Genomic DNA, 55,101 nt, shown 5'->3' on the forward strand with positions numbered 1-55,101 from the left:
ACCAAGTACCCCGTGGGTCCCGGGCTGGGCGGGCACGTCAACACCAAACCGCGGGCAGCTCACGGGCTCTCTGCAATCCGTCAACGGTCCAAGCTTTTGAATCTGCCCGGCCAACACCCCGCGAGCATTCCGCCAGCCCAGCCCGCGCACGGCTAGCGCGTCGCCCAGCCCAGCCCGCGCACGGTTGGCGCGTCGATCAGCTCAGCCCACAAACGGCGGGACGGCTATCTCGCCTCTAGCGATCGGGCACACGTGCCCGGCCACCGTCGCCGACACGGCGCGGCCATCAGCCGCGGTCACCGTGCAGTCAAGCAACGACGGCCGTTTCATCTCGATGCCCTGGTGAATGCGGTAGCCGGATACGCCATCGGCTGGGAGCCAACCCGCGGCCACCAACCAAACCCCCAGTCCCAGCGCGGCCGACCCCGTCGCCGGGTCCTCGGCCACCGCGCTGCCCGGGACGAACACCCGGGAATGAGCCTCCCGAGTTTCCGGCGACCACGCGAAAAGGCAGATGTCGGTCACGCCCAGGCGTTCGGCGGCGGCATTGTCGATGCGTACGGCGGCGAGGTGCTCTCGGCGTACGGGAAGGAACACCCAGCTCAAGCCGCACCCAGCCGGACGTGGGGCAGCAAGCTCGTCGCCGGCGTAGGCGGACGTCTCCAGGCCGGCCATCGCCAGCAGCCCCGCCGGGTCGAGAGGCGAGCCGAGCGTCGGCGTGGCGCCGGTCAGCGTGGCGGAACCCGCCTCGCGCACCTCGATCGGCAGCAGGCCGGCGCCGCACTCCTGCACCACCGTCCCGGGCTTGAACGCACCGCGCCGCATCGTGGTCACCGCGGCCCCGACGCTGGGGTGGCCGGCGAACGGCAGCTCATGCTCGGGGGTGAAGATCCGGGCGCGGTAGGTGGCGTCCGGGCGGGTCGGTGGGAGCACGAAGACGGTCTCGGACAGGTTGAACTCGCGGGCCAGCGCGTGCATCTGGTCGCTGCCGAGATCATCGGCTCCGTAGACGACCGCCAGCGGGTTCCCGGCGAACGGGCGGTCGGTGAACACGTCGACGATCTCGTACGCCAAGGTGGACATGTCCGGACCCTAACCTAGGCTGAGCCTGTGACCATGGGGACGAGGGTTTATCTGGCCCGGCTTGCCGGCCTGGGTGTTTTCGACCCCAATGGCGACCGGGTGGGCCGCATTCGCGACGCGGTGGTGCGGCTGCGCACCACGAACCGGCCGCCGCAGGTGGTGGGTCTGGTTGCCGAGATGGCGCTGCGCCGGCGGATCTTCCTGCCGATCGGGCGGGTCACCTCGATGGATGCCGAGGCGGTCGTGCTCAGCACCGGCATGCTCAATCTGCGCCGGTTCGAGAAGCGGCCGAACGAGTTGCTCGTGGTGGAGGATCTGCTCGACCGGCGGGTCACGGTGATGCCGGAGACCGGTGACGCGGACGGCACCCTGGGCAACGTCGTGGATGTCGCGATGGATCTGAACCGCAACAACGAATGGCTGGTCACCCGGGTCGCGGTGCGTGAGCACACCGGGCGGCTGACCCGGCGCGGGCATGTATATCAGGCGGAGTTCGAGCGGGTGCGCAACCTGTTCGGGCCGACCGACACTCAGGGCACCTCGAACCTGCTGGCCCTGCTGGAGCCGATGCGCCCGGCCGACATGGCCAACGCCCTGCAGGATCTGCCGGATGCCCGCCGTAACGAGGTGGCCGCGGCGCTGAGCGACCGCAAGCTGGCCGACGTGCTGGAGGAGCTGCCGGAGCACGACCAGGTGGAGATTCTGTCCCGGCTGGACCGGGAACGGGCCGCCGACGTGCTCGAGCGGATGGACCCGGACGACGCCGCCGACCTGCTCGCCGAGCTGCCGAAGACCGAGCAGACCATGCTGCTCGACCTGATGGAGCCGGAGGAGGCCGCGCCGGTCCGGCAGCTGATGAGTTACAAGCCGGGTACGGCGGGCGCGGTGATGACCTCCGAGCCGGTGATCATGACGCCGGACGCGACGGTGGCCGAGGCGCTCGCCCGGATCCGGGAACCGGAGTTGTCCCCGGTGGTGGCCGCGCAGGTTTTCGTGGCTCGTGCGCCATCGGCGACGCCGACGGGTAAGTACCTGGGCATGGTGCACTTCCAGCGGCTGCTGCGCGAACCACCCGCCTCGATCCTCGGCGGCATCGTCGACAGCGATCTGGAACCGCTGCGCCCGGCCATCACGCTTGTCGAGATAACCAAGCGGATGGCGACGTACGACCTGGTCGCGATGCCGGTGGTGGACAACACGCACCGGCTGCTCGGCGCGGTGACGGTCGACGACGTGCTCGACCACTCGCTGCCCCGCGACTGGCGTGACCGGGACGCCCAGAACGCCGACGACGGGGTTGAGCAATGAGCACGGAACCGCGGCGGGACCGGCTCGATCAGCCGGTGGAGCCGGGGCGGGTGCGGTTGCCGCGGTTCAACCCGGAGGCGTTCGGCCAGTGGTCGGAGAACATCGCCCGCTACATGGGCACCGCCCAGTTCATCGTGTGGATGACGCTGGTGATCGCGGGCTGGTTCCTATGGAACACCCTGGTCCCGGGCGACCTGCGCTTCGACCCGTACACCTTCACGTTCCTGACCTTGATCTTGTCCTTGCAGGCGTCCTACGCCGCGCCGCTGATCCTGCTCGCGCAGAACCGGCAGGCCGACCGGGACCGCCTGACCATGGAGGAGGACCGGCGCCGGGCGGCCATGCAGAAGGCGGACACGGAATACCTGGCCCGGGAGATCGCCTCGCTGCGGATCGCGCTCGGTGAGGTCGCGACCCGGGACTTCCTCCGCAACGAGCTGGCCCGGCTGGCCGATGAGTTGGACGAAGCCGCCCACCGGCGGGAAAAGCGGGCTCGCTCGGAGTGGGAGGAGGATCGCAAGGAGTGGGACCAGGAACGCTCCTGACCGCAAAGTAAAGTCGTCATCATGGCCACGCCCGTTCATCCCGCTCCGACGCTCGAGGACGCGATTCAGGCCGCCCTGGCGACCGTCGACGACCCCGAGATCCGCCGCCCGATCACCGACCTCGGCATGGTCAAGGGCTTCACCGTCGCCGACAGCTCCATCAAGGTCGAGTTGCTGCTCACCGTGGCCGGCTGCCCGCTGCGCGACAAACTCACCAACGACATCACCGCCGCCCTCACCAAGATCCCCGGCATCACCTCGGTGTCGATCGATTTCGGGGTGATGAGCGAGGAGCAGCGCAAGGCGCTGCAGGTCACGCTGCGCGGTGGTTCCGCCGGTGCCGAACCGGTCATTCCGTTCGCCCAGCCGGGTTCCCGCACGAGGGTGTACGCGGTGGCCAGTGGCAAGGGCGGCGTCGGCAAGTCGAGCGTCACCGTCAACCTGGCGGCGGCCCTGGCCAAGCGTGGCCTGTCGGTCGGCGTCGTCGATGCGGACATCTACGGCCATTCGGTGCCCCGGATGCTCGGTGTCGAAGGTCGGCCCACCCGGGTCGAGGAAATGATCATGCCGCCGCAGTCACACGGCGTGAAGGTGATCTCGATCGGCATGTTCACGGCCGGTAACGCGGCCGTGGTGTGGCGCGGGCCGATGCTGCACCGCGCGCTGCAGCAGTTCCTCGCCGACGTCTACTGGGGCGACCTGGACGTGCTGCTGCTCGACCTGCCGCCGGGCACCGGTGACGTGGCCATCTCGCTGGCCCAGCTCCTGCCGAACGCGGAGATCCTGATCGTCACCACCCCGCAGACGGCCGCCGCCGAGGTGGCCGAGCGGGCCGGCGCGATCGCGCTGCAGACCCACCAGCGCCTGGTCGGCGTGGTGGAGAACATGTCGTGGCTGGAGCTGCCGGACGGGTCCCGGATGGAGGTCTTCGGCGCCGGCGGTGGCCAGGCCGTGGCCGACTCGCTGACCAAGACGGTGGGCGCCTCGGTGCCGCTGCTCGGACAGATCCCGCTGGACACCCGGGTGCGCGAGGCCGGTGACGCCGGCACCCCGATCGTGCTGGCCGAGCCGTCCGCCCCGGCGGCGAAGGCGCTGGACGCGGTGGCCGATCGCCTGGCCGTGCGACGTGACTCGCTGGTCGGCAAGCCGCTCGGCCTGCTGGTCAACGCCCGGAAGGGCTGAGCCCCTAGGTCGCGTCGAGGTCGAAACCAGAGGCCCGCTTCTCCACCGCGCTCGACGCGGACGGAGTGGCGGGCTTCTTGATGTCGGCCGCCGCGGCCACCTCGGACAGGTCGTTCTTCACGCCGTTGAGGTCGCTCTTCACATCGTCGAGGAGGCCCTGCAGCGGCTTACGCAGCGCCGCCTCGTCTTCCTCGCTGAGGATGTGCTTGCGGATGAACGCCTTCGGATGAAGGTCCTGCAGCTGGAGGTCGGTGCCGAGTTCCCGGTTGAGGTCGCTGGTGGCGTTTTGCGCCATCGCGCGCAGGCCGCGCAGCATGCGCATGCCGTCGCCGATCACCTTGGGCAAGCGCTCGCCGAAGATCAGCAGCGCGAGCAGCAGCAGCGCGCCGATCTCCCACCAGTTCAGGTTCTCGAACATGTTGGCGGCCTCCCTGTCTTTCCGGCGCCCAGCCTACGCACGCGGGCGCGCGATCCGCACCCCTGCCCGCATGATCAATTGGAGTCGGCGACGAGCGTCACGGAGGCGTTCTGGGCCTTGGTGCCCCGGCGGTACTCGACCGGGACCACCGCACCGGGCGCGAACTTGCGGACCAGGGCGATCAGGTCGATGCCGTCCTCGACCACGTGGTTGTCGAGCTTGGTGATCACGTCACCGGCCTTGAGCCCGGCCGCGCCGGCCGGACCGGCGGCGTCCACCGTGCGCAGCTTGGCGCCGGTCGTGGAGGTGCCGGTGACGACCTCGGCGCCGATCACCGTGCGGCGGGCCTTGCCGTGGTCGATGATGTCGCCGGCGATCCGCTTGGCCTGGTTGATCGGGATCGCGAAGGCCAGGCCGATGTTGCCGGCCTCGGTCTCGGTGCCGCTCACCGAGCGGATCACCGAGTTGACCCCGACGACCTGACCGGCCGCGTTGACCAGCGGGCCGCCGGAGTTGCCCTGGTTGACCGCGGCGTCGGTCTGGATGGCCGCGTAGTAGCGGGTGGTGCCGCCCGGGTCGCCGGCCTGGATGGTGCGGTCGAGCGCGCTGACGATGCCCGCTGTGACGGTGTTGACCAGGGCCAGCGGTGAACCGAAGGCGAGCACCGGGTCGCCGACCGCGATCGCGTCCGAGTCGCCCAGCGAGACCGCGGTGAGCCCGGACTTTGCGACCTTGATCACGGCGATGTCGGACTCGGGGTCGCGGCCGACCAGCTTGGCCGGTGCGGTCGAACCGTCGCTGAACGACACCGACATGGCGTCGCCGCCGCCCTCCACCACGTGGTCGTTGGTGACCACGTAGCCGTCGGTGGAGACCACGAAGCCGGAACCGATCGCGCCGGTGACCCGGACCGTGACGACGCTCGGCAGCACCTTGTCGACGATGCCGGCGTTGGACTCGGGCGCCCGGTTGGCCGCGGCCGGTGCCTGCGGCTGGGTCGCGCCCAGGTTGTTGCCGGTGGAGTTGGCCAGCCCGCTGCGGACCGCGAAGACGAAGCCGAGCGTGCCGCCCAGACCACCCGCCAACAGGGCGGTGACCAGGCAGATCAGCAGGATCGGGGTGAGTGATCGGCGCGGCGCGTCGGGGTCGGCGACCGCCTCCGGCGCGGGACCGGTGCTCTCCTGCGCGGACGGCACCACCACGTGCGCCGGCGTGTAGGGATCACGCCACGGGTCGGCCAGCGCGTCGGACCACCAGGGCGACGGCACAGGCTGACCGGCGGTATACGGCGGACCGGAGCGCGCGTTCCAGCCGTCGGTCACGTCGGTGCCTCCCTCACGTCCCTCAGGAGCCCGGCTCCCCCTCCAGAATGACACGGATCCCCGGCGCCTCCTCGCCCCGGCCTGTTTATCCCATCGACGGCCCGTCAAGAGCGTCGCTCTACTCTCATATCCGATGTACGCAAGTTCCGCACGTGCACGCCGCCCGGAGGTCGTCATCGTCCCGCCACCCCGTCCGTTCGGCCCGCAGACGTCCCCGTCCGAGTTCGCCGAGGCGTACGCCAGCGAGGACATCGTCCTGCAGACCGCGCGCAGCCTCGCCCACGAGCTCGGCCTGGACTGCGTCAGTCCGGCCGCGGGGTCGGTGCTGCGCCTGCTGGCGGCCGCGGGCAACGCCAAGGCGGTGGTGGAGATCGGCACCGGCACCGGGGTGAGCGGTGTGTGGCTGCTGCGCGGGATGCGGGTGGACGGCGTGCTCACCACCATCGACGTGGAGAACGAGCACCAGCGGATCGCCCGCCGGATCTTCGTGGAGGCCGGTTTCGCCTCGTCCCGGACCAGGATCATCACCGGCCGCGCGCTGGACGTACTGCCCCGGCTCGCCGACGGCGTCTACGACCTGGTCTTCGTCGACGCCGACGCCACCGAGTTCACCGCCTGCGCGGACGCCGCCCTGCGGCTGCTGCGGCCGGGCGGGGTGCTGGTGGTCTACGGCGCGATGGCCAACGGCCGGATCAGCGATCCGGCCGCCCGGGACGTGGACACGCTGACCATCCGCGAGACGGTGCGGGTGGTGCGCGACTCCGAGGAGTGGATCCCGGCGATCATCCCGTCCGGTGGTGGCCTGCTGGCCGCGGTCAAGCGCTGAAGCCCAGCTCCAGATAGCGCAGCAGGGTGCGGGCACCCCAGCCGGTGGCACCCCGGGTCAGGTCGAGGGCGGTCTCGTCGGCCCAGCTCGGCGCGGCCAGGTCGAGGTGCGCCCAGCTCGACACCTTGGCGCCGAGGAAGTCGCGCAGGTAGAGCGCGGCGACCACGGCACCCGCGCCCTGGGTCGGCGAGCTGTGCCGGTCGGCGATGTCGGAGCGCAGGTATTCGCGGTAGTCGTCGGGCAGCGGCAGCCGCCACATCGTCTCGCCCGCCTGCCGGCCCGCCTCGGCCAGCGCACCGGCCAAGTCGTCGTCGTGGCTGAACAGGGCGGCGATGGCCGGGCCGAGGGCGGTCGTGCTGGCGCCGGTGAGGGTGGCCAGGTCGATGATCACGTCCGGGTCGAACTCGGCGACCGCGTAGCCGAGCGCGTCGGCCAGCACCAGCCGGCCCTCGGCGTCGGAGTTGGTGGACTCGCTGGTGGTGCCGTCGTAGTGGGTGATCACGTCGCCGGGGCGGAACCCGGCGGCGCCGACCGCGTTTTCGGCCAGCGGGAGCAGCGCGGTGATCCGGACCGGGAGGCCGAGGTCGGCCGCGCCCAGGGTGGCGGCGGCGACCGCGGCCGCACCGGCCATGTCGATCTTCATGTGCTTCATGCCCGGCCGGGTCTTGATCGAGATGCCGCCGGAGTCGAACGTGATGCCCTTGCCGATCAGCGCCACGTGGCCGGTGGCGCCGGCCGGGTGCCAGCTCATCTCGACCAGGCAGGGCGGGAACACCGACGCGCCGCCGACGGCCCGCAGGCCACCGAAGCGCTCCAGCTCGGCGCCGGTGCGGACGCGCACGGTCACACCGGTGCGCTTCGCGGCCGCGCCGACGATCTCCTCGGCCAGCCAGTCCGGGTTCTTCAGCGAGGGCGGGGTGTTGGTCAGGTCGCGCGCGAACCAGACGGCCCGCGCCGTCACCTGCGCTCGGGCCAGGCCCTCGGAGTGCTCAGCCTGGGATGGACCCACCAGGTCGACCGCGGCCGACCGGGGTTCCTCGCGGCCGTCGCGATAGCGATAGCCGCCGAACCAGAGGCCCTCGGCGAGGGCCCGCACCGCCGCCGCCGTGACCGACTCGCCCAGCGTGACCTGCAGCGGCTCGTCGCCCTCGACGGCCCGGCTCGCGGCCGCCCCGGCCGCACGCCAGCCCGCCTCGTCGCCCGCGCCGATGCCGGCGAGCACGACCCTGGCCGGCCGCCGCAGCGGACGGGGCAACTCGAGGATGTCGCCGGCCGTCCCGAATCCGTCGGCCAGCGCAGCTATTTCGGCCGCCGGTTCCCCTGTCGCATGCGACAGTGAGCCCGAGGCGGCGATCGGAGTAATCCATGTTTGGTTGTCGTCGAGATCGTCGGTCAGCCTGATCGGAAACACGAGAGCGTGACCTTTCTCGAAGACGTGGAAAGCCCGCCGGTACGGGCGGTACCGTACCGGCGGGCTCGCGTGAAACGTCAGCCGGCGATCGACTTCAACGCGTCGCCCAGCGCGTTGGCCTCGTCCGGAGTCATCTCAACGACGAGACGGCCACCACCTTCCAGCGGGACGCGCATGACGATGCCTCGTCCCTCCTTGGTGACCTCCAGCGGACCATCGCCCGTCCGCGGCTTCATCGCCGCCATTTCGTCTCCCCTCAGACCCACATCAGGGTGTCGGTGGGTTACCCCACAGCCACTACTCAACGTCACGCGCTCAGCCCCACGCGACGTGTTACCTCGTATATCCGACCGGCGGCCGAGGGCCATCGCGCGTGACCACGCGACCCGGCCCACCGTGCCGATCAAACATTTTCCCTGATGAACACCGGCGAACCCAAACCCAGCCCGGGCGGATGTGACAGCGTCTAGCATATCGCCTTTTGGGCTGTCACAATGTGCGGTCATGCAGGCGCGGTCGGCACTCTTCGACCTGTACGGCGACTATCTCCGCCCCCGAGGCGGCCGCGCGCCGGTCGCTGCCCTGGTCAGACTGCTTGCGCCGCTCGGCATCGCACCCCCCGCGGTTCGCACCGCGGTGTCCCGGATGGTGCGTCAGGGCTGGCTGCACCCGATGCGATTGACGTCCGGACCGGGCTATCTGCTGACTCCGAAGGCCGCCCGCCGACTGGACGAGGCCGCAGCCCGGATCTACCGCACCGGGCGTGCCGGGTGGGACGGACGGTTCGATCTCATCCTGCTGCACGGCCCGCTGCCGAGGCGGGAGGCCGCCCGGCTGACCTACCTCGGCTACGGATCGCTCGGTGACCAGTCCTGGGTCGCGCCGCGCGCCGCCGAGGAGGCCGACACCGTCCTGATCGATGCCGGAGTCGGCTACGAACGGTTCAGTGCGGCCCATGCGGCCGGGTCGCCCGGCGCCGCCGCGGTGGTCGGCCGGGCCTGGGATCTGCCCGGGCTCGCCCGCTCCTACGAGACGTTCGTGGCCGACCTGCGGCCGGTGGTGAGCACGGTGAACGCGCGCAGCTCCGACGAGGAGGCGTACGCGGCCCGGTTCCAGCTGGTGCACGCCTGGCGGTCGTTCCTGTTCCGCGACCCGCAACTGCCGCCGTCGCTGCTGCCGCCGCGCTGGCCCGGGGTGAGCGCGGCCGGCTTCTTCGACCGGCATTCGGTGCGGCTGCGCCCGGCCGCCGACCGTTATGTCGAACGCTGCCTGCATGCGGTGACCAAGGGCGGACGTGTGGGATTCTCGGAGTCATGACGGACTCCTTGCTCGTCGACCGCACTGACGCGGTCGTCACCCTCACGCTCAACCGGCCGGACGCGATGAACGCCCTCGACGTCGACCTCAAGGTGGCGCTGCGGGACACCCTCGCCACGCTGGAGACCGACCGCAGCTGCCGGGCGATCGTGCTGGCCGGCGCGGGCCGCGGCTTCTGCGTCGGGCAGGACCTGCGGGAGCACGCCGAGCTGCTGGAGTCCGGGCACACCGACCTGGACACCGTGCGGGCGCACTACAACCCGATCGCGCAGCGGCTGGCCAGCATGCCCAAGCCGGTGGTGGCGGCGGTGCGCGGGATGGCGGCCGGCGCGGGCGCGTCGTTGTCGCTGCTCGCCGACTTCCGGATCGGCGGCCCGTCGACCGGGTTCCTGATGGCCTTCGCCAACGTCGGGCTGGCCGGGGACAGCGGCATCTCGTGGTCGCTGCCGCGGATCGTGGGGCACGCCCGGGCGATCGAGCTGCTGCTGCTGGCCGAGCGGGTGAAGGCCGAGCGGGCGTACGAGATCGGCCTGCTGACCCGGCTGCTGGACGACGACGACCAGGTGCTGCCGGTCGCGCAGGAGCTGGCCGCGCGGCTCGCCGCCGGGCCGACGGTGGCCTACGGCGCGATCAAGCGGGAGCTGTCCATCGGCGACGCCGGAACCCTCTCCGACGCGCTGGCGGCCGAGGCCCAGGCCCAGGCGATCTGCGGCGGAACCGACGACCACAAGGCCGCGGTGGCCTCGTTCCTGGCCAAGCAGAAGCCGGTCTTCGAGGGGCACTGATTTTCGTGTTATGACGGTTTTGGGATCGCCACATTCATAGTTGTCTATTCATAGGCTCCTCCCGACGCGTCCTACCGGGCGCGCATTCCCCTTTGGGAGGACCTAGATGGCCAGGTGGCGGAATCTGGTGGGCGTGGCGGTTGCCACACTCACGGCCGCGGCGATGGGCGCGACCGCGTCCCCCGCCTCGGCGGCTCCGGTGGGCACCGGCGACGGCGTGGTTCCCACCACGAATGTGGTCGGTGGCACCCGGGCGACGCAGGGCGAGTTCCCGTTCATGGTGCGGCTGTCGATGGGCTGCGGCGGAGCGCTGTACAGCTCGACGATCGTGCTGACCGCCGCGCACTGCGTCGGCGCGACCGGCACCAACACCTCGATCACCGCCACCCTCGGCGTGGTCGACCTGCAATCCACCAGCAAGATCACCCGGAAGTCGAACTACGTGTACCGGGCGCCCGGCTACAACGGCAGCGGCAAGGACTGGGCGCTGATCCGCCTGGCCAGCCCGGTCACCGGCCTGGCCTTCCTGCCGCTCGCGACGACCACGACCTACGACACCGGCAACTTCACGATCGCCGGCTGGGGTGCGGCCACCGAGGGCGGCTCGCAGCAGCGCTACCTGCTCAAGGCCACCGTGCCGTTCGTCAGCGACGCCACCTGCAACTCGTCCGCGATGTACAACGGTGAGGTCATCGCGAGCAACGAGATCTGCGCCGGTTACGCCGCCGGCGGCACCGACACCTGCCAGGGCGACTCCGGTGGCCCGATGTTCCGCACCGGTGCCAGCGGCCTCGTCCAGGTCGGCATCGTGAGCTGGGGCGACGGCTGTGCCCGCCCGAACAAGCCGGGTGTCTACACCCAGGTCAGCTACTTCGCCTCGACCATCGCGGCGGCCGCCACCAGCTTGGGCGGATAACCGCGGGCTGAGCGGGTCGCCCGGCTCACGCCGGAGCCTCAGCCTCGGCCCCCAAATGCGCGGCGCCGGTTCTTCCTCGCCCGACGACCGGTGCCCGCACGCCACGGCCCCGTAGCCCCCGCTACGGGGTCGCGGCCTTTGGGGCGTCAGTCGTCCTCGTCCTCTTCTTCCGGGTCCTGGTTGGCCTCGGCGCCGAGGACGAACGCCTGCATGGACAACTCGTCGCCGGACGGCCAGACGTAGGCCGGCAGCTCGGCCGGGCCAAGCTCGCGCACGTGCGACCAGAACTGGCGGACCGCGTCGGCCGGGGTCGCGGCCTCGATCGGCATCGCGACGCTGACCAGCCAGTTGGGCAGGCCGACCGGGCTCCGGCCGTGCAGCCGGGCGGCCAGCCGGCGGAACACCTCGGGGTCGACCGCTTCCGGCCGGTCGGCGCCCAGACCCTCAGCGGGGAGCGGGTCGTCGAACTGGCGACGCAGGTAGGCCAGGACGAGGTCGTCACCGTCGGTCTTGGCGGCCCGGCACAGGGCCACCACGTGATCGTCGGCGACCAGCAGCACCTCATCGTCGGGTGCCACCGCACCCGCGCCACCCGCCACCGTCACGACCTCGTTGTGGAAGAGTCGCTCGGTCGCCCACTGCCTCGCCGGAATGATCACCGCCCACTGCGCCATGCGCTCCATCTCATCACCTCGCGCTTCAGGCCGAGATGGCCGGGACCCAACAGCCCGCCACATGGTCGTCGACCATGCCGGTGGCCTGCATCAACGCATATGCCGTGGTCGGGCCGACGAACTTGAAGCCGCGCTTCTTGAGCGCCTTGGCCAAGGCGATCGACTCGGGCGTGGTGGCCGGGACGCCGGCCCGGGAGGTCGGGCGCGGCGGTTTCGGCTGCGGCGCGAACGACCACAGCAGCGCGGAGAGGCCCTCCGGGAGGTCGGCGGCGACCCGGGCGTTGTGCAGGGTGGCGTCGACCTTCATCCGGTTGCGGACGATGCCCGCGTCGGCCATCAGGCGGGTCGCGTCGGCCTCGCCGAAGGCCGCGACCTTGTCGATCTGGAAGCCGTCGAACGCGGCCCGGAACGCCGGGCGCTTGCGCAGGATGGTGATCCAGGAGAGGCCGGACTGGAAGGCTTCGAGGCTCATCCGCTCGAACAACGCGTCGTCACCGCGGATCGGCTGACCCCACTCGGTGTCGTGATAGCCCACGTAGTCGGGGGTGCTGCCACCCCAGAAGCAACGGACCCGGCCGTCCGCACCGACGACCAGCCCGGTTTCGTCTGTCATGGCGCCCACCGTAGGGCCACCCTCCGACAAAAACCGCCTACGGCAGCTTGCCCTGCTCGACCAGGCGGCCGAACTTCCTGAGGGCCGCGGTGAAGCTCAGCTTCGAGCCGGGCCAGAGCACCGGCCAGGCAACCTTCCCGGCCGGACCGGGCGGCAGGTGGAACCACTCGTGCAGGACGACCTGGGTGCGGTCGCCGGACATGGCCGTGCAGCGGACCGAGCCGGGGCCGCGCAGCACCTTGCCGCAGTGCACGACACGCACCTCGTACGGTGCGTTGATCTTGACCACCCGCATCTCGTCGCGCAGCGAGGCCGGCCCGAGCGCGGTGATCGCCTCGACCAGGCTGCCCTCGCCGCCGTCGCCCTCGACCACCCGGACCTTGGTGAACGGGATCCACTGGGACTGCTTCTCCCAGTTGAGGAACGCGGCGAAGACCCGCTCGGCGGGGGCGTTGACGATGACCGTGGCGGTCACCTCGCCGGTGCCGGGGCTGGCGGCATCACCCAGCCCGTCGCCCAACCCCTCGCCGAGCCCGCCGACCGGACCTGGGCCGCTCACCGCGGCTCCGCCGGCTCGGATTCCTTGCTGTCCGGCTGGTCTGTGGGGGGCACCGGCCTGGCGGGCACGGCGTCCGGCGAGGCGGCGGACAGGTCGATCAGCGGCCCGTCGACCTCGGCCGGGACCCGGGAGGGCGCCACGGCGGCCTCACGGGCCTTGCGGAACGCGTCGGCGTCGGCGGTGCGGCCGTCCCGCAGGGCGGAGACCTCGGCCTCGAGCACGCTGATCAGCTCGCCCTTGTAGCCGATGTCGTAGGCGGCCCGCTGCAGCGCCTGGTCGACCTGCGACATCCGGTAACCACGCCAGGTGGTGTCGAACTTGGTGCCCGAGATGTCTTCCTCACCGAGCGGACGATCGGTGGGAAGTGGCACGGCGCGGCCGTCGGGCTCGACGGGTGTCAATCCGGAGTCGCCTCCGCTCATCATCACGGTCACACCGAAGACGATCGCAGCCACCACCAAGGCGACGACGATGAACAGGAGAAGCTGACCCATGCGGACGATGTTGGCATGCCCGCTCGAACCTGGCGAGCCCGCCACCCCGTCCGGTACTCGCGCGGGCGGTCAGGTCCAGGTCAGGATCTTCTTGCGCCAGGCATACAGGATGCCCAGCGCGAGCACGGCTACGAAGATCGCCATCTCGGTGACCGTGGCGGCGCCGAAACCCGGCCGATCGAACACGACCGCCCAGGGGAAGAGAAAAACGGCCTCCACGGCGAAAAGCACATAAAGGTACGCATACACGTAGTAACGGATCTGGGCCTGAGCCCAGTCGCCGCCGACCGGATCAATCCCGCTTTCGTACGCGATGTACTTGCCGGGCGGTTCGGCCGGATCGGCCGGGCGCAGCAGCCGGTTGGCCGCGAAAGCACCCACGAAAACGAGCACGCCGGCCCCGATGACCAGCCCCAGCGTGGCGTACGACCCGAGATACCCCTCCACGATCGGACAGCCTAGTTGACCGGCTGACAGCGGCGACCCGCCGCATGGTGGACACTCCTGGAACGCACATGCCTCACCTGGCTACTGTGGTCAACGGCCTGCCGCCGCCCGTAAGGAGCGGCGACGTAGGCTGGAAGTGACGATTGCGGGCCGGACCATCGATGTGCTTCTCCCGCCGGCCGGTGTCCCTTGGAGGTTGAGAACGTGGCCGCTGGAGCAAAGCGAGTCGAGCAGCTGGACCGGGTGGTAATCCGGTTCGCCGGCGACTCGGGCGACGGCATGCAGCTGACCGGTGATCGGTTCACCTCCGAGACCGCGCAGCTCGGCAACGACATCTCGACCCTGCCCAACTTCCCGGCCGAGATCCGTGCACCGGCAGGCACCCTGCCGGGCGTGTCGAGCTTCCAGGTGCACTTCGCCGACTACGACATCCTCACCCCCGGCGACTCACCCAACGTTCTGGTCGCGATGAACCCGGCCGCGCTCAAGGCCAACCTCTCCGACCTGCCCTCCGGCGCCGACATCATCGTCAACACCGACGAGTTCACCAAGCGCAACCTGGCCAAGGTCGGTTACGCGGCGAGCCCGCTCGAGGACGGCTCGCTGGGGGGGTATGCGGTGCATCCCGTCGCCCTGACCTCGATGACCGTCGGCGCGCTCAGCGAGCTCGGCGTCTCGAAGAAGGACGCCGAGCGCGCCAAGAACATGTTCGCGCTCGGCCTGCTGAGCTGGATGTATTCGCGCCCGTTCGAGTCGACCCTGCGGTTCCTGGAGCGCAAGTTCGCGAAGCGCCCCGACCTGGTCGCCGCGAACAAGGCCGCCTTCCAGGCCGGCTGGAACTTCGGCGAGACGACCGAGGACTTCTCGGTCCGCTACGAGGTCAAGCCGGCCAAGATGCTCCCCGGCACCTACCGGAACATCACCGGTAACCAGGCGCTGGCGCTCGGCCTGGTGGCCGCGGGTGTCCGCGCCAAGCTGCCGGTCTTCCTCGGCGCGTACCCGATCACCCCGGCCTCGGACATCCTGCACGAGCTGTCCAAGCACAAGCGGTTCGGCATCACCACCGTGCAGGCCGAGGACGAGATCGCGGCGATCGGCGCGGCCCTCGGCGCCGCGTACGGCGGGGCGCTCGGCGTCACCACCACCTCCGGGCCCGGCGTCGCGCTCAAGGGCGAGACGATCTCGCTGGCGATCGCGCTCGAACTGCCGCTGGTGATCGTCGACGTGCAGCGGGCCGGCCCGTCCACCGGCATGCCGACCAAGACCGAGCAGGCCGACCTCAACATGGCGCTCTACGGCCGGCACGGTGAGGCGCCGCTCGCGGTGATCGCGCCGAAGTCGCCGTCGGACTGCTTCCACGCGGCCATCGAGGCGGCCCGGATCGCGCTCACCTACCGCACCCCGGTCATCCTGCTCTCGGACAACTACGTGGCGAACGGTTCCGAGCCGTGGCTGCTGCCCGAGGCCGGCGAGCTGCCCGACCTGACCACGACGTACGCCACCGAGCCCAACGGCGAGGACGGGCGCTTCCTGCCCTACCTGCGCGACCCCGAGACGCTGGCCCGGCCGTGGGCGATCCCCGGCACGCCCGGCCTCGAGCACCGCATCGGCGGCCTGGAAAAGGCCGACAAGACCGGCGACATCTCGTACGACCCGGCCAACCACGAATTCATGGTGCGCACCCGGGCGGCCCGGATCGAGGCCATCAAGGTGCCCGACATCGAGGTCGAGGACCCGGACGCGGAGAACGGCGACCAGCAGGGCGCGACCGTGCTCGTGCTGGGCTGGGGCTCCACCTACGGCCCGATCGGGGCGGCCTGCCGGGCGCTGCGGCAGCGGGGGCTGCCGATCGCGCAGGCGCACCTGCGGCACATGGCGCCGCTGCCGGCCAACCTCGGCGAGGTGCTCAAGGCGTACGACAAGGTCGTCATCCCGGAGATGAATCTGGGCCAGCTCGCCCACGTGATCCGGGCCAAGTATCTGGTCGACGCGGTTCCGTTCAACCAGGTCAGCGGCCTGCCCTTCACCGCTTCCACCCTGGAAAGCATGCTCGAGGACGTGGTCAAGAATGGCTAGCCCCACCATCCCACTAACCCCGGTGAAGCTGACCGCCAAGGACTTCAAGTCCGACCAGGAAGTGCGCTGGTGCCCGGGCTGCGGTGACTACTCGATCCTGGCCGCCATGCAGCGCTTCATGCCCGAGCTGAACATCCCGCGCGAGAAGACCGTCTTCATCTCCGGCATCGGCTGCTCGTCCCGCTTCCCGTATTACATGAACACCTACGGGATGCACTCGATCCACGGCCGTGCTCCGGCGATCGCGACCGGCCTCTCGGTGTCCCGCCCCGACCTGAGCGTCTGGGTGGTCACCGGGGACGGCGACGCGCTCTCGATCGGCGGCAACCACCTGATCCACGCCCTGCGGCGCAACGTCAACCTGAAGATCCTGCTCTTCAACAACCGGATCTACGGCCTGACCAAGGGTCAGTATTCGCCCACCTCCGAGCTCGGCAAGATCACCAAGTCGACGCCGGCCGGTTCGGCGGACTCGCCGTTCAACCCGCTGTCGCTGGCCCTGGGCGCCGAGGCCTCCTTCGTGGCCCGCACCATCGACTCGGACGCCAAGCACCTGCAGTCGGTGCTGCGGGCGGCCGCTCAGCACGAGGGCAGCGCGTTCGTCGAGATCTACCAGAACTGCAACATCTTCAACGACGGCGCCTTCGAGCTGATCAAGGACCCGTCCACCCGCGACGACCACCTGATCCGCCTGGAGCAGGGCCAGCCGATCACCTTCGGCAGCGAGGCGCAGTTCTCCGTGGTGCACCCGGCGGGCGCGTTCGGCCTGTCGGTGCGCGAGTCGGCGTCGCTGGCCGGCGAGACCCCGGTCGTGCACGACGCGACCGTCGACGACCCGGCCTACGCGTTCGCGCTGAGCCGGCTGTCCGGCTCCGACCTCGGCACCACGCCGATCGGGGTGTTCCGCGACGTCAACCGGCCCACCTACGACCAGCTGGTGCAGAAGCAGCTGGAAGACGCGAAGGCCCAGGCGACCGGTACGCCCGACAAGATGCTCGACGAGCTTCTCAACGCCGCCGACACCTGGACCATCGTCTAGCTCGCGCGTCTCAGCATGGCGGTGGGCCCGACGGGCTCACCGCCATTTCTCTGGGCGCCGTATCGCTCGCCCGTCGACCGGATCGTGCACGACCTCCGGAAGCTGGGCGTTGTTCAGGACCGATTCCCGAATGACGAAGTAGCCCAGGTTTCCGACGGAGAGCAGCCGCTGCGACGGCCGGCCGTGGCCCGCCGGCAGGGCGACGTAGAGCCGCTGATCGGGAACGACGAGGCGGACCGCGGTCAGCGCCGGACGCAGATCCGTGTCCCCGGTGACCAGGAGGCTCGTGTCGGCGACACCGAGCGCGGCGTCGGCCACCATCATCGCGCCGATGGCGACGTCGGTCTCCTTCTCCTCGTGGCTCTGGAACTCCAGGCCGCACGCGCTGAGGTAGGGCTCGCCACACGTGAAGCAAGAGCGGATGGTGCGGATCTTGAAGCGACCGAGATGCACGTCCAGGCCGAAACCGTTGTAGGCCTTGAGCGCGGCGACATACTCGGCTTGATTGCGGGCCGCCGCTCCATCGCCATGGATCATGGTGGTGAAGTAGCGAACGGCCACTACCTGATCATCGGGGCGGAGGCGCCGCACGAGATCAACCACATCCAGCCACAAATACTTGCGGCGATACTTCGCCTTCATCGCGTAGTAGAGATTGAATCCGTCGATGTAGGCAGCGACCGTTGACATGTTGCACTCCTGACGAGAGGGGATGTACAGTGAGGCATCGAGCCTTAAGGCGAGACGGCCCCTACGGGGGCCGTTTTTTTATGCCCGGATAGGGATGATGCCCCCTTGTCTCGTGCTACTTGCTGGGCGTACAGTGCTTCAGCGGCCGCGGGAATGGTCCACATCGGAACGCTTCAACACGAGCAGGTTAGCCAAAGACGATATGTAGAGACAAGACTACGTTCCTACTAATAGTGCACAAGATCCAGCGCTGAGCTGGCATAAGGGGTTTGCCACGCACGCAGAAAGAAGGGCCAGGGCCAGCTCTGCTGGGCCCCGGCCCGCCCTCGGCGGGAGCGACGGTCCGCACCCACCACCGAGCTACGACATGAAGATCTTGGGGTTTCCGGAGAAGCGTCAGACCGAGACGCCGACGCTGCTGTCCTCAGCCCGGATATACACGAGCATGTCGCCGGTCTCGATTAGCGGGGTCTGCTCGCCGCCCAGCGGAAGCACCTTTCCGCGGCGAATAAGAGCAACGACCAGCGTTACCAATTCGCGGGGATTCCGGCCGACCTCGCTGCGTTCCGCGCTGCGCATTGCCAATGCCATTCCCTGGCCGGGCGTCAGCAGATCCTCGACGACGTCGATCAATGGTGGCGCCGTCGTGGTGAGACCGAGCAGGCGGCCGGCCGTGGCCGACGAGACGATCACGTGGTGGGCGCCGCTCTGCTTGAGGAGGGCGGCATTTTCCTGCTCGCGGACGGCGGCGATGATGCGCACCTGGCCGGCCGTGAGCTGGCGGACGGTGAGGCTGATCAGGACCGAGGCCTCGTCGCTGTCGGTGGCGATGATGACGGCCTTGCAGTTCTTGACGTCGGCCTCATTGAGAATCGCCGAGCGGGTGGCATTTCCCTCGATCGCGGCCAGGCCGTTCGATGCGGCCTGCCGGACCCCGGCCTCGCGGCTCTCCACGACGACGATCCGGGATTTCTCCCAGCCATTTTCGAGCAATGCGGCGACCGCGGCCCGGCCCTTGGTGCCGTAGCCGCAGACGATGACGTGGTCCTTCAACTTTCGCCTCCACCGGCCGACCCGCAGACTGTTGCGGTACTGGTCGGTGAGCACCTCGAGGGTCGTGCCGACCAGGATGATCAGGAAGAGCACCCGCGCCGGGGTGATCGCCAGAACGTTCACCAGCCGAGCCTCGGGGGTGAACGGTGTGATGTCGCCGTAGCCGGTCGTGGAGAGTGACACAACCGCGTAGTAGAAGCAGTCGAGAAGGGTGAGCCCGTCACCGTTGACGTCTCGGTAACCGCCCCGGTCGAGGTAGATGATCGTGACGGTGACCAGCACCAGCAGGACGGCCAGCAGCATCCGGACCGCGAGTGCACGCAGCGGACCCTGTCGCACCCTGGGCAGATGGATCATTTCTCGTCCCGCACACGCACACCATAGCGGCCACGCGCAGGACCGCCCTCCAGGACATCACATAAACGATCGTTTAGGAATACCCGCTGGTAGGTTGCCGCACACGCCGGTAAAGCCGATCGACACCCTTGTATGCGGACGGTGACCGTTCGAACACTGCCTGCATGGTCAGACGCATCGTCCTCGTCCTGGTTCTCGCGGTCGGCGTCCTTCTGGTTCCGGCCGGAGCGTTCGCCGCCACGTCGGCCGACAAGCTCACCGTGCTTTCCGACTGGACCCAGCCCACCGCGAGCAGCACCAGCGCGTGGAACGCCGCCCGGCTCAACCGCGCGCCCTGGCAGTCCTACAACTTCGACTGGTCCACCGACTACTGCTCGGCCAGCCCGGAGAAGCCGCTCGGCTTCGACTTCAGCCTCTCCTGCTGGCACCACGACTTCGGCTACCGCAACTACAAGGACGTCGGCGCCTTCCCGGCCAACAAGGCCCGGCTCGACGACATGTTCTACGCCGACCTGCGGCGGGTCTGCCTCAACTACAGCACCTTCGTGCGCCCCGCCTGCTACAGCCTCGCCTGGACCTACTACCAGGCCGTGCACGTCTTCGGGTCGCTCACCGCCGTCAAGAAGGCCGACATCAAGAGGGCCGAAGCACTGATCCGATGAACCGGGCCGCGCCGTCCTCGAGGTCCGGATGCTCGACGGCCAGCGCCATCGCCACGATCCGATCAAAACCGAGACCGACCCCATCGGCGTACGCGGCGTCGAACGCCGCGTCGCCGAGGGCGGTACGCAGCCACAGCTGCTGCGCCGACCAGAAGCTCCCGAACATCGTCGTACGCCGTGCGCCGCGCGCCGCCTCGGCCCCGCCGAACAGCACGGCCGCCGTCTCCGCATCCTCGCCCAGCGCACAGCGCACCGCGATCGCCGCGACCGCGTCCGCGGCCGCCCCCCGGAACCCGTGCCGCAGCCGCGACCGCAACGCCACCACCAGGTGGTCGTGCGCGGCCACCAGGTCGCGGCGGCGCAACGCCACGATCCCGAGCAGCCAGTCGACGGTCCGCCGGCCACGGTCCTCGGGCCGGCCGGCCTCCCACTGACGGGCCCCGCCGAGCAGGTCGGCCGCCTCGTCCAGCGCTTCCCGCTTGCACAGCAGCTCGGCCAGGGTCACCACGGCCGGCAGCGCCGCCTCGGCCACCCCGGCCTGGTCGGCCTGCGCGATCACGTCGCGGCAGAACTGCTCGGCGCCGCCGTAGTCGCGGTTCTCCAGAAGCGTGAGCCGGTGCCCGACCCGGGCCCGCACCAGCAGATCCCGGTCGTCGTTCGCCCGGGCGAGGAGTTCGGCCCGGTCCAGGAAGCGCACCCGCTCGTCCCGGTCGTCGGCCAGGCCCGCGTGCACCAGGTAGGCGGCGGCCAGGTCGGCCGGGGCCACCTCCGCCTCGTCGAGCCGGCGGTACAGCCGGAACAGCAGGTCACGACCCTCGCGGGCGGCGCCGTGCTCACGCCACCACGGATCGAGCGCGATGGCCAGGCGCAGCCCGGTCGGCACGTCCCCCTCGGCCGCCGCCCAGCGCAGGGCGGCCTGCCACTCCACCACGTACGGCGCCAGCTCGGTGAGCGAAACCGTCCGGGGCTGGCCGTCGGTGTCGATGGCTACCGTGTCGAGCGTGTGCAACGACCAGGCCACATGCCGGTCCCGGGCCGCGTGCTCGTCGCCGGCCCCGGAGAGCTGCCGGGTCGCGTACGCCCGGACCTGCTCCGACATCCGATAGTTGGCCCCGGGAACGACGTCGACCAGCGACTTCTCGGTCAGCTCGGCCAGCGAACCGAGCGCGTCGTTGCCGCACCACTCGACGGTCGCCAGGTCGACCGCGCCGGCGAACACGGATAGCCGGCGCAGCAGGCTCGCGGCCCGCACGCTGAGCGTCCGGTAGGACCAGTCCAGACTCGCCGTGATGCTGTCGTGCCGCTCGCCGGTCTCCCCGGACACCGGGTCCAGCGCGGCGATCGGATCGTCCAGCCGGGCCGCGAGCTGCCCGGCCGTGAACAACCGCATCCGGCTCGCCGCCAACTCGGCCGCCAGCGGCGAACCCTCCAGTTTCGACGCCACCCGGGACAGGTCGGCATCCTCGTCGGCGGGCACCCCCCGGCCGCCACGCGCCGCCGTGGCCCGCTCGCTGAGCAGCGCGAACACGTCCCCCGGCGACATCGGCGGGATCCGCCACACCACCTCGCCGTGCACGCCCATCGGCTCCCGGCCGGTCACCAGCACATCCATCTGCGGACAGGCGGCCAGCAGCATCCGCACCAGCCCCGCGCAGGCGGCCGGGGCCGCGTCGCACGTCTGCAGAAGAAGCAGCATCCGCCGGTCCGCGCAGTGCTCGAGCAGCGTCTCCAGCACCGGGCGGCCCGGCTCGGCGCGCAGTCCGAGAGCCGCGGCCAGGGTGCGGGCCAGGCCGGTTGCCGCGCTGACCGCATCAACCGTCCAAACCCCTTGCGGGTACGCGTTGAGCACCTGCTCCCCCACCGCGACCGACAGGCGTGTCTTGCCGGCCCCGCCGGGACCGGCGATCGTCACGATCCGGTGCCGGGTCAGCAGGTCGGCCAGCTCGGCGGTCTCGGCGCGGCGGCCCACGAACGAGGTCAGCGCGGCCGGGAGATTGTGCCGGGCTCCGCTCTGGGTGCGCGGGCGGGGGAACTCGGTGTCCAGCCCGGTCGCGATCACCTGGTAGAGCTGCTCGTCGTCGTCGAAGCCGCGCAGCCGGTGCGGCCCGAGGTCGAGCAGGTCGACCTCGGTGAGGTGCTTCGTCTTCGTCTTGGTGGCGATCGCGCCGGCCGCGGCGGGCTCACCCTCCCCGCGGATGGACCGGACGGTGGCGCCGGAGCAGAGGATCTGACCACCGTGCGCAGCCGCCGCCACCCGGGCGGCCCGGTGCACCTCGATACTCGCGTACTCGTCGCCGATCGGTGTCGCCCACCCGGTGTGCATGCCCATCCGGACCTTCGGCATCGCGTCGCGAGCCGGCCACTCGTGTGCGGACAGTCGCCGCTGGGCCTCCACACAGGCCGCCAGAGCGTCGCCCGCATCGCGGAACGCCACGAAGAAAGAATCACCCTCGGTGAAGAGCTCAACACCGTCGAAGTCACGCAGCGCAGCACGCAGCACCGAACGATGCGCGCCGAGAACAGGGCCGTAGTCGTCACCGAGCATCCGGGCCAACCGCGTCGAGCCCTCGATGTCGGTGAACATAAAGGTCACCAGCCCGCTCGGCAGCTCGGTCCGTCCCGACACGGTGAACCCTCCGCCTCCTCTGGGAAGTCGTGTCTGATGCTGCCGTATCACTCTGTCACCGTGCATCGTAGAAACGGACGGTAACGATCTACACGCCATACCGACCCCGGACGGAGGACCCTCCGACCGGAAGTCATCGACGTTCGCTATGCACTACGCGTGACGTAACGAAATGGATCGAGCCAAGTCACGCCGCAGTTGGTCACATCTGGCGGCACGTTCGGGTGTACGCACCGGAGTCGCCACCGCAGCGTCTCTCCACGTCGCACGGTCATTCCGCAGAGTAACCAAGACCGCGATCTCATTCACCGCGCGCGACCGTAGCTCACCCAAATGATCACGCGGCGTGGTCGAAGTGACTCACGAGTAAGGAATGGCCCGGCGCACCACTCAGCGGCCGATGCCGGCATTTTTTCGCCGTCGGCTGGGGTGCAGGCTGGCTCAGCAGCCGCAGGCGCCGCCACAGCAACCGCCGCCGCCGGCCGAGGGGGCCGGGGACGAACTGCCGCCACGGCCGGTCACGGCGACGGTGGAGAGGAGCTTCACCGTGTCGCCGTGGCCCTGCGGGCACGCGGTGGGCGCGGAGGCTTCACGCATCGGGCGGCTGACCTCGAAGGTGTCGCCACAGGCGCGGCACCGGAACTCGTAACGCGGCATTGGCAAAGCGTAGGCCCCCGGTATGACGGGAATGCACCCGGCGGGGGCAGGCTGCCGGACTGTTATTCGTCCGCGTCGACGGGGCCTCTTGCGGCGAGCCATCGGCAGGTATGGTCGGGCCGTGGCGAACGGGCAGGAGAAACCGGTGGATAAACCTGAGCTGCGTGCGGCCGCGCCGCACCAGGGCGGACCACTCGGCAGCTCCGGTGCGGCGCCGGCGGAGAAAGCGGACGAAAAGGTGCCGGTCGAGGCCCCCGCGTCCGCGGACAAACCCGCCGACAAGCCGCTCCACAAGCCCGTCGCCAAAGCAGAGAGCAAGCCGGCCGCCCCGGCCGCGGAAAAGCCTGCGACCGAGCCGGGCGGCGGCGCTGCGGCAGCCGAGGCCGACAAATCGGATAAGCCGGATGTGGCCGCCGACAAGGCGAAGACTGATCAGCCGGCTGCGGCTGCTGCGGCTGTGGTGCCGGAATCGAGGCGGCTTCGGCGGGCCAATCCGGTGGTGGTCGCCCGGAAGGCGGGGCGCAGCACGTCGGAGTGGGCCAAGCGGCCCAGCGGGCGGCTCGTACTGCCGGCCGTCATCGCGCTCCTTCTCCTCGGGGTGGCGGGGACAGCTGGGGCTTACCTCGTACCGCAAGCTCTGCAAGCCGCACCCTCGCCCAGCGCGACGCCGAGTTTCCTGGACGGCACGGCGGCGGTGCCGCCGGCGAGTTTCCCGGGGCTGTCGACCGAATCGGCCCCCGGCGGGCCGACGGGCCTTCCCGGCTTCACCACCGGGCCGGCGCAGCCGGTGCAGAACGGTGCCCGGCCCGCCGACGCGCTCGCCGGCTGGGCGCAGCAGATCGGCACCAAGGTCGGCATCCCGGTGGTCGCGGTGCAGGCCTACGGGTACGCCGAGCTGGTGCTCACCCGCACCATGCCCTCCTGTCACCTGAGCTGGACCACGATCGCCGCGATCGCCAGCGTCGAGTCGGCGCACGGCAGCGCCAACGGTGCGGTGCTCGGGGTGGACGGCTCGGTGTCGCCGCCGATCTACGGGCTGCCGCTGGACGGCAAGGGCGGCCGGCAGCTGATCGCCGACACCGACCAGGGCACGCTCGACGGCGACACCACCTTCGACCGGGCGGTCGGGCCGCTGCAGTTCATCCCGGCCACGTGGAACCAATACAAGGTGGACGCCGACAACAACGGGGTGGCCGACCCCAACGACATCGACGATGCGTCACTGACCGCGGCCACCTATCTCTGCCAGGGCGGACGGGACATGTCCAAGGCCGAGTCCTGGTGGGCGGCGATTCTCTCGTACAACGCGGTCCAGCCGTACGCCCAGAAGGTCTACGAAGCGGCCAACGACTACGGCCGACGCAGCCGTGGATAGAAACGCACAGTGACGGCAGCCGCACATTTCCGTGGCCAGCACTTCCCTGTTGGTCCGGTTAACGGCAAGCTGTACGCGTGAGGGTGCGTGAATGGGATCCCCGGTCAGCGTCGGCGGGGGAGATCCGATCGCTCGTGGAGACGGTTAACGCGGTGCTGACCGCAGATCTCCCCGACGATCCACCATGGCAGGACGTCCAGGTTGCTGATTACCTGGCCGAAACCATGCCCGGCGAGCGCCGGATCAGCTGGGTCGCCGAGGACGATCGCCTCCCCGAGGGGGAGAGCGAGATCTTCGGCCACGTCAGCATCCTGCTGCTCGGTGACATCGGTGTGCTCGAGGTGATGGTCAAACCGTCGCTGCGCCGCCGTGGCCTGGGCCGGGAGCTGGTCGCCGTGGCGGCCCGCCGCGCCTACCTGGAGGGCTTCTCGTCGATCGGGGTCGAGGCGATCGGTGGCACCCCGGCCATCGCGTTCTACGAGGCGCTGGGCTTCGAGCGGGAGTATGTCGAGACCCGCAGCGTGCTCAACCTGGGCTCGGTCGACTGGCCGTCGCTGCACGAGATGGCCGACGGCATCGCCACCGGCTACCGGGTGGAATACCACCCGGGCGGCCCACCGGAGTCCCTGCTCGAGGCATATGCGCAGGCCAAGCTCGAGGCGCAGGACGACGACGAGGATCTCGACCTGGCGCCGCGCTCGTCCGACCCGCAGCGCCTGCGCGACTCGCTGGACACCCTGCACAAGCGCGGCCTGAAGCCGTACATCGTGCTGGCCATGCACGAGTCGAGCGGGGTGGTGGCCGGCCTGACCGAGGTGGTGGTGCCGGCCCAGCACCCGGAGCGCGCCGACCAGTACGACACGATCGTCGTCCGCGCCCACCGCGGCTACGGCATCGACCGCGCGATCAAGGCCCGCATGCTGTTCGAGCTCCAGTCGGCCGAACCGGGCCTGCGCGAGGTGCAGACCTGGAATGCCCACAACAACGAGTCAATGCTGAAGGTCAACGCCGAGCTGGGCTACCAGGCCGACCGAGACTGGTACGAATACGGCGCCGACGTGGCCCAACTGGTGCAGAGCCTCGAACCGATCTAGCGGAGTTTCTGGGCTACCTCGGTGGCCCAGTACGTCAAGGTGATCTGGGCGCCTGCTCGCTTGATCGAGGTCAGGGACTCGATGATCACTCGGTCTCGGTCGATCCAGCCGTTCGCGGCGGCGGCCTCGACCATCGCGTACTCGCCGGAGACCTGGTAGGCGGCTACCGGCACCGTTACCCGGTCGCGGATCGCGGCGATCACGTCGAGGTAGGCCAGGGCCGGCTTCACCATCACGATGTCGGCGCCCTCGGCCACGTCCAGGTCGACCTCGCGCAGGGCCTCGCGCAGGTTCGGCGGGTCCTGCTGGTACTGCCGGCGGTCGCCCTCCAGGGTGGACTCGACGGCCTCGCGGAACGGGCCGTAGAACGCGCCCGCGTACTTCGCCGAGTAGGCCAGGACCGAAGTGTCGGAGTAGCCGGCCTTGTCGAGGGCCTTGCGGATCACGCCGATCTGGCCGTCCATCATCCCGGACGGGCCGACCATGTGCGCGCCGGCGGCCGCCTGCGCGACCGCCATCTCGGCGTAGATCTCCAGGGTGGCGTCGTTGTCGACCGAGCCGTCCTTGGCCAGCACCCCGCAGTGCCCGTGCGAGGTGAACTCGTCCAGGCAGAGGTCGCTCATCACGACCGTGTCGTCGCCGACCTCGGCGATCAGGTCCCGGATGCCGACGTTGAGGATGCCCTCGGGGTCGAGACCGGCCGAGCCGGTCTCGTCCTTGTTGCCGCTCTCCGGGACGCCGAACAGCATGAGGCCGCCGACGCCCGCGCTGACCGCCTCGTGCGCGGCCTTGCGCAGCGACTCACGCGAGTGCTGAACGACGCCGGGCAGCGAGCTGATCGGCCGAGGCTCGGTCAGCCCCTCTTTCAGGAAGAGGGGCAGCACGAGCTCGGCCGGCGAGACCCGGGTCTCCTCCACCAGGCGGCGGAGGGCCGGGGTGCGCCGCAGGCGGCGCGGGCGGATGTCCGGGTACGACATTGGGGTCACCTCACCGTGACGTCAGCGGAAACGCAGGGCAGTGGGTCCCTGGACCTTGGAGCCGCGACGCTGCTTGGCCGGCATGGCGGCCAGCTTCTCGCGCAGCTCGATCGCGTACGACGCGAGCGCCTCGACCAGGTCCGGCACCGAAGAGAGCTGGGGCTGGACGTCGACACGCAGGCCGAACTCGGTCGCCGTCTCGGCGGTCTTCGGTCCGATCACCGCGACGACCGTGCGGGCGTGCGGCTTGCCGGCGATGCCGACCAGGTTGCGGACGGTCGAGGACGAGGTGAAGAGCACCGCGTCGAAGCCACCCGACTTGATCGCGTCGCGGATCTCGGCCGGCGGCGGGGCGGCGCGCACCGTGCGGTACGCCGTCACGTCGTCGACCTCCCAGCCGCGCTCGATGAGCCCGGCCGCGAGCGTCTCGGTGGCGATGTCGGCGCGGGGCAGGAGCACCCGGCCGACCGGGTCGAGGATCTCGTCGTGCGGCGAGAACTCGGCGAGCAGGCCCTCGCTGGACTGGTCACCGGCCGGGATCAGCTCGGGCTGGATGCCGAAGGAGCGGACCGCCTCGGCGGTGGCCTCCCCGATACACGCGATCTTGACGCCGCCGAAGTGGCGGGCGTCGAGGCCGTGCTCGTCGAACTTCTCCCAGACGGCGCGGACCGCGTTCACCGAGGTGAAGACGACCCACGCGTACCGGCCGTCGACCAGGCCCTTGACCGCACGCTCCATCTGAGCGGGGGTGCGCGGGGGCTCGACCGCGATGGTCGGGACCTCGCACGGGATCGCCCCGTACGCCCGGAGGCGTGCGCTCATCGCGCCGGCCTGCTCCTTGGTCCGCGGGACCAGGACCTTCCAGCCGTACAGCGGGCGGTTTTCCCACCAGCTCAGGGAGTCGCGCTCGGCCACGTCGGTGCCGACCGAGAGCACGACCCGGCCGGTGAAGCCGAGCGCCGCCGCCACGAAACTGTCGACCGTGGACGTCGTCGTGTACTGCGTCTCGCCGGTGCCGTCGCCGGTCACCGCGACCGGGGTGCCGGGCTCGACACCGGCCGCGAGCAGCCCGTCCCGAACGGCAGCCAGGTCACCGGCGTCGACCGAGACGGCGAACGAACCCTTGCGGGCGGACGCGGCGAGCGCGTCGAAGTCGAGGGCGGTCACGTCGCCGACGTCGGCCGTGGTGCGCACGGCCGGCAGCGGGACGCCCGCGTAGGTGGCGACACCCTCGGCCTGGCCGATGCCGGGCACGACCTCGAAGTGCACGGCGGTGCGAGCGACCGCCTGCACCTCCTTCACCACCGAGTCGTGGCCGAACGGGTCGCCGGCCACGAGGTGCACGGCGGACAGACCGGACTTGGCCGCGGACAGCAGCACCTTGGCGACATCGCCGGGCGCGCCCTCGGCCGGGCTGAACTGGGCGTCGTCCTTGGCCTCCGACTTGATCGCGGCGAGCAGCGAGTCGGGTACGCCGCGGTCGTAGACCACCTGGTCGGCATCGGTGAGCGCAGCGTGCGCTCGGCGGGTCAGCAGCTCCGGGTCGCCGGGTCCGGCGCCGACGAACGCAATGCGTCCTGCTGGCTTGCGGGCGGTGCGGGTGGTCATTGTGTGCTCCCCAATAGGGTGTCGGCGCCGTTCTCGAGGAGGTCGGCGGCGAGAGCCTTGCCGATCTCCGCCGCTTCGGCGGGCGTTCCGGTGCGCGACAAGCGGATGGCTCGGGACCCATCCGGGCTGATCACCGCACCGCGCAGGTAGATCTCGTCGCCGTCCTCGCCTTCCGCGAGCTCGGCATGTGCCGCGACCGGGGCGGAACACCCGGCCTCGAGCGTGGCCAGCAACGCCCGTTCCGCCACGACAGCGGAGCGGGACGGTGCATGGTCGAGCGCGGCCAGCAGCTCGACCAGGTCTGCGTCGTCGAACCGGCACTCCACCGCCAGCGCGCCCTGGGCCGGGGCGGGCAGCATGAGCATCGGGTCCAGCGTCTCGGTGATCTCGTTGGTGCGCCCGAGACGAACCACACCGGCCCGGGCGATAACGACGGCATCCAGATCGGCCTCGGGTCCACGAACCCGGGCGATCCGGCTGTCGACGTTCCCGCGGATCGGCGTGACCTGCAACTCTAGGCCCAAGGCATGCAATTGCGCGATTCGGCGCACCGCGCCGGTGCCGATCACGGACCGCGGCGGGAGCTCGGCGAGCGTCCGGTCCGCACGGCAGATCAGCACGTCACGGGGGTCCTCGCGGACCGGCACGGCCGCGATGTGCAGGCTCGGCGGGGTGGCCGTGGGCAGGTCCTTGTAGGAGTGCACGGCGAAGTCGATCTCACCGGCCAGCAGCGCGTCGCGCAGCGCGGAGACGAAGACACCGACCCCGAGCTGGGCGACCGGGGCGGAGGAGCGGTCGCCGGGGGTGACGATCCGGACCAGCTCGACCGGCCGGCCGGTGGCGGCGGTCAGCGCGTCGGCGGTCTGCTGCGACTGCGCCAGAGCCAGAGCACTGCCACGGGTGCCGAGACGTAGCGGCTTACTCACGCTTTTCCTCCGATCTCAGGCACGGCGTCAGCTTGGGTGGCGTGTGGGACGTCCAGGTCGAACAGCTCGCGCAACATCGCCGCGTACTGATCGCCGCCGGGCTCGGCGGCGAGCTGGCGGACCCGCACGGTCGGCGAGTGCAGCAGCTGCTGGACGACCCGATGCAGCGTACGGGAAACATCCGCCCGTTGCTCCTCGGTGAATTCCGCCCTTCGCGACCACAATTTGCGCAGTTCGCTCGACATCACGTCCTCGGCGCGGGTGCGCAGCGCGGCCACGGTCGGCGCGATCTCGGCGCCGCGCAGCCAGGCGAGGAAATGCTCGACCTCGGCGGTGACGATCTGCTCGACGGCGGCGGTCTCGGCCGCGGCCGGAAGCGCGCGGCGGGAGGCGGCCAGGCTGTCGATGTCGATCACGACGACCCCGTCGACGCCGACCGCGTCGGGCGCCACGTCGCGAGGCACGGCGAGGTCGAGCACGACCAGCGAACCGGCCGCCTCGAGGCGCTCCCGGGTCAGCACCGGCTCCGCCGAAGCGGTCGCGGAGATCACCAGGTCGGCTTCGCGGAGCGCCTGGTCCAGCTCTTCGAACGGGACGGCGACCGCGCCGTACGCCTCGGCCAGCCGGTCGGCGCGCGCCGCACTGCGGTTGGTGATCCGCACCGGGCCGACCCCGGCCCGGGTGAGGGTGGCCACCGACAGAGCGCCCATCGCGCCGGCCCCGATGACCAGCGCCGGCCGGCCTCCGAGCTCGCCCAGGTGCGACGCGGCGACCTCGAGCGCGGCGGTGACCACGCTCTGCCCGGCCTTGTCGATGCCGGTCTCGGCGTGCGCCCGCTTGCCGACCCGCAGCGCCTGCTGCATCAGCTCATGCAGCAGCCGCCCGGCGGTGTCCGCCTCGGTCGCCGAGTGGTACGCGTCCCGCAGCTGCCCGAGGATCTGCGCCTCGCCCACGACCATCGAGTCGAGACCGGCCGACACCCGGAACGAGTGCAGCACCGCCGCCTCGTCGTAGTGCACGTAGAGGTGGCCGGCAAGGTCGGTGGCCGGGATACCGGACACCTCGGAGAGCACGTTGCAGACGTCACCGAGACCGCCGTGGAAGCCGCTGACCGCCGCGTAGATCTCCACCCGGTTGCAGGTGGACAGCACCACGGCCTCGCCGACGTAAGGCTGGCTGACCAGCCTGTGCAGCAGCCGGGGAACGTCGCCCTCCGCGATGGTGAGCCGTTCCAGCGTGCTGACGTCGGCGGTGCGATAGGACGCACCGACGCTGAGCAGGTTCACGACCCGACCGCCTCCTGGTTACCCGCCCCCGTGGCGGAGCGGCCGCCGGGCAATGCGGTGAGCGACGCCTTGCGGTGCTCGTGGAATGAGAGGATCTGCAACTCGATGGCGAGGTCGACCTTGCGCACGTCGACGTTGGCCGGCACCGACAGCACGCACGGCGCGAAGTTGAGGATGCTGGTGACACCGGCCGTGACCAGCTCGTCGGCGACCGCCTGGGCGGCACCGGCCGGGGTGGCGATGACGCCGATGGCGATGGTTTCCTCGACGGCGACCGCGGGTAGCTCGTCGATGTGCCGGACGATCAGACCGTGTATGCGCTCGCCGACCTTGGCCGGGTCGGCGTCGAGCAGCGCGACGATCTTGAAGCCGCGGCTGGCGAACCCGTCGTAGCCGGCCAGCGCGTGGCCGAGGTTACCGACGCCGACCAGGCAGACGGCCCGGCGCTGGTCGAGGCCGAGAACATACTCGATCTGCTCGATCAGCAGGGCTACGTCGTAGCCGACGCCGCGAGTGCCGTACGACCCCAGGTGGGAGAGGTCTTTGCGGAGCTTGGCCGAGTTGACCCCGGCCGCGGCCGCGAGGCCTTCGCTGGAGATCGTGTCCGCGCCGCCCTCACCGAGGTTGTGCAGTGCGCGAAGGTACTCGGGCAGTCGGGCGATCGTCGCCTCCGGAAGATCCGGGAAGGCTGAGACGGCGCCTGCCCGGGCACCGTTGCCGGACGTGCTTCCGTGACGCTGCTGACTCATCTGACTCCGTGCCGACGAGGTGTCGAACCTTGAGGTGCGAGCCCCCTGGACGCTCGGCTCGACAGCCTGTGGTACCGGGGCTCTTCGAAGTCACACAGTAGGCGCTTGTGAACGCGTGCACAAATCGCGATCTTGGCCCCACGAGTGGACAAAGATCCACAAGACGTGCTAGTGGATCCTCGCCTGAAAGTATGCCCGGTCATCGGCCGCCATGGCCACTTGACCTAAAGCGACCGGGCCATCTTTACCGCTTCCTCGAGAGTGTCGGCTACCGGGCGGCCGGACGCGCGCAGCCGATCCGGGTGGGTGAAGCCGCCGGTGTAGAGCACCGCCTCGGCCCCCACCGAGTCGGCTGCGGCCGCGTCGTCGAGCGAATCACCGATCAGCACCACCTGGTCCCCGGACAGCCCGAGTTCATCCAGGTGGGTGGCCAGATGGCCGGCCTTGAGGTGGCCGCCGACCTCGGTGCGCAGCCCGTCCACCCGGGTGAACACGCCGGCCAGGCCGTAGGTCGCCACGGCCGGCACCAGCTCGTTGTGGAACCACATCGACAGCAGTGACTGGGAACCCGGCCAGGACCGGATCGCGCTGGTCGCGTCGGCGGCCAGCGTCATGCTGGTCAGGCCCAGCCGGTAGGCGTCGTGGAAGATCCGGTCGAGCTCACCGAACTCCTCCTCGTCGACCGCCCGCTCGAGAATTTCGGCATAGAACTCGGCGACCGGCCGACGGAACCGGGACCGGTGCTCGTCGACGTCCACGCTGCGGCCACCGACCGCCGCGAACGCATGGTTCGTCGAGGAAACCACCAGGCTGAGGTCGTCGAGGAGGGTGCCGTTCCAGTCCCAGACAAGATGAGTACGCGCCACGGCGAACAACCTATATGCGGGGCTCCCCCGGTTGTCGCGCCAAATCCCGAAGCAGCCGCGCTTCCTCGACCCGCCAGTAGCCGTGCTCGGCCCCGTCGAGCAGCACCACCGGAACCCGGTCGCCGTAGTCGCGCTGCAGCTCGACGTCCGCGTCCACGTCGACCCGCTCCCACTGGTCAGGCAGGATCCGGTCGAGCACCTTCTCGGCGTCGTCGCAGAGATGACAGCCGTCCCGGCTGATGAGAACGACCCGGCTCATGAGGAGAGCTCCCTCTTGCGGACCTTGCCGATCGCCGAGTGCGGAAGCTCACGCACCAGCTCGACGCTCGGCAGCTTGAACCGGGCCAGGTGCCCGGCGCAGTAGACCTGAAGTTCGGCGGGGGTGGGGGCCGGATCGAGGGCGGCGACGACGTACGCGTGCGGGCGCTGCCCGGTCTCGTCGTCGGCCACCGCGACCACCGCCGACTCGGCCACCCCCGGATGCGCATCGAGCACCCGCTCGATCTCGGCCGGGTAGACGTTGAAGCCGTTCACCAGGATCAGCTCGCCGATCCGGTCGACCAGGCGCAGGTCGCCGTCGCCGTCCGCGTAGGCGATGTCGCCGGTGCGCCACCAGCCGTCCGCGTCCGGCCCGCCGACGCCGTCCGGCCAGTAGCCGGAGAACAGGTTGGCGCCGCGGACCACGATCTCGCCGGGGTCGGTGCCGGCCGTGTCCGCGACGGAAAGGTCGAGCTCGGCCAGGTCCTCGTCGGGCGACGCGGTGCCGTCCTCCCACAACACGTCGCCGCCGGCCGAGCGCAGTCGCAGCGAAACACCCGGCAGCGGCCGCCCGATCGAGCCGGTCTTGGCCCGATCGCTGACGGCCGTCGTGGTGAGCACCGGGGCGGTCTCGGTCAGCCCGTACCCGATAAGAATGTTTTTTCCGGTTGCCGCGGTGAAGCGGGCCGCCTCGGCCGGAGCGAGGGGTGCCGCGCCGCAGACCGCCGTGCGCAGGCTGCTGAACGCGGCGCTCGCCGACGGCTGCCGTGACCACGCCGCGTACATGCCGGGGACGCCGACGGTCACGGTCACGGCTCGTTCGGCAATCACCGATAGTGAGGCCGCGGCGTCGAACCGGTCGACCAGCACTCCGGTGGCCGCGTGATGCGCCACCGTGCCGAGCCCGGTGTTCAACCCGTAGGCGTGAAAGAGCGGCATCGCGAGCAGCACCACATCGTCCGGGCCGACCACCGGCGGCTCGATCGCGTCGAGCTGCTCATGGTTCGCGGCGAGCGCGGCGTGCGTGAGCATCGCACCCTTCGGGCGCCCGCTGGTCCCCGAGGTGTAGAGCAGCACGGCGAGATCTCCGGGGGCAACGTCCGGCAGGTCACCGGTTGCGGTTCCGAGTTCCGGGGGTACGCACGGCGGGGTCGACGACCGCAGCTTGGTGCGGGCCGCCTCCTCGGCGACCACCACCGCGGCCCGGCAGTCATTGACCACATGGTCGAGCTCGTCGGCGGTGTAGCCGGGATTGAGCGGGACAGCGACCCGGCCGGCGCGCAACGTGCCGAAATAGGTCACCACGAAGTCGATCGAATTGCCCAGCACGATGGCCACGCGCTCGCCGGGTCGGGCGAGCATGACCAGCCGACGAGCCGCCGCGTCCACCCGGGCGTCGAGCGCCGCCCAGGTCAGCGTGGTGGTCGCGGTGATCAGCGCGGGATGACTGGGCCGGCGGGCGGCAGCAGTGGCGACCGCGTCCCGGGCTGGTTCCTCCACGAGGGACGAGTCTGGCACAGATGTGCCGAGATTCCGACGGCGCACAGGTTGTCCGTCGCGATCACGAGGGTGTCCACCATCGTGTCATGCGTTCCTTGTGTCTTGTCTGCGCCACTTCGTACACTTTTTGCGCAGCGCACACGGTGTGCGACTCCGTGTGTTCGGAGTCCGTGATACTTCGCATCTAAGTAACGGACTCCACAGCCATGGGTGAGGTCGGTCGCCGGTTTCGCGGCCGTCCCCACCCGTTTTGCTATGAGTGATCACCCCTCGCCCCGAGGAGGCCGCTGTGCCACAAAAAGCACGGAATTACTGCACATCTACGTCTGGCGGGACGGATATGCAGTCGTACCAGGCCCGCCGGGTTGAGGAGGCGCAGTGAGTCATGTGTACGCCGGGGACATGTACCACCGCGACGTGTTCGCGGCACGCCTCGCACTCTCCGAGGGTCTGACCTCCCTTCGACGATCGGTTGACGACATGATCGCCAACACCATCCGCGGCGACGGAGCCAAGCGCACCAGCAACCGCCGACACGTCAACGAGTCACCGGGCGTGCGGATCCCACCCACCGGCAATGCAAAGCCGCTGCCCACCGGCGGACGGGTGGCGGTGCCGGGCCGGCCACCGATGCCCGCCCAGCCCACCGCCGGTCAGCGCAGCCAGCTGCCGGAGGCCTCGATTTCGGGCGACCAGACCGTCGTTGTGCCGGCACAGAGCACCACCGGACCGCCCACCGAGAGCGAGCCGCCCAAATACCCGGCCCGCCCCGATCCAGGCGACGCCGCCGCCGAGGTGTGGGGACTCGTCGAACGCGCCCAGGCCGGCGAATCGGAGGCGTTCGGCCTCATCTACGACCGGTACGTCGACACCGTGTTCCGGTTCGTCTACTTCCGGGTCGGCAACCGCCAGCTCGCCGAGGACCTGACCTCGGACACCTTCCTGCGCGCGCTCAAGCGGATCGGCAGTTTCACCTGGCAGGGCCGCGACCTCGGGGCCTGGCTGGTCACGATCGCCCGCAACCTGGTCGCCGACCACTTCAAGTCGGGTCGCTACCGCCTCGAGGTGACCACCGGCGACGTGCTCGACGCCGACCGCGAGGACCGCGGCCCGGAGGGCAGCCCGGAGTCGGCCGTGGTCGACCACATCACCAACGTCGCTCTGCTCACCGCGGTCAAGCAGCTCAACCCGGAGCAGCAGGAGTGCATCGTGCTGCGCTTCCTGCAGGGCTTCTCGGTGGCCGAGACCGCGCAGACCATGGGCAAGAACGAGGGCGCGATCAAGGCTCTCCAGTACCGGGCGGTCCGGGCACTCGCTCGCCTGTTGCCCGAAGGGTTCCAGTGGTGACCTTTTCGTCTGAATTGTCGATCTACATAGCCCGATATCAGCTGTTCGGCCCCGTAACCGGGGACGAGTGTCACGCGTTTGTCCGGGTGCGACCCCGGCAGGCCAGAAAGGCCAACGGTTTCGTCGCGACCGTCGGCGATGTTGCCGACGAGACAGTCACGAGCGAGGGGAGGTGCCCGCGGTGAGATTCGACTTCTTTGACCGGCGGAGCGCCGAGCGCTTCGCGGAGCTTCTCGACGAGAGCACCGGCGGCCGGCGGCATCACAGCCACGGTCCGGCCGATGAGCGACTCGCCGAACTGGTCGCCATCGGTTCCAGAGTTACCGCGGCCAAGCCCGCAATCCAGGTCGAGCCCGAATTCCGCGTCGGTTTGCGAGCCATGCTGGTCGCCACCGCCGAACGAGACGGCATCGGCCGGACCGCCACCGCGGTCGAGACCGAGTCCGGGTTCGCCGCCGCCGAATCGGTGGCGCCGGGCCGGAACGGCCTGAAGGCCGCGGTTCTCGGCGGCCAGGGTGCCCGCCGGATCCGGACGCGCGGTGCGATCGTCCTCGGCGTCGCCGCCGGTGCCCTGGCGGTTTCCGGTATCTCCGCAGCAAGCGAGAACGCGTCGCCCGGCGACGCCCTGTACGGGGTCAAGCGCTCCACCGAACGTGCCCAGCTGGCGATGGCCGGTTCCGACGTCACCCGGGGCCAGCTGTCGCTGGACTTCGCCCGGACCAGGCTCGCCGAAGCGGTTTCCATGCCGGGTGACGCGGTCGGGTTCGCCGGGGTGCTGGACGACATGGACGCCGACACCCGCAAGGGCGTCCGGCTTCTGCACAACTCCGCGGTCGCCCACCGCGACGTCAAGCCGCTGGCCATCGTCGACACGTTCGTCCAGCAACAGCGGCAGCTCCTGCTGCCGGCGCTGGACAAGCTGATCCCGACCAACTCCGAGCGGGCGATGAAGTCGCTGTCGCTGCTCGACGCGGTCGGCCGGCGCGGCGACGAGTTGCGCACCGGGCTGAACTGCCCGCAGGTTCTCTCGGCCGGCTCCGACACGCTCGGTCCGAAGCTGAAGGACTGCACCACCACGGCCGACGGCACCGCGTCGAACCGGCCCAACGGACACAGCGGCAAGTCCGGCACCCGGGCCACCGACAAGCAACCCGCGGTCAAGCCGGCGAAGTCCGGCCCGGCCGTGAAGCCCACCGCCTCCACCGGAGTCACCGGCCCGGACACCGCGAAGTCGGCCGACCCCGGCGTTGCCCCGCTCGGCGTGAACCCTTCGGAGGAACCGCTCAACGGCGAGACCGACGACGACCCGGTCGGCGGGCTGCTCGGGGAGCTCTTCGGCTTCAGCTAGAAGCACGACGGCAAGACATGGCGAGGGGCGGTTGCCGGGAGTTACCGGACCGCCCCTCATCTGTCACTATAGGCGGATCCCGCCGCCCCCTCCAGCACCTTTGGTCACAGGCCGAAGGGGTCCGGCCGCTTCTCCAGCGTCTCCAGCAGGGTGGCCTGGATGGTCTCGCGCACCTGGTCGGCGAGGTTGTAGACGACCATCGGGTCGTCGGCGTGCTCGGTCAGATGCGCGGTCGGGATCGGCGGGCAGAACTGGATGAGCCACTTGCTCGGCAACGGCACCAGACCCAGCGGGCCCAGCCACGGGAAGGTCGGGGTGACCGGGAAATAGGGCACGCCGAGCAGCCGGGCCAGCGGCTTGATGTCGGTCAGGATCGGGTAGATCTCCTCGGCGCCGACGATCGCCACCGGGACGATCGGGGTGCCGGTGCGCAGCGCGGCCGAGACGAACCCGCCCCGCCCGAACCGCTGCAGCTTGTAGCGATCGGCGAACCGCTTGCCGATGCCCTTGAAGCCCTCCGGGAAGACACCGACCAACTGGCCGTTGCTCATCAGGCGCTCGGCGTCCGGGTTGCAGGCCACCGTGGCGCCCGACTTGCGGGCCAGCTCACTCACGAACGGCACCCGGAACACCAGGTCGGCGCCGAGCAGCCGCAGGTGCCGCTCGGCCGGGTGCTTGTCGCGGATGGCCACCGACAGCATCAGCGCGTCGAGCGCGAGCGTGCCGGAGTGGTTGCCGACGATCAGCGCACCGCCGTCGCCCGGCACGTGCTCGATGCCGAACACCTCGGTGCGGAACCAGTCGTGGTAGAGCACCCGCAGCAGTGGGTGGAAGACGGCGTCGTTGAGCTCCCGGTCGAACCCGAAGTCGTCCACCTCGTAGGTGCCGGCCAGGCGCCGGCGCAGGAAGGCCAGCCCGGCCGCGACCCGCTGGTCCCAGACGTCGACCGGATGCTCCTGCACCGCGGGCTCGGGCGGCGGCTCGGCCTTCATCGGCGGCACCTCCGGGATCGGCCGCCGGCCGTTGACCCGGACCGGAGCGGCCGGCTTGGGCAGCGTGAAATCGGCGTGGCCGGGCAGCATGTCACGGTACTCGTGCTGGCTCATTTCGCGTCACCCCCGTTCTTCGGCGGTCGCAGCCGCGCGAACCCGGCGGATGCCGTCGAGGATCGCCTGCTCGGCCGCTTCCAGCCGGGCGGTGGTGAGCGACGAACCGTTGGCGTGCGCCGTGATGAAGTCGTCGAAGGCGGCCGCCGTGGTGCGCGGCGTGAAGCCGAACTCCTTGATCAGCCGGGTGGTGTCGACCACCCGGCCGTGCACGAAGAGGTCGACCTGGTCGAGGCCGATCTGCCCGATGCCGAGGTTGCGGGCCAGGCCCAGCACGGCGGAGAAGGTGCGCTCGGGAAGCGGCAGGGCGACCCGGCCGGCCCGGCGCACGGCCTGGGACAGCGCGAGAACCCCGGCGCCGGCCACGTTGAACGTGCCCGGGTGTTCCTCGGTCACCGACCGGTGCAGCACCTCGAGGGCGTCGTCGATGTGCGCGAACTGGAGCCGGGCGTCGCGGCCGAAGACCGTCGGCACGACCGGCTGGGCGAACAGGCGGGTGAGCGTGGTGTCGGCGGTCGAGCCGATGAACGGCGCGAACCGCAGCACGGTCGCGGTCACGTCGGGTCGCCGGCGGCGGAACCCGCGCACGTAACCCTCGATGTCGAGGATGTCGCGGGCGTACGAGCCGCGCGGCACCGCCCGCGGTTCGGTGTCCTCGGTGAAGACCGCCGGGTCGCGGAACGACGCACCGTAGGCGGCCGTCGACGAGCGAACGATGATCTTGCGCAGGCCGGGCGTGCCCTGAGCGGCCGCGAGCAGCTGCATCGTGCCGATGACGTTCTGCTCCTTCATCGCCTGGCGTCCGCCATGCTGCGAATCGGGAGCGCTGGTCACCGCCATGTGCACGATCGCCTCGGCACCGAGGTCGGCCATGGCGCCGGAAGCCGCGCGTGCATCGGCCCGGACCAGCTCGACGTCCTCCAGGACGGCCCTCAGGGCCGGTGAAGGCTCATGCGGATCCAGGCCGACGACGCGTTCGATACGCGGATCGGCTGCCAGACGGGCAGCCACCCGGGCGCCGAGAAATCGGCTGACGCCGGTCACCACGACGACGCGGGGCGGTGAGGTCACCACAGGGCGGACCTTCCGGTGCGACTTTCGAAGCGGCGAATGGCAAGTCGAGAGCGGCCGGACGTCATGCCCGGCCGGTCATCACTTGCCCAGACGGCGACGCTGGACGCGGGTCTTGCGCAGCAGCTTGCGGTGCTTCTTCTTCGCCATACGCTTGCGGCGCTTCTTGACCACGGAGCCCATACGAATTTGCCTCTCGAAACCATGTGGGTCGAACCCGGGTGCCCACCGGGCACGACCGCGTCCGCTCTGGACGGCGTCCCGCATCACCTCGCCGCGTGAAACCGCGGCGGGTGCTTGAGCGGGAACCAACCGCACCAGCGTACCCACCCCGCGGGGGCAGGGCCAAAACGGCCCCCTACGCCGTCTGGGAGAACGCGCCCCGCAGGTAGTCGTGCACCGCGTGCTCGGGCACCCGGAAGGACCGGCCGACCCGGACGGCGGTCAGATCTCCACCGTGAACAAGCCGGTAGACGGTCATCTTGGAGACCCGCATGAGGGCGGCCACCTCGGCAACTGTCAGAAACCGCACCTCCGAGAGTCGTTCCTCGGTCTGTGCTGGACCCGTCATCTCCTCGCACCGATCCTTTCGCGACGCAGCGATTTACGTGCGTGTCATCAGAACGGTATCGATACGGCTGTGACCAACGCGATGCGTTCCGTGAAATGCCCATAAAAAGTCAAGGCCGACACGCCGGGTCTGTGCCGATTTAGCCCTAAAGGGTTACTTTTTGGCGAGGGCTCGGCCGAAGAGGGTCACGGTCGACGGGCGTTCCGCGAGGCGATGCATGAGGTACGCGTACCACTGCTCGCCGTACGGCAGGTAGACGCGGACGATGTTGCCGCCGGCCGCCAGCCGGGCCTGCTCCTCGGTCCGCATCCCGTAGAGCATCTGGAACTCGTACTCCTCGGCGGAGCGGTCGAACCAGCGGGCCCGGTCCTCGGCGATCGCGATGAGCCGGGCGTCGTGGGTCGCCACCATCGGGTAGCCCTCCCCCGACATCAGGATGTTCAGGCAGCGGACGAACGACTTGTCGATGTCCAGCGCGTCCTGGAACGCGACCGACTCCGGCTCCGCGTACGCCCCCTTGCAGAGCCGCACCCGCGACCCGGCCGTCGCCAGCTCCCGGCAGTCCCCCTCGGTGCGCCGCAGGTAGGCCTGCAGCACCGCACCGGTCGACGGGTAGTCCTTGCGCAGGTCGGCCAGGATCTCCAGGGTCGAGTCGGTGGTGGTGTGGTCCTCGGCGTCGAGCGTCACCGACGTACCCGCTTCGGCGGCGGCCGCGCACACGGCCTCGGCGTACTCGTACGCCAATTTGTCGTCGATGCGCTGGCCCAGCGCGGAAAGCTTGACGCTCACCTCGGCCGCCGGCGTCAGCCCGGCGATCTTCAACCGGCCGAGCAGGCCGACATATTCGTCGCGCACCGCCCGCGCCTCCTCCGCCGTCGTCGTCTCCGGACCCAGATGGTCAACGGTGACGGCGAGACCGTCGTCGGCCAGCTCACGAGCCGCGCGCAACGCGTCCGCCGCGTCGTCACCGGCCACGAACCGGCGGGCCACGTTCTTGCTGAGAGTTGCCGAGGAGATCAGTCGCCCCAGGCGGGACGAGTCCGCGGCGGCCAGGAAGACGGAACGGAGCATGCGCCGAGGGTAACGCCCGAAACCGCGCCGGTCGCGGCAACCGTGTGCGTCCGCGCGCGGTGCGGCTACCGTTGTCGGGTGAACTTCGATGCGTACGCCCGAACCGCGGTCGATCTCGTCAACGCGGAGCTCAGCGACCTCGCCGGGCTGCGGGCCCTGTTCGCCGACGACCAGAGCTGGATGCGGGAGCACATCACCGAGAAGGACGCCGGTGTGTTCCGCCGTGCCCAGCGGAAACTGCGCGACGTCTTCGAGCTCGGCACGGCCGGCCGCGACGCCGAGGCGGTCAACGAACTCAACTCGCTGCTGGAGACGTTCCCGGTCCAGCCGCGCATCTCCGGCCACGACGCCAGCGACTGGCACATGCACGTCACCAGCCGCGGCGCGTCGGTCAGCGCGGAATACCTCGCCGGTGCGGTCTGGGGCCTGGCGGTCTGGCTCTGCGAGTTCGGCAGCGCCCGGTTCGGCATCTGCGCCGACGAGCGCTGCGGCAACGTCTACCTGGACACGTCGTCCAACAACTGCCGGCGCTTCTGCTCGGAGCGCTGTGCCACCCGCTCGCACGTGGCGGCGCACCGGGCCCGCAAGCGGGCCGCCAACCTCACGCCCGCCTGATCTTCTTACGCCCGGGTAATCGCCGGCGCGGCGCTCGTCGCGGGAGCCAGGTGGCGGCGGGCGAACTCCAGTGACTCGCGCAGGTCCTTCTCCCGGGCCGGGCGGCTCGCCGCCTTCCGGGTGGAGACCTCGAGCGCCACCGAACCGGTGAAACCGCGCGCCACCAGCGTGCGCAGCACCTCGGCGCACGGCTGATTGCCGCGCCCCGGCACCAGGTGCTCGTCCCGGCCCTCGCCGGTGCCGTCGCCCAGGTGCAGGTGCTGCAGGCCGGACCCCATCTTCTGCATCATGTCCAGCGCGTCGATCCGGGACGCCGAGCAGTGCGAGATGTCCAGCGTGTACGCGTCGAAGCCGGTCTCGGTCGGGTCCCAGCCCGGGGTGTAGGGCACGAACCAGCGGCCGGCCATCTTCACCGGGAACATGTTTTCGATGGCGAAGGACAGGTCGGGGTGCCGCTGCTGGACCTTGGCCAGGCCGGCGGCGAAGTTGCGGGCGTAGTCGCGCTGCCAGGTGAACGGCGGGTGCACCACCACGGTCGGGGCGCCGAGCGACTCGGCCAGCTGGGCGGCCCGGTTGAGCCGCTCCCACGGGTCGGAGCTCCACACCCGCTGGGTGACCAGCAGGCAGGGCGCGTGCACCGACAGGACCGGCACGTCGTAGTGGTCGGTCAGACCCTTCAGGGCACCGGCGTCCTGACTGACGGCGTCGGTCCACACCATGACCTCGACGCCGTCGTAACCGACGGTGGCGGCCATCTCGAAGGCGGCGGCGGTCGGCTCCGGGAAGACCGAGGAGCTGGACAGAAGCACGGGGACGCGGGAACTCACCTTTTAAAGGGTAGACCCGTTTGGCACGCGGGCCCGCCACACGTACGGGTAAATGCGCTCATACCGGGCGGCGGCGCGGTATTAGTCACCTGCACGCGTACGCTGTCGCGAGTGACCCGCAGTGACCAGATCCGCCCCGAGGTGGGCCTTGATTTCCCTCGTGAGTGGATCGAGTTCCTCGACCCGGCCGACGGGCAGCACCTCGTCCGCGCCGACCTGACCTGGCTGCTCTCCCGCTGGACGTGCGTCTTCGGCTCCGCCTGCCACGGCATCGTGGCCGGCCGGGCCCACGAGGGCTGCTGCACGCACGGTGCGTTCTTCACCGACGCGGACGACGAGAACCGGGTGAAGGCGGCGGTCCAGAAACTCACCCCGGAGACCTGGCAGCACCATCGGCGCGGCTTCAAGAACTACACCGAGATGGACACCATCGACGGCGCGAAGCCGGCCCGCCGCACCGCCACCCAGACCGAGGACGGCCCGTGCGTCTTCCTCAACGACGCCGACTTCCCGGCCGGCGGCGGTTGCGCCCTGCACGCCCAGGCCCTGCGCGACGGCGTGCACCCGCTCACCTACAAGCCGGACGTCTGCTGGCAGCTGCCGGTCCGCCGCGAACAGGACTGGATCAAGCGCCCCGACGGCACCAAGATCCTGCAGTCCACGCTGACCGAGTTCGACCGCCGCGGCTGGGGCCCCGGCGGCGAAGACCTCGACTGGTGGTGCACGTCCTCACCGGAGGCCCACGTCGGCTCCGAACCGATGTACATCACCTACGGCCCGGAGCTGGCCGCCCTGATCGGCACCCAGGCATACGACAAGCTGACCGAGCTGTGCGCGGCCCGCCTGAAATCCGGCCTGATCGCCATCCACCCCGCCACCGCCGCCGGCCGGCCGACCACCCGGGGCGGCCGCGAGCCCGCCACCCCGACGGGTTGACAACAAGGAGTCCACTGGAAACCGTGCTCATGGCGGAGCTCGCGAAGATGTTCGACGCCGCGGAGACCGCGGAGATCGAGGCACGGCCGGTGGCCATGGGGCCGGCGAACACGGTGGACGCGCTGGAGCTCGCCGCCGGGTGGGCCGGGCGGGTCGAGAAGTTCGACCGGGACCGGGCGCTGCCGTGGAGTGATCGGACCGTCTGGAACGAGCACGATCTGGCCGGTGCTCTCTTCCTGCGGGACTTTCTGCAGCAGGCGCTCGACGGGCTGCCGCAGCCTATTCGCCAGAAGCTGGCGCAGTTCGTCGAGGCCGCGGACTCGACGTTCCGCGGCTACACCATCGACGACCCGGACGGGAAGATGGCCAAGATCGCCGACGTCGACCCGAACGGCCGCCCTTGGTGGTGGCGGCGCGTTCCGGTCGACGGGCCGATCGTGCAGGACCTGACTAACTACTGACCTACGGCTCGAACTTGTAGCCGAGTCCGCGCACCGTGACGATGTAGCGCGGGGCGGAGGGCTCCGGCTCCACCTTGGAGCGCAGGCGCTTTACGTGGACGTCGAGGGTCTTGGTGTCGCCTACGTAGTCGGCGCCCCAGACCCGGTCGATCAGCTGGCCTCGGGTCAGCACCCGGCCGGCGTTGCGCAGCAGCAGTTCGAGCAGCTCGAACTCCTTCAGCGGCAGCTGGACGCCGGCGCCGTCGACCGTGACGACGTGGCGTTCCACGTCCATCCGGACCGGGCCGGCGGCCAGCGTCGGGGTGGACACCTCGGCCGCCTCGGTGCCCTGCCGGCGCAGGACGGCGCGGATGCGGGCGACCAGCTCGCGTGGCGAATACGGCTTCGTCACGTAGTCGTCGGCGCCGATCTCGAGGCCGACCACCTTGTCGATCTCGCTGTCCCGGGCGGTCACCATGATGATCGGTACGGCGGAGCGCTGCCGCAGCTGACGGCAGACCTCGGTGCCGGACATTTCCGGAAGCATCAGGTCGAGCAGCACGATGTCGGCACCGGTCCGGTCGAACTGCGTGAGTGCCGAGGTCCCGGTCGGGGCGACCGACACCTCGAAGCCCTCCTTGCGCAGCATGTACGACAGGGCGTCGGAGAACGACTCCTCATCCTCGACCACTAGCACGCGGGCCAATGTGGTTCCTTCCATCTTCCGGCTTCCGGGACTTAACGCCCGGCCGCACCGGACTCGATCTCAATTGCCGCCGGTAACGGCAAGGGGGCTTCGGGGGGTCGCGCCGGCAGGCGCAGGGTGAACGTCGAACCATCGCCGAGTGAACTGGTGACGGTGACGCGGCCACCGTGATTGGTGGCGATGTGCTTCACGATGGCGAGGCCGAGGCCGGTGCCACCGGTGGACCGTGACCTGGCCTGATCGGCTCGGTAGAACCGTTCGAAGATCCGGTCGACGTCGTGCGGGGCGATGCCGATTCCCTGGTCGGCCACGTCGATCTCGACCCACTGCTCGTCCTGACGCAGCGTGATCGACACCGTGGTGTCCTCGCCCGAGTAGGCGATCGCGTTTTCCACCAGGTTGGTCACCGCGGTGGCCACCTGGCTGTCGCTGCCGAACACCGTGGCGCCCTTGGGGCCGGTGTACGCGACGTCGATGCTCTTGGCCGACGCGGTCGTCCGGGTGCGGTCGACCACCTCGGCGATCACCCAGTCCACCGCGACCGGCTCGGGGGTGGGCAGCGGCTCGGCGCCCTGCAGGCGGGTGAGCTCGAGGAGCTCGTTGACCAGCCGGCCCATCCGGGCCGACTCGTGGTGGATGCGCTCGGCGAACCGGCGGGCCGCGACCAGGTCCTCGGACTTCTCGTCGGTGGGCTCCATCTCGGTGGCCGACAGCTCGGTCGCGTCGAGCAGCGCCTCGGCGAGCAGCTGCAACGCGCCGATCGGGGTCTTCAGCTCGTGGCTGACGTTGGCCACGAAGTCGCGGCGGACCCGGGCGAGCCGGTGCGCCTCGGTGACGTCGGCGGCCTCGATGGCCACGTGCGTCGAGTTGAGGGCGACCGCGCGCAGGTGCAGGCCGAGCGGGGCGGAGGCCCCGCCGGCGCGGCCTCGCGGCAGGTCGAGCTCCACCTCGCGACGCACGCCGGTGCGTCGCACCTGACCGGCGAGGGTACGCAGGATCGGGTGCGCCGCGATCGTGCCGGGCGCACCGCCGGAGCGCAGCAGACCCATCGCGCGGGCGGCCGGGTTGACCAGCACCGGGTGATCCTCGGCGTCGAGCACGACCACACCGACGCGCAGCGAGTCGAGACTCTTCCGGCCGAGCCCCTTCATGCCGTGCTTGCCGGCGGGCGACTCGTCGTCCTTTTCGATGGTGCGTCCCCCCTCGTCCGACCGGGATCCGGTGGAATCGACCTGCTCCGGCGCCTTGCGGGCACGGGCAAACGCCACACCCGCGGCCACGCCGACGGCGAGCGCAACGAGGGCAAGCAGAATGCTGTACACCATGTCCACGGAGCGATCGTAGGGTCATTGTTTACCTGGGCAGTACGTCCAACCGGACAAAACGGACGCGTGTCGAATAATGTTCACCACTGCGCCCGGCGTCGTTCATCAGTGTTCACGTTCAAGCCGCCGGGCCGACTTAGCGTAGGCGGCAACCAAGGTCACGCCCTGCCCAAACGGCGGACCCCGACCCCCGGGACAAACACATGCGCGAGGAGTTCCAGGCAGATCTCAACGAGGTCAGCCGCCTGCTGGTGACCATGGCGGAGGCCGTGCGGGCTGCCCTGCGCAAGGCGACCTCAGCTCTGCTCACCGCCGACCTCAAGGCCGCCGAGTCGGTCATCGAACGCGACATCGAAATCGACGCCATCTACCAGCAGGTCGAAACCAAGGTCGCGGACACCATCGCGCGACAGGCGCCGGTCGCCTCCGACCTGCGCATGGTGATCACCGCCCTGCACATCTCCGCCGACCTCGAGCGGATGGGCGACCTGGCCGAGCACGTGGCCAAGACGGCTCAGCGGCGGCACCCGTCGCCGGCCGTGCCCGCCGAACTGCGCCCGGTCTTCAAGGGCATGTCCGAAGTTGCCGACCAGATGGCGGCGAAGATCGCCGACCTGCTGGGCAAGCCCGACGCCGAGCAGGCCGCCGCGCTCGAGAGCGCCGACGACGCGATGGACGAGCTCGAGCGCCAGCTGTTCAAGGTGCTGCTCGACGACGACTGGCCGTACGGCGCGGAGACCGCGATCGACGGTGCACTGCTGGGCCGCTTCTACGAGCGTTACGCCGACCACGCCGTGAACATCGGCGAGCAGCTGGTCTTCCTGGTCACCGGTCAGCCGGTGGACGGCCAGAGCTGACGCTCAGGCCACGAAAAGGCCGGGACGCCACGGGGGCGGCCCGGCCTTTTCGGTACGTATTTACTGCTCAGCGGCCCTGGTTGGCGACCGCGGCCGCGGCGTCCTTGGCCGCCTGCGGGTCGAGGTAGGTGCCGCCCTTGGTGATCGGGTGCAGGTCGTCGTCGAGCTCGTAGCGCAACGGGAAGCCGGTCGGGATGTTCAGCTTCGCGATCGCCTCGTCGGAGATGCCGTCGAGGTGCTTGACGATCGCCCGCAGCGAGTTGCCGTGCGCCGCGACCAGCACGGTCTTGCCGGCCCGCAGGTCGGGCACGATCGCGTCGTACCAATACGGCAGGGCGCGCTCGAGCACGTCCTTCAAGCACTCCGCCCTCGGCTTGAGCTCCGGCGCCAGCTCCGCGTAACGCGGGTCGCTGAACTGGGAGAACTCCGAGTCGTCCTCGATCGGCGGCGGGGGCACATCGTACGACCGGCGCCAGAGCATGAACTGCTCCTCGCCGTACGTCTCAAGGGTCTGCTTCTTGTCCTTGCCCTGCAGTGCGCCGTAGTGGCGCTCGTTGAGCCGCCAGGAGCGCTTCACCGGAATCCAGTGGCGGTCGGCGATGTGCAGTGCGATCTCACTGGTCCGGATCGCGCGGCGCAGCACGCTGGTGTGCACGACGTCGGGCAGGACGCCGTACTCCTTCAGCTGTTCGCCGCCGCGGCGGGCCTCGTCCTCGCCCTTGGCGTCCAGGTCCACGTCGACCCAGCCGGTGAAGAGGTTCTTGGCGTTCCACTCGCTGTTGCCGTGTCGCAGCAGCACCAGAGTCCCTGTCATGACCTCCATCCTGCACCAGCCCGGATCAGCGCGGGCGCCGACCCGGCAGTGGCCGCCGACACGGAGAAAACCGGTTGCCGCGCCCCCTAAGTTGTAAGTGATTAGAGGCCGAACGGCACTTACGGGGAGAGCACGTGCGGGGTTGGTTTCGACATGCCACGGGTGGATTGCCCCGGCAATTCTGGTTCCTGTGGGTTGGCACGCTGATCAACCGGCTCGGGTCGTTCGTGGTGATCTTTCTGGCCATTTACCTGACCAGCGAACGGCACTTCAGCCAGAGCCAGGCCGGTCTGGTCATCGGCCTCTACGGCGTCGGAGGTGCGATCGGGACCACAGTCGGCGGCGTCCTGGCCGATCGCTGGGGCCGGCGGCCCACCATGCTCACCGCCCAGTTCGGTGCGGCGGCGTTGATGCTCACGCTTGGTTTCGCGTACGCGTATTGGCAGATCCTCGCCGTGACGTTCCTGCTCGGCGTGGTGACCGAGGCGGTGCGCCCGGCCTTCATGGCCATGATGATCGACGTCGTGCCGGACCGGGACCGGGTCCGGGCCTACTCGCTCAACTACTGGGCGATCAACCTGGGTTTCGCGCTGTCCGCGGTCGGCGCCGGCCTCGCCGCCAAGGCCAACTATCTGCTGCTGTTCGTGGTCGACGCGGGCAGCACCCTGATCACCGCGGTGATCGGCCTGATCTTCCTGGCCGAGACCAGGCCGGCCCGCCCGGCCGGCGCACGGGTCCGGGCGGCCGACGGCGGGATGCGCACCGCCCTGCGCGACCGCACCTTCGTGCTCTACCTGGTGATCAGCCTGGGCTCGGTCATCGTGATGATGCAGCACCTGTCGACGCTGCCGATCGCGATGGCCGCGGACGGCCTGTCGGCGGCGACGTACGGCTGGGTGATCGCGGTCAACGGGGTGCTGATCGTGCTCGGGCAGTTGTTCGTCCCCCGGCTGATCGAGGGCTACGACCGGTCCCGGGTGCTGGCCCTCGCCGCCCTGATCATCGGGGTCGGCTTCGGGTTGGGCGCCGTCGCGAACGTGGCCTGGTTCTTCGCGCTGACCGTGGTGATCTGGACGCTCGGCGAGATGCTGCAGTCACCGTCCAACGCGGCGACGGTGGCGGCGCTGTCCCCCGTCGCGTTGCGCGGCCGCTATCAGGGCCTGAGCTCGCTGAGCTGGTCGGCCGGGACGGCGCTGGCCCCGATCGCCGGCGGCTTCACCCAGGAACACCTGGGCGACACGGCCCTGTGGCTCGGGTGCTTCGGACTGTGCGCCCTGGTGGCGCTGGGCCATCTGATCACCGGACCACGGCGCGAACGGCGGATCACGCAGCTGCTCGCCGCCTCCGCGCCGGCCGACGCTCCGGAGATTCCCTTCGCGCTGCCACCCGTGGTTGCCGAGCCGGTCGCGGACACCCCGAACACCGAGTCCAGGGTCTGACCGCTGGGCTGGAAGGGGTGGAAACAAAGCACCGGCGGCGGCGGACGACGCCCATCCCCATAGGCGTCGCCCGCACTAACCGCCGGTCTCGGGTCGCGCCGTCCCCCAACGGCATATGCCACCCGTCCCCAAACGCCGGTCGCGGCGATCATTTCTGATCAACCAGTTCCCCGAACTAACGATCCGGCGTCCATTGATTACGCTAGTTGGGGCGGTCAACCCTTACAAGCCACTTGGCTGTCTGCCATCTGTCTGCACCGTCACAGTCACCGACAAATGACCGATCGGCGGATCGCCCGCTCAATCTTCCGGGCGCCTTGACACCCCATCGGTAACCATTCGTTCATCGTTGTTTCGTCGAACGCGGTTTCCGCATGATTATGCGCCGCACCCTATCAATCATGTGATTGATGGGCATCGCGGGCATCAATCACCCAATTTCGGGCACCTCGGGGGCCAGGTGCTTGAAGGCCTGAAGATTTGCCGTCGACTCGCCGCGCTTTACCCGCCACTCCCACTCGCGGCGGATCGAGGTGCCGAAGCCGATCTCCAGCATCGTGTCGAAACTCTCGTCGGCGTAGGTGAGAACGGAGCCCAGCAGGCGGTCCAACTCGTCCTCGTCCAGAGATTTCAAGGACACCCGGCCGGTCAGGTAGACATCGCCGACGGCATCGATGGAGAACGATACGCCGTACATCCGCGCGTTTCGGCGTAACAGCCACGCCCACAACTCCTCGCGGCGTTCGTCCGGCTGGCGCATCACGAATGCCTCGATGCGCAGCGCGTGTTCGCCGACGATCAGATTGCAGGCGGTCTTGAGCTTGTGGGTGCCGGGCAGGGTCACCACGTACGCGCCGGGGGCGGTCGTGTCCCACTCGAGTTCGCGGTCGGTGAGGACCTTTTCGATCAGCGAACTCACCATGCGTACGCCTCCAGGCGCGCGGCGATCATGTCGCGGTGCTGGACCACGGCCTCACGGTAGACCCGGAGCAGGCCCTCGGCCGTACGGTCCCAGGAGAAGCCGGTCGCGTGCGCCACCGCACCCTCGCCCAGGGCCTCGCGAAGCCGCGGAGCGGCGAGCAGCTCATCGAGCGCACGGGCCCAGGCACGCGGGTCGTGCCCGTCGACCAGCACGCCGCTGACCCCGTCGCGCACCGCCGTGACCAGGCCGCCGACCGCGGCCGCCACCACCGGCGTGCCGCACGCCTGCGCCTCCAGCGCGACCAGCCCGAACGACTCGTTGTAGGACGGGATCGCGACCAGGTCGGCCGCCCGGTAAAGGCAGGCGAGGTCGTCGCCGGTCTGCGGCGGCAGGAACAGCACCCGGTCGGCGACGCCGAGCGAGGCGGCCAGCTCGATCAGCGCGGTCGGCCGGTCGAGGCCGCTCCCGCTCGGGCCACCGCAGATGACCACGGTGACGTCCGGGTCGGTCATGAACGGCAGGGCCGCGATCAGGACGTCGGGGGCCTTGAGGGGCTGAATCCGGCCGACGAAAGCGACAATTCGGCCGGACGCCGGGAGCCCCAGCCGGGCCCGATCGCTGTGCCCCGGGCGGAATCGGTCCAGATCGACGCCGGGCTGCACGACCGCGGTCCGGGCCGGTGGCGCGTCGTAGCAGGCGACCAGGTCCTGGGCCTCGAAGCGGGTGTTCGCGACCAGCCGGTCGGACTCGGCGATCACCTGCTCCTCGCCGATCACCCGGGCCTTCGGCTCGGGGCGGTCGCCGGCCGCGAGCCAGCGGTTCTTCACCTTGGCCAGGGTGTGCGCGGTGTGCACGTGCGGCACGCCCCAGCGCTCCCGGGCCAGCCAGCCGACCTGGCCGGACAGCCAGTAGTGCGAGTGGATCAGGTCGTACCGGCCCGGCGGGTGCGCCGCCTCGGCGCGCAGCACGCCGTTGGCGAACGCGCACAGCTGGGACGGCAGATCCTCCTTGGCCAGGCCCTCGAACGGGCCGGCCGTGACGTGCCGGACGGTGACCCCGGGCGCCATCTCGACGACCGACGGCAGATCGCTGCGGGTGGCCCGGGTGAAGATCTCGACCTCGACGCCGAGGCGCGCGAGCCGCTTGGAAACCTCGACGATGTAGACGTTCATGCCGCCGGCGTCGCCGGTGCCCGGCTGCTCCAGCGGCGAGGTGTGCACGGAAAGCGTGGCGATGCGCCGCGGGGTCGGCCAGTCCACCACGTTTTCCTCCCAAAGCTTGTTACGTCTTTGTCAATCTTCCCTGTCCTTGCGCGTGCAACCACCATGCAGGCACCCGCGGGTGACTGAAGTCATCAGCGAGGAGGAAGGATGGGAGCCATGCAGAACATCGCAGTGGTCACCGGCGCATCGAGCGGGATCGGCGCGGCCACCGCCCGCCGGCTGGCCCGGGAGGGCTACCACGTGGTGGCGGCCGCCCGCCGCGCCGACCGGCTGGATGAGCTGGTCAAGGAGATCGGGCCGGCGGCGACCGCGGTCGAGTGCGACATCACCGACGACGCCTCGGTGGCCAACCTGGCCACCGTCGTGGCCGGGCTGGACGGGGCGCTCACCCTGCTGGTCAACAACGCGGGCGGGGCGCGCGGGCTCGACCCGGTGGCGACCGGCGCGGTCGACGACTGGCAATGGATGTACGACGTGAACGTGCTCGGCACCCTCCGGATGACCAAGGCGCTGCTGCCGGCGCTGGTGGCGAGCGGCGAGGGCACGATCATCGCGGTCGGCTCGACCGCGGCGTTCACGGTCTACGAGGGCGGCGGCGGTTACACGGCGGCCAAGCACGCCCAGGCCGCGCTGGTCGGCACGCTGCGGCTCGAGGTGGTCGACAAGAAGGTGCGGGTGATGGAGATCGACCCGGGCATGGTGCGCACCGACGAGTTCTCGCTCAACCGCTTCGACGGCGACCAGGCCCGGGCCGACGCGATTTACGACGGCGTGAAGGAGCCGCTGGTCGCGGACGACATCGCCGACTGCATCGCGTTCATGGCCACCCGCCCGCACCACGTCAACATCGACAAGCTGGTGATCCGCCCGATCGCCCAGGCCGCCCAGCACAAGGTGCACCGGGAGAAGTAGGAGCAGTAGGTGACGAAGCCGGTCGGCGCGATCACCCGGGGGACGACCAATCCCAACCGGCTGCGCCGCGTCGACAACTTCATCGCGTACCGCTGCGGTGATCTTCTGACGGCGGCGGCGAAGCCGCTGGTCATCGACCTGGGTTACGGCGCGACGCCGGTCACGGCGGTGGAGTTGCGCAGCCGCCTGGCGGCGGCGGTGCGAGCGGATGTCGCGGTGGTGGGTCTGGAGATTGATCCGGTACGGGTGGAGGCCGCCCGCCCCTACGCCGATCGGCCGGGCCTGGACTTTCGCCGCGGCGGCTTCGAGCTGGCCGGCCTGCGCCCGGTCGTGGTCCGCGCGCTGAACGTCCTGCGGCAGTACCCCGAGCCGGCGGTGGCGGCGGCTTGGCGGCAGATGACCGCGACCGGTGCGCTGCTGGTCGAGGGCACCTGCGACGAGCTGGGCCGGATCGCCACCTGGGCGGTGGTCGAGGCCGGTCGGCCGCAGACGCTGACCCTGTCGGCCCGGCTGTCCGATCTGGACCATCCGGCGACGTTCGCCGAGCGGCTGCCGAAGGCGCTGATCCACCACAACGTCGAGGGCGAGCCGATCCACGAGCTGTTGCGCGCGCTCGGCCGCGCCTGGGAGACCGAGGCGACCCCGTTCGGCCCGCGTCAGCGCTGGCTGGCGACCTGCCGGCGGATGCGCGACGAGGGCCACCCACTGCGGGACGGCCCCGGTCGATGGCGGCTCGGCGAACTCACGGTGCCCTGGCCGGAAACGGGATAAAAGGTCGGGCCGGTCCTCCGCAGCGGACCGGCCCGACCCCAGGGGGTGGAATAAAGATCAGTTCTTCAGTTCGACGTTGAAGATCGGTGCGGACGCGACCTTGCGGAACGCGTCGAGGCTGTCGGCCGTCGAGTCGACCGCGATGTTGCGGTCACCCTCGTTGTCCTTGGCGGTGTCGAAGTAGACCATCGCCTTGATCTGCGGGTGCTTGGCCAGCTCGGGCAGGACCGTGGCGTACGCCGAAGCCTTGCTGGTCGGGTAGGTGACGCGGTGGTACATGCCCCACTCGGCCACCATGATCGGCTTGCTCGGGTGGTTCTTGACCGACCAGTCGTAGAAACCGAGACCGCCGCCGGTCGGCTGCCGGTCGAGCAGGTCACCGAAGTCGCCGAAGTGGTAGTAGCCCTTCTCCACGCTCACGTACGAGTCCAGGCCGACCCAGTCGACGACGTCGTCACCCGGGTACAGGTCCTTCCACCACGACTGGGCCATCCACTTCTCGTTGCCCATGTAGGCGAGCACGTTGACCACATTGGTCACCCCGTCGGCGCGCAGCCGCTCGATCACGTGCCGGTACATGGCCGCGAAGTCCTTCGCGGTCATCCCGGAGCTCGCGGCGGTCTGCACGTCGTTCTCCGGCTCGTGGTGCAGGGCCAGGAAGAACTTCTGGGTGCCGTAGTTGGCCTTGACGTAGTCGGCCCACGCGTCGATCCGCGCGTCCTTCTGGCCGGCCGCGACCTTGGCCCAGTTGGTGCCGTAGGCGACCTTCCAGTTGAGCAGCAGGACGCGCGGGTGCGCGGCGTCCCGGGTCATCGCGATCTCCGCCTTGGTCGGGAACTTCTCGTCACCCTTGTGGTAGGTGTGGTAGATCGTGGACGTACGGCCGGTGGTCTGCTCCCAGTTCTTCAGGGCGGTGTCGCGGGGCGTGTCGGTGAAGCCGCCGGCCGCCGCACCCCAGAGGACGCCGCAGTTCGGCACGAGCAGGTCGCCGGTGACGCAGGCTTCCGGCTTCGGCTCGACGGTGGTCGCCGGCGTGTAGTTCACGACGAGGCGGGGGCCGGCCTGCTCGCCGGACTCGGCCGACTGGAAGCGGGTCACGGCGGTGGTCGACGCCGAGCGCAGCGCGAACACGTACGTACCGGCCTGGGTCACCACCTTGCTGAGGTCGATGGTCACCGACTGGTCGGTGGTCCGCGGCATCGCCGAGGCGATCGCGGCCGGGCCGGCCTCGGGCTGGGTGGCGGCGGTGATGGTGTTCTCGTTCCAGTCGCCGGTCACCGGGTAGACGCTGACTCGCGCCTCGGCCGGTTTGCCGTCGTAGGGAAGGATCAGCCGGGCGTTGCTGAGCGTCGAGCCGGCCGGGAAAGAGCCGGTCGAGAAGCGTACGAACGAGGTCCGGCTCTCGCCGTCGGTCTCCCCGACCACCAGCTTCTCGGCGGTGCCGAAGTTGCTCTTGACCCGGGTGCTGGAGACGTAGGCGTCGTCGGCGGCGAAGACGGTCCGGATCGCCGGCGTGGTGGTCGCCGCGTCGGCCTGGCCGATCGCCAGGAAGCCGCCGCTCATCGCCGCACCGAGGGCTGCCGCACCCACTACCGCTTGCCTGCGCTTCACTTCATCTCCCCGCGATCGGATCGGTCGTTCCTCGACCTCACCGTCGGCGGGACATGGGTCCCGATTGGGGTAAGCGCAGGTGCAGCACGGGAGCGGGCACTGTGGAATCGGGGACAGCAAAAAAGCGCCGCCGTCAGCGTGACGGCGGCGCTCTCGTGGGACGGGTGGTTACGGTGCGGCGCGCTCGGCGAGCACCGAGCGCAGCGCTTCGATCAGCAATTCGGTGCTGAACGGTTTCTTGACCAGCAGGGCGTCCGCCCCGATCGACCCGTCGGCGACGGCCATCTCCTTGGGTAGCCCGGAGATGTAGACGACCCGCATGGTCGGGCGCAGCTCGGTGGCGGTCCGGGCCATCTCGCCCCCGGAGACACCGGGCAGACCCAGGTCGGTGACCAGGATGTCGATCTCGCCGGGGTGATCCCGGCAGACCGCGATGGCCTGGTGCGCGTCCCCGGCGATCAAGGTTGAGAAGCCGCGCCGATCGAGCATGCGGCGCATGATGTCGCGTAGGTCCTCCTCGTCGTCGACGACGAGGACGGTGGGCCGGTTCTCCGTGTCGGGCGCCTGCGACATGGATCCTCCAGGGTTCGCGTCGAGTTCCCGATTCACGCTATCGCTGCGCGGTTGCACCGCTCAGATAACCGGTGAAGAGAAGCTTGTTCGGCGAACCGGAGCCCGGATTGCGCACCAGACCGGTGCCGGCCTGACCGACCAGATCGTCCCTGACCTGCGCCGGAGTCCATTCCGGGTGCACGCCGAGCACCAGTGCGGCGGCGCCGGCCACGTGCGGGCTGGCCATCGAGGTGCCGCTCATCGACTTGGTCGCGGCGTTCGAACCGTTGGATGCGGACAGGATCCGGACGCCGGGGGCGAAGATGTCGAGACAGGACCCGTAGTTGGAGAAGGACCCACGGACGTCGCCGGCGTCGCTGGCCCCCACCGTGATCGCGGCCGGAAGCCGGGCCGGCGACTGCTTGCACGCGTCCCGGTGGTCGTTGCCCGCCGACACGGCGTAGACGACACCGCTCGCGATCGACCGGCCGACCGCGTCGTCGAGCGCCTTGCTGGTGGTGCCGCCGAGGCTCATGTTGACCACGGCCGGCTTCTTCGCGTGCTCGGTGACCCAGTCGACACCCGCGATGATGTCCGAGTACGAGCCGGAGCCGTTGCAGCCGAGCACCCGGACGGCGACCAGCTTCACGTCCTTGGCCACGCCGTACGTCCTGCCGCCGATCGTGCCGGCCACGTGGGTGCCGTGGCCGGAGCAGTCCTGGGCCACCGGGTCGTTGTCGACGAAGTCCCAGCCGTTGCTCGCCCGGCCGCCGAACTCCTGGTGGCTCACTCGGATGCCGCCGTCCAGCACGTAGGCGGTGACATTCGCGGCGGACGGGGCCGAGTACGACTTCGACAGCGGCAGCACGCGCTGGTCGAGCCGGTCCACGCCCCAGGTCACCGGGATGGCCGCGGCGGCGACGGTGGCGTCCGGTTCG

At 70.1% G+C, this 55,101-nt stretch carries 57 protein-coding genes (1 of these 57 only partly in view); 21 read left to right on the plus strand and 36 right to left on the minus strand.

The annotated features are described in order from the left end of the window. Positions 1–201 precede the first annotated feature (201 nt). The gene (locus Adu01nite_RS04720; RefSeq protein WP_203725201.1) at positions 202–1,083 is read right to left on the minus strand and encodes a PhzF family phenazine biosynthesis protein; all 882 of its coding nucleotides are present in this window, start codon (positions 1,081–1,083) and stop codon (positions 202–204) included. A 27-nt stretch (positions 1,084–1,110) separates the two neighbouring features. Between Adu01nite_RS04720 and Adu01nite_RS04725 the strand changes: the two genes are divergently transcribed. Genes Adu01nite_RS04725 through Adu01nite_RS04735 form a run of 3 tightly spaced genes read left to right on the plus strand, consistent with a single transcriptional unit; the run spans position 1,111 to position 4,118 of the window. Then, positions 1,111–2,391 carry a magnesium transporter MgtE N-terminal domain-containing protein gene (locus Adu01nite_RS04725; RefSeq protein WP_203725202.1) on the plus strand — a complete coding sequence of 427 codons (1,281 nt, stop codon included), beginning with the start codon at positions 1,111–1,113 and terminating at the stop codon, positions 2,389–2,391. Further along, positions 2,388–2,936 (plus strand): DUF1003 domain-containing protein, encoded by a 549-nt coding sequence (locus Adu01nite_RS04730; RefSeq protein WP_203725203.1) that lies wholly within the window; start codon positions 2,388–2,390, stop codon positions 2,934–2,936. Before Adu01nite_RS04725 ends, Adu01nite_RS04730 begins: the two co-directional genes overlap by 4 nt. A 21-nt stretch (positions 2,937–2,957) precedes the next feature. Next, positions 2,958–4,118, plus strand: coding sequence for an Mrp/NBP35 family ATP-binding protein (locus tag Adu01nite_RS04735; RefSeq protein ID WP_203725204.1), 1,161 nt, complete (start codon positions 2,958–2,960; stop codon positions 4,116–4,118). 4 nt (positions 4,119–4,122) lie between these two features. On the opposite strand, the gene Adu01nite_RS04740 is transcribed toward Adu01nite_RS04735, so the two are convergent. Next, positions 4,123–4,536 carry a twin-arginine translocase TatA/TatE family subunit gene (locus Adu01nite_RS04740; RefSeq protein ID WP_203725205.1) on the minus strand — a complete coding sequence of 138 codons (414 nt, stop codon included), beginning with the start codon at positions 4,534–4,536 and terminating at the stop codon, positions 4,123–4,125. A gap of 74 nt (positions 4,537–4,610) precedes the next feature. Continuing rightward, positions 4,611–5,858, minus strand: coding sequence for a S1C family serine protease (locus Adu01nite_RS04745; RefSeq protein ID WP_203725206.1), 1,248 nt, complete (start codon positions 5,856–5,858; stop codon positions 4,611–4,613). A gap of 133 nt (positions 5,859–5,991) precedes the next feature. On the opposite strand from Adu01nite_RS04745, the gene Adu01nite_RS04750 reads away from it, so the two are divergent. Then, positions 5,992–6,684, plus strand: a complete 693-nt coding sequence (locus Adu01nite_RS04750; RefSeq protein WP_203725207.1) for an O-methyltransferase — start codon at positions 5,992–5,994, stop codon at positions 6,682–6,684. On the opposite strand, the gene Adu01nite_RS04755 is transcribed toward Adu01nite_RS04750, so the two are convergent. Beyond that, on the minus strand, positions 6,674–8,095 hold the full coding sequence (locus Adu01nite_RS04755) for a leucyl aminopeptidase family protein (protein WP_203725208.1): 1,422 nt from the start codon (positions 8,093–8,095) through the stop codon (positions 6,674–6,676). The two genes, Adu01nite_RS04750 and Adu01nite_RS04755, sit on opposite strands and share 11 nt — an antisense overlap. 77 nt (positions 8,096–8,172) lie before the next feature. Then, complete coding sequence (locus Adu01nite_RS04760) at positions 8,173–8,340, minus strand: DUF3117 domain-containing protein (RefSeq protein WP_014447667.1); 168 nt, start codon at positions 8,338–8,340, stop codon at positions 8,173–8,175. Between the two features lie 259 nt (positions 8,341–8,599). On the opposite strand from Adu01nite_RS04760, the gene Adu01nite_RS04765 reads away from it, so the two are divergent. From Adu01nite_RS04765 to Adu01nite_RS04775, 3 genes are all read left to right on the plus strand, one after another. Next, positions 8,600–9,412 (plus strand): PaaX family transcriptional regulator, encoded by an 813-nt coding sequence (locus tag Adu01nite_RS04765; RefSeq protein ID WP_203725209.1) that lies wholly within the window; start codon positions 8,600–8,602, stop codon positions 9,410–9,412. Next, entirely contained in the window at positions 9,409–10,197 is a 789-nt protein-coding gene (locus tag Adu01nite_RS04770) for an enoyl-CoA hydratase-related protein (protein ID WP_203725210.1), read from the plus strand. Before Adu01nite_RS04765 ends, Adu01nite_RS04770 begins: the two co-directional genes overlap by 4 nt. A 106-nt stretch (positions 10,198–10,303) precedes the next feature. Beyond that, positions 10,304–11,113 carry a S1 family peptidase gene (locus tag Adu01nite_RS04775; protein ID WP_203725212.1) on the plus strand — a complete coding sequence of 270 codons (810 nt, stop codon included), beginning with the start codon at positions 10,304–10,306 and terminating at the stop codon, positions 11,111–11,113. Between the two features lie 146 nt (positions 11,114–11,259). On the opposite strand, the gene Adu01nite_RS04780 is transcribed toward Adu01nite_RS04775, so the two are convergent. From Adu01nite_RS04780 to ndhC, 5 genes are all read right to left on the minus strand, one after another. Further along, complete coding sequence (locus Adu01nite_RS04780) at positions 11,260–11,787, minus strand: hypothetical protein (protein WP_203725305.1); 528 nt, start codon at positions 11,785–11,787, stop codon at positions 11,260–11,262. A 25-nt stretch (positions 11,788–11,812) separates the two neighbouring features. Next, complete coding sequence (locus tag Adu01nite_RS04785) at positions 11,813–12,400, minus strand: DNA-3-methyladenine glycosylase I (protein ID WP_203725214.1); 588 nt, start codon at positions 12,398–12,400, stop codon at positions 11,813–11,815. Between the two features lie 37 nt (positions 12,401–12,437). Then, positions 12,438–12,920 (minus strand): SRPBCC family protein, encoded by a 483-nt coding sequence (locus Adu01nite_RS04790; protein ID WP_203725307.1) that lies wholly within the window; start codon positions 12,918–12,920, stop codon positions 12,438–12,440. A gap of 35 nt (positions 12,921–12,955) precedes the next feature. Continuing rightward, positions 12,956–13,453 (minus strand): DivIVA domain-containing protein, encoded by a 498-nt coding sequence (locus Adu01nite_RS04795; RefSeq protein WP_203725216.1) that lies wholly within the window; start codon positions 13,451–13,453, stop codon positions 12,956–12,958. 69 nt (positions 13,454–13,522) lie between these two features. Beyond that, the gene (gene ndhC, locus Adu01nite_RS04800) at positions 13,523–13,900 is read right to left on the minus strand and encodes an NADH-quinone oxidoreductase subunit A (protein ID WP_203725218.1); all 378 of its coding nucleotides are present in this window, start codon (positions 13,898–13,900) and stop codon (positions 13,523–13,525) included. Positions 13,901–14,104: 204 nt separating this feature from the next. Between ndhC and Adu01nite_RS04805 the strand changes: the two genes are divergently transcribed. Together Adu01nite_RS04805 and Adu01nite_RS04810 are read left to right on the plus strand one after the other, a co-directional pair. Then, positions 14,105–15,976, plus strand: a complete 1,872-nt coding sequence (locus Adu01nite_RS04805; RefSeq protein ID WP_203725220.1) for a 2-oxoacid:acceptor oxidoreductase subunit alpha — start codon at positions 14,105–14,107, stop codon at positions 15,974–15,976. Next, on the plus strand, positions 15,969–17,015 hold the full coding sequence (locus Adu01nite_RS04810; RefSeq protein ID WP_203725221.1) for a 2-oxoacid:ferredoxin oxidoreductase subunit beta: 1,047 nt from the start codon (positions 15,969–15,971) through the stop codon (positions 17,013–17,015). Before Adu01nite_RS04805 ends, Adu01nite_RS04810 begins: the two co-directional genes overlap by 8 nt. A 36-nt stretch (positions 17,016–17,051) precedes the next feature. Here the strand turns inward: Adu01nite_RS04810 and Adu01nite_RS04815 are convergent, their stop codons facing one another. Both Adu01nite_RS04815 and Adu01nite_RS04820 read right to left on the minus strand, forming a co-directional pair. Beyond that, on the minus strand, positions 17,052–17,705 hold the full coding sequence (locus Adu01nite_RS04815) for an NYN domain-containing protein (protein WP_203725223.1): 654 nt from the start codon (positions 17,703–17,705) through the stop codon (positions 17,052–17,054). Between the two features lie 396 nt (positions 17,706–18,101). Beyond that, a complete protein-coding gene (locus Adu01nite_RS04820) occupies positions 18,102–19,115 on the minus strand; it encodes a potassium channel family protein (RefSeq protein WP_203725224.1) in 1,014 nt (337 codons plus the stop codon). Positions 19,116–19,279: 164 nt separating this feature from the next. On the opposite strand from Adu01nite_RS04820, the gene Adu01nite_RS04825 reads away from it, so the two are divergent. Further along, positions 19,280–19,777 carry a phospholipase gene (locus tag Adu01nite_RS04825; protein ID WP_203725225.1) on the plus strand — a complete coding sequence of 166 codons (498 nt, stop codon included), beginning with the start codon at positions 19,280–19,282 and terminating at the stop codon, positions 19,775–19,777. Here the strand turns inward: Adu01nite_RS04825 and Adu01nite_RS04830 are convergent. Continuing rightward, positions 19,749–22,403, minus strand: a complete 2,655-nt coding sequence (locus Adu01nite_RS04830; RefSeq protein WP_203725226.1) for an adenylate/guanylate cyclase domain-containing protein — start codon at positions 22,401–22,403, stop codon at positions 19,749–19,751. The two genes, Adu01nite_RS04825 and Adu01nite_RS04830, sit on opposite strands and share 29 nt — an antisense overlap. A 441-nt stretch (positions 22,404–22,844) precedes the next feature. Then, positions 22,845–23,060 carry an FmdB family zinc ribbon protein gene (locus Adu01nite_RS04835; protein WP_203725227.1) on the minus strand — a complete coding sequence of 72 codons (216 nt, stop codon included), beginning with the start codon at positions 23,058–23,060 and terminating at the stop codon, positions 22,845–22,847. 145 nt (positions 23,061–23,205) lie between these two features. Here Adu01nite_RS04835 and Adu01nite_RS04840 point away from each other — a divergent pair, with 145 nt between their 5' ends. Both Adu01nite_RS04840 and Adu01nite_RS04845 read left to right on the plus strand, forming a co-directional pair. Next, positions 23,206–24,435 carry a lytic transglycosylase domain-containing protein gene (locus Adu01nite_RS04840; RefSeq protein ID WP_203725228.1) on the plus strand — a complete coding sequence of 410 codons (1,230 nt, stop codon included), beginning with the start codon at positions 23,206–23,208 and terminating at the stop codon, positions 24,433–24,435. Between the two features lie 77 nt (positions 24,436–24,512). After that, positions 24,513–25,529, plus strand: a complete 1,017-nt coding sequence (locus Adu01nite_RS04845) for a GNAT family N-acetyltransferase (protein ID WP_203725229.1) — start codon at positions 24,513–24,515, stop codon at positions 25,527–25,529. Here Adu01nite_RS04845 and hemB read toward each other — a convergent pair. From hemB to Adu01nite_RS04885, 8 genes are all read right to left on the minus strand, one after another. Further along, positions 25,526–26,506 carry a porphobilinogen synthase gene (gene hemB / locus Adu01nite_RS04850; RefSeq protein WP_203725230.1) on the minus strand — a complete coding sequence of 327 codons (981 nt, stop codon included), beginning with the start codon at positions 26,504–26,506 and terminating at the stop codon, positions 25,526–25,528. The two genes, Adu01nite_RS04845 and hemB, sit on opposite strands and share 4 nt — an antisense overlap. A 21-nt stretch (positions 26,507–26,527) precedes the next feature. Beyond that, the gene (locus Adu01nite_RS04855; protein WP_203725231.1) at positions 26,528–28,114 is read right to left on the minus strand and encodes a bifunctional uroporphyrinogen-III C-methyltransferase/uroporphyrinogen-III synthase; all 1,587 of its coding nucleotides are present in this window, start codon (positions 28,112–28,114) and stop codon (positions 26,528–26,530) included. Further along, on the minus strand, positions 28,111–29,040 hold the full coding sequence (gene hemC, locus Adu01nite_RS04860; RefSeq protein ID WP_203725232.1) for a hydroxymethylbilane synthase: 930 nt from the start codon (positions 29,038–29,040) through the stop codon (positions 28,111–28,113). Before hemC ends, Adu01nite_RS04855 begins: the two co-directional genes overlap by 4 nt. Next, positions 29,037–30,326, minus strand: a complete 1,290-nt coding sequence (locus Adu01nite_RS04865; RefSeq protein WP_203725234.1) for a glutamyl-tRNA reductase — start codon at positions 30,324–30,326, stop codon at positions 29,037–29,039. Before Adu01nite_RS04865 ends, hemC begins: the two co-directional genes overlap by 4 nt. Further along, entirely contained in the window at positions 30,323–31,075 is a 753-nt protein-coding gene (locus Adu01nite_RS04870; RefSeq protein WP_203725236.1) for a redox-sensing transcriptional repressor Rex, read from the minus strand. The genes Adu01nite_RS04865 and Adu01nite_RS04870 overlap by 4 nt, the downstream gene beginning before the upstream one ends. Positions 31,076–31,299: 224 nt before the next feature. After that, a complete protein-coding gene (locus tag Adu01nite_RS04875; protein WP_203725237.1) occupies positions 31,300–31,941 on the minus strand; it encodes an HAD family hydrolase in 642 nt (213 codons plus the stop codon). Positions 31,942–31,951: 10 nt separating this feature from the next. Continuing rightward, positions 31,952–32,200, minus strand: a complete 249-nt coding sequence (locus Adu01nite_RS04880) for a glutaredoxin family protein (protein WP_203725239.1) — start codon at positions 32,198–32,200, stop codon at positions 31,952–31,954. Beyond that, positions 32,197–33,699 (minus strand): AMP-binding protein, encoded by a 1,503-nt coding sequence (locus Adu01nite_RS04885; RefSeq protein ID WP_239132133.1) that lies wholly within the window; start codon positions 33,697–33,699, stop codon positions 32,197–32,199. The genes Adu01nite_RS04880 and Adu01nite_RS04885 overlap by 4 nt, the downstream gene beginning before the upstream one ends. A 378-nt stretch (positions 33,700–34,077) precedes the next feature. On the opposite strand from Adu01nite_RS04885, the gene Adu01nite_RS04890 reads away from it, so the two are divergent. Next, complete coding sequence (locus Adu01nite_RS04890) at positions 34,078–35,046, plus strand: ECF subfamily RNA polymerase sigma factor, BldN family (protein WP_203725242.1); 969 nt, start codon at positions 34,078–34,080, stop codon at positions 35,044–35,046. Positions 35,047–35,227: 181 nt separating this feature from the next. Further along, on the plus strand, positions 35,228–36,394 hold the full coding sequence (locus Adu01nite_RS04895) for a DUF5667 domain-containing protein (RefSeq protein ID WP_239132134.1): 1,167 nt from the start codon (positions 35,228–35,230) through the stop codon (positions 36,392–36,394). 104 nt (positions 36,395–36,498) lie between these two features. On the opposite strand, the gene Adu01nite_RS04900 is transcribed toward Adu01nite_RS04895, so the two are convergent. The 5 genes from Adu01nite_RS04900 to Adu01nite_RS04920 all read right to left on the minus strand — a co-directional run bounded on the left by Adu01nite_RS04900 (position 36,499) and on the right by Adu01nite_RS04920 (position 40,213). Then, positions 36,499–37,500 (minus strand): lysophospholipid acyltransferase family protein, encoded by a 1,002-nt coding sequence (locus tag Adu01nite_RS04900; protein ID WP_203725246.1) that lies wholly within the window; start codon positions 37,498–37,500, stop codon positions 36,499–36,501. A gap of 6 nt (positions 37,501–37,506) precedes the next feature. After that, the gene (locus tag Adu01nite_RS04905; protein ID WP_203725248.1) at positions 37,507–38,574 is read right to left on the minus strand and encodes an NAD-dependent epimerase/dehydratase family protein; all 1,068 of its coding nucleotides are present in this window, start codon (positions 38,572–38,574) and stop codon (positions 37,507–37,509) included. 78 nt (positions 38,575–38,652) lie between these two features. Further along, positions 38,653–38,754 (minus strand): 30S ribosomal protein bS22, encoded by a 102-nt coding sequence (locus Adu01nite_RS04910; RefSeq protein WP_007465623.1) that lies wholly within the window; start codon positions 38,752–38,754, stop codon positions 38,653–38,655. A gap of 175 nt (positions 38,755–38,929) precedes the next feature. Next, positions 38,930–39,142, minus strand: coding sequence for a helix-turn-helix domain-containing protein (locus Adu01nite_RS04915; RefSeq protein WP_020512985.1), 213 nt, complete (start codon positions 39,140–39,142; stop codon positions 38,930–38,932). 153 nt (positions 39,143–39,295) lie between these two features. Further along, positions 39,296–40,213 (minus strand): proline dehydrogenase family protein, encoded by a 918-nt coding sequence (locus tag Adu01nite_RS04920; RefSeq protein WP_203725249.1) that lies wholly within the window; start codon positions 40,211–40,213, stop codon positions 39,296–39,298. A gap of 78 nt (positions 40,214–40,291) precedes the next feature. Between Adu01nite_RS04920 and Adu01nite_RS04925 the strand changes: the two genes are divergently transcribed. Continuing rightward, positions 40,292–40,828, plus strand: coding sequence for a CGNR zinc finger domain-containing protein (locus Adu01nite_RS04925; RefSeq protein WP_203725251.1), 537 nt, complete (start codon positions 40,292–40,294; stop codon positions 40,826–40,828). 5 nt (positions 40,829–40,833) lie between these two features. Here the strand turns inward: Adu01nite_RS04925 and Adu01nite_RS04930 are convergent, their stop codons facing one another. Next, entirely contained in the window at positions 40,834–41,655 is an 822-nt protein-coding gene (locus Adu01nite_RS04930; protein WP_203725253.1) for a sugar phosphate isomerase/epimerase family protein, read from the minus strand. Positions 41,656–41,766: 111 nt separating this feature from the next. On the opposite strand from Adu01nite_RS04930, the gene Adu01nite_RS04935 reads away from it, so the two are divergent. Further along, the gene (locus tag Adu01nite_RS04935; RefSeq protein ID WP_203725254.1) at positions 41,767–42,591 is read left to right on the plus strand and encodes a DUF3109 family protein; all 825 of its coding nucleotides are present in this window, start codon (positions 41,767–41,769) and stop codon (positions 42,589–42,591) included. Positions 42,592–42,620: 29 nt separating this feature from the next. Further along, positions 42,621–43,052 (plus strand): hypothetical protein, encoded by a 432-nt coding sequence (locus Adu01nite_RS04940; protein WP_203725256.1) that lies wholly within the window; start codon positions 42,621–42,623, stop codon positions 43,050–43,052. A gap of 1 nt (position 43,053) precedes the next feature. Here the strand turns inward: Adu01nite_RS04940 and Adu01nite_RS04945 are convergent, their stop codons facing one another. Together Adu01nite_RS04945 and Adu01nite_RS04950 are read right to left on the minus strand one after the other, a co-directional pair. After that, a complete protein-coding gene (locus Adu01nite_RS04945) occupies positions 43,054–43,737 on the minus strand; it encodes a response regulator (RefSeq protein ID WP_020512993.1) in 684 nt (227 codons plus the stop codon). Between the two features lie 32 nt (positions 43,738–43,769). Then, positions 43,770–45,062: a sensor histidine kinase gene (locus tag Adu01nite_RS04950; protein ID WP_203725309.1), complete on the minus strand. Its 1,293-nt coding sequence runs from the start codon at positions 45,060–45,062 to the stop codon at positions 43,770–43,772. 203 nt (positions 45,063–45,265) lie between these two features. Here Adu01nite_RS04950 and phoU point away from each other — a divergent pair, with 203 nt between their 5' ends. Next, positions 45,266–45,919 carry a phosphate signaling complex protein PhoU gene (gene phoU / locus Adu01nite_RS04955; protein WP_203725258.1) on the plus strand — a complete coding sequence of 218 codons (654 nt, stop codon included), beginning with the start codon at positions 45,266–45,268 and terminating at the stop codon, positions 45,917–45,919. Between the two features lie 67 nt (positions 45,920–45,986). Here phoU and Adu01nite_RS04960 read toward each other — a convergent pair whose 3' ends face one another. Beyond that, entirely contained in the window at positions 45,987–46,733 is a 747-nt protein-coding gene (locus tag Adu01nite_RS04960; RefSeq protein ID WP_203725260.1) for a phosphoglyceromutase, read from the minus strand. Between the two features lie 134 nt (positions 46,734–46,867). Between Adu01nite_RS04960 and Adu01nite_RS04965 the strand changes: the two genes are divergently transcribed. Continuing rightward, positions 46,868–48,172 carry an MDR family MFS transporter gene (locus tag Adu01nite_RS04965; RefSeq protein WP_203725262.1) on the plus strand — a complete coding sequence of 435 codons (1,305 nt, stop codon included), beginning with the start codon at positions 46,868–46,870 and terminating at the stop codon, positions 48,170–48,172. A 430-nt stretch (positions 48,173–48,602) separates the two neighbouring features. Here the strand turns inward: Adu01nite_RS04965 and Adu01nite_RS04970 are convergent, their stop codons facing one another. Next, positions 48,603–49,094, minus strand: coding sequence for a type III secretion system chaperone family protein (locus tag Adu01nite_RS04970; protein WP_203725264.1), 492 nt, complete (start codon positions 49,092–49,094; stop codon positions 48,603–48,605). Continuing rightward, positions 49,088–50,353: a D-inositol-3-phosphate glycosyltransferase gene (gene mshA / locus Adu01nite_RS04975; protein WP_438871068.1), complete on the minus strand. Its 1,266-nt coding sequence runs from the start codon at positions 50,351–50,353 to the stop codon at positions 49,088–49,090. Before mshA ends, Adu01nite_RS04970 begins: the two co-directional genes overlap by 7 nt. Positions 50,354–50,473: 120 nt before the next feature. Here mshA and Adu01nite_RS04980 point away from each other — a divergent pair, with 120 nt between their 5' ends. Continuing rightward, a complete protein-coding gene (locus tag Adu01nite_RS04980) occupies positions 50,474–51,229 on the plus strand; it encodes an SDR family oxidoreductase (protein WP_203725266.1) in 756 nt (251 codons plus the stop codon). Positions 51,230–51,238: 9 nt separating this feature from the next. Beyond that, positions 51,239–52,000: a class I SAM-dependent methyltransferase gene (locus tag Adu01nite_RS04985; RefSeq protein ID WP_203725268.1), complete on the plus strand. Its 762-nt coding sequence runs from the start codon at positions 51,239–51,241 to the stop codon at positions 51,998–52,000. Between the two features lie 57 nt (positions 52,001–52,057). Here Adu01nite_RS04985 and Adu01nite_RS04990 read toward each other — a convergent pair whose 3' ends face one another. From Adu01nite_RS04990 to Adu01nite_RS05000, 3 genes are all read right to left on the minus strand, one after another. Continuing rightward, positions 52,058–53,611 carry a CBM96 family carbohydrate-binding protein gene (locus Adu01nite_RS04990; RefSeq protein ID WP_239132136.1) on the minus strand — a complete coding sequence of 518 codons (1,554 nt, stop codon included), beginning with the start codon at positions 53,609–53,611 and terminating at the stop codon, positions 52,058–52,060. A 168-nt stretch (positions 53,612–53,779) separates the two neighbouring features. Continuing rightward, positions 53,780–54,184 carry a response regulator gene (locus Adu01nite_RS04995; protein ID WP_203725269.1) on the minus strand — a complete coding sequence of 135 codons (405 nt, stop codon included), beginning with the start codon at positions 54,182–54,184 and terminating at the stop codon, positions 53,780–53,782. A 37-nt stretch (positions 54,185–54,221) separates the two neighbouring features. Next, on the minus strand, positions 54,222–55,101 hold the 3' portion of the coding sequence (locus Adu01nite_RS05000; protein ID WP_239132137.1) for a S8 family peptidase. Its footprint extends 269 nt past the window's final position; 880 of the gene's 1,149 nt are visible here — the last part of the coding sequence; its start codon lies off the right edge, out of view; it ends in the stop codon at positions 54,222–54,224.

The sequence above is a fragment of the Paractinoplanes durhamensis genome (genome assembly GCF_016862175.1).
In the GTDB taxonomy this organism is placed as follows: domain Bacteria; phylum Actinomycetota; class Actinomycetes; order Mycobacteriales; family Micromonosporaceae; genus Actinoplanes; species Actinoplanes durhamensis.

What these genes read in the sequence shown, in the direction of transcription:
- Adu01nite_RS04820 (WP_203725224.1), bottom strand. Translation starts at nt 19,115, where the DNA reads ATGATCCATCTGCCCAGGGTGCGACAGGGTCCGCTGCGTGCACTCGCG.
- Adu01nite_RS04810 (WP_203725221.1), top strand. Translation starts at nt 15,969, where the DNA reads ATGGCTAGCCCCACCATCCCACTAACCCCGGTGAAGCTGACCGCCAAG.
- Adu01nite_RS04825 (WP_203725225.1), top strand. Translation starts at nt 19,280, where the DNA reads ATGGTCAGACGCATCGTCCTCGTCCTGGTTCTCGCGGTCGGCGTCCTT.
- Adu01nite_RS04730 (WP_203725203.1), top strand. Translation starts at nt 2,388, where the DNA reads ATGAGCACGGAACCGCGGCGGGACCGGCTCGATCAGCCGGTGGAGCCG.
- Adu01nite_RS04735 (WP_203725204.1), top strand. Translation starts at nt 2,958, where the DNA reads ATGGCCACGCCCGTTCATCCCGCTCCGACGCTCGAGGACGCGATTCAG.
- Adu01nite_RS04995 (WP_203725269.1), bottom strand. Translation starts at nt 54,184, where the DNA reads ATGTCGCAGGCGCCCGACACGGAGAACCGGCCCACCGTCCTCGTCGTC.
- Adu01nite_RS04940 (WP_203725256.1), top strand. Translation starts at nt 42,621, where the DNA reads ATGGCGGAGCTCGCGAAGATGTTCGACGCCGCGGAGACCGCGGAGATC.
- Adu01nite_RS04835 (WP_203725227.1), bottom strand. Translation starts at nt 23,060, where the DNA reads ATGCCGCGTTACGAGTTCCGGTGCCGCGCCTGTGGCGACACCTTCGAG.
- Adu01nite_RS04770 (WP_203725210.1), top strand. Translation starts at nt 9,409, where the DNA reads ATGACGGACTCCTTGCTCGTCGACCGCACTGACGCGGTCGTCACCCTC.
- Adu01nite_RS04880 (WP_203725239.1), bottom strand. Translation starts at nt 32,200, where the DNA reads ATGAGCCGGGTCGTTCTCATCAGCCGGGACGGCTGTCATCTCTGCGAC.
- Adu01nite_RS04760 (WP_014447667.1), bottom strand. Translation starts at nt 8,340, where the DNA reads ATGGCGGCGATGAAGCCGCGGACGGGCGATGGTCCGCTGGAGGTCACC.
- Adu01nite_RS04720 (WP_203725201.1), bottom strand. Translation starts at nt 1,083, where the DNA reads ATGTCCACCTTGGCGTACGAGATCGTCGACGTGTTCACCGACCGCCCG.
- Adu01nite_RS04920 (WP_203725249.1), bottom strand. Translation starts at nt 40,213, where the DNA reads ATGCTCCGTTCCGTCTTCCTGGCCGCCGCGGACTCGTCCCGCCTGGGG.
- Adu01nite_RS04960 (WP_203725260.1), bottom strand. Translation starts at nt 46,733, where the DNA reads ATGACAGGGACTCTGGTGCTGCTGCGACACGGCAACAGCGAGTGGAAC.
- Adu01nite_RS04980 (WP_203725266.1), top strand. Translation starts at nt 50,474, where the DNA reads ATGCAGAACATCGCAGTGGTCACCGGCGCATCGAGCGGGATCGGCGCG.
- Adu01nite_RS04780 (WP_203725305.1), bottom strand. Translation starts at nt 11,787, where the DNA reads ATGGCGCAGTGGGCGGTGATCATTCCGGCGAGGCAGTGGGCGACCGAG.
- Adu01nite_RS04870 (WP_203725236.1), bottom strand. Translation starts at nt 31,075, where the DNA reads ATGAGTCAGCAGCGTCACGGAAGCACGTCCGGCAACGGTGCCCGGGCA.
- Adu01nite_RS04785 (WP_203725214.1), bottom strand. Translation starts at nt 12,400, where the DNA reads ATGACAGACGAAACCGGGCTGGTCGTCGGTGCGGACGGCCGGGTCCGT.
- Adu01nite_RS04815 (WP_203725223.1), bottom strand. Translation starts at nt 17,705, where the DNA reads ATGTCAACGGTCGCTGCCTACATCGACGGATTCAATCTCTACTACGCG.
- Adu01nite_RS04915 (WP_020512985.1), bottom strand. Translation starts at nt 39,142, where the DNA reads ATGACGGGTCCAGCACAGACCGAGGAACGACTCTCGGAGGTGCGGTTT.
- Adu01nite_RS04855 (WP_203725231.1), bottom strand. Translation starts at nt 28,114, where the DNA reads ATGACCACCCGCACCGCCCGCAAGCCAGCAGGACGCATTGCGTTCGTC.
- Adu01nite_RS04740 (WP_203725205.1), bottom strand. Translation starts at nt 4,536, where the DNA reads ATGTTCGAGAACCTGAACTGGTGGGAGATCGGCGCGCTGCTGCTGCTC.
- Adu01nite_RS04910 (WP_007465623.1), bottom strand. Translation starts at nt 38,754, where the DNA reads ATGGGCTCCGTGGTCAAGAAGCGCCGCAAGCGTATGGCGAAGAAGAAG.
- Adu01nite_RS04900 (WP_203725246.1), bottom strand. Translation starts at nt 37,500, where the DNA reads ATGAGCCAGCACGAGTACCGTGACATGCTGCCCGGCCACGCCGATTTC.
- Adu01nite_RS04795 (WP_203725216.1), bottom strand. Translation starts at nt 13,453, where the DNA reads ATGGGTCAGCTTCTCCTGTTCATCGTCGTCGCCTTGGTGGTGGCTGCG.
- Adu01nite_RS04970 (WP_203725264.1), bottom strand. Translation starts at nt 49,094, where the DNA reads ATGGTGAGTTCGCTGATCGAAAAGGTCCTCACCGACCGCGAACTCGAG.
- Adu01nite_RS04950 (WP_203725309.1), bottom strand. Translation starts at nt 45,062, where the DNA reads ATGGTGTACAGCATTCTGCTTGCCCTCGTTGCGCTCGCCGTCGGCGTG.
- Adu01nite_RS04750 (WP_203725207.1), top strand. Translation starts at nt 5,992, where the DNA reads ATGTACGCAAGTTCCGCACGTGCACGCCGCCCGGAGGTCGTCATCGTC.
- Adu01nite_RS04765 (WP_203725209.1), top strand. Translation starts at nt 8,600, where the DNA reads ATGCAGGCGCGGTCGGCACTCTTCGACCTGTACGGCGACTATCTCCGC.
- hemB (WP_203725230.1), bottom strand. Translation starts at nt 26,506, where the DNA reads ATGTCGTACCCGGACATCCGCCCGCGCCGCCTGCGGCGCACCCCGGCC.
- phoU (WP_203725258.1), top strand. Translation starts at nt 45,266, where the DNA reads ATGCGCGAGGAGTTCCAGGCAGATCTCAACGAGGTCAGCCGCCTGCTG.
- Adu01nite_RS04775 (WP_203725212.1), top strand. Translation starts at nt 10,304, where the DNA reads ATGGCCAGGTGGCGGAATCTGGTGGGCGTGGCGGTTGCCACACTCACG.